The 57671-nt window shown below is 40.7% G+C and carries 54 protein-coding genes (1 of these 54 cut by a window edge); 19 read left to right on the top strand and 35 right to left on the bottom strand.

Annotated elements, in window-relative coordinates:
• Nucleotides 1–135: 135 nt before the first annotated feature.
• Nucleotides 136–483, top strand: coding sequence for a hypothetical protein (locus tag CJ263_RS14675; protein ID WP_094997968.1), 348 nt, complete (start codon nt 136–138; stop codon nt 481–483).
• 10 nt (nt 484–493) lie between these two features.
• Here CJ263_RS14675 and rimO read toward each other — a convergent pair whose 3' ends face one another.
• Nucleotides 494–1795 (bottom strand): 30S ribosomal protein S12 methylthiotransferase RimO, encoded by a 1302-nt coding sequence (rimO, locus tag CJ263_RS14670; protein WP_094999265.1) that lies wholly within the window; start codon nt 1793–1795, stop codon nt 494–496.
• 139 nt (nt 1796–1934) lie between these two features.
• Between rimO and CJ263_RS14665 the strand changes: the two genes are divergently transcribed.
• Nucleotides 1935–3032: a serine hydrolase domain-containing protein gene (locus tag CJ263_RS14665; protein ID WP_229702423.1), complete on the top strand. Its 1098-nt coding sequence runs from the start codon at nt 1935–1937 to the stop codon at nt 3030–3032.
• A 116-nt stretch (nt 3033–3148) separates the two neighbouring features.
• On the opposite strand, the gene CJ263_RS14660 is transcribed toward CJ263_RS14665, so the two are convergent.
• The 15 genes from CJ263_RS14660 to recR all read right to left on the bottom strand — a co-directional run bounded on the left by CJ263_RS14660 (nt 3149) and on the right by recR (nt 15112).
• A complete protein-coding gene (locus CJ263_RS14660; protein WP_094997967.1) occupies nt 3149–3832 on the bottom strand; it encodes a Rossmann-fold NAD(P)-binding domain-containing protein in 684 nt (227 codons plus the stop codon).
• A gap of 3 nt (nt 3833–3835) precedes the next feature.
• Nucleotides 3836–4243, bottom strand: a complete 408-nt coding sequence (locus CJ263_RS14655; RefSeq protein ID WP_094997966.1) for a hypothetical protein — start codon at nt 4241–4243, stop codon at nt 3836–3838.
• A 211-nt stretch (nt 4244–4454) separates the two neighbouring features.
• Complete coding sequence (locus CJ263_RS14650) at nt 4455–5093, bottom strand: hypothetical protein (RefSeq protein ID WP_094997965.1); 639 nt, start codon at nt 5091–5093, stop codon at nt 4455–4457.
• Nucleotides 5094–5226: 133 nt separating this feature from the next.
• The gene (locus CJ263_RS14645) at nt 5227–6900 is read right to left on the bottom strand and encodes an amidase family protein (RefSeq protein ID WP_094997964.1); all 1674 of its coding nucleotides are present in this window, start codon (nt 6898–6900) and stop codon (nt 5227–5229) included.
• A 9-nt stretch (nt 6901–6909) separates the two neighbouring features.
• Entirely contained in the window at nt 6910–7866 is a 957-nt protein-coding gene (gene ftsY, locus CJ263_RS14640) for a signal recognition particle-docking protein FtsY (RefSeq protein WP_094997963.1), read from the bottom strand.
• A gap of 84 nt (nt 7867–7950) precedes the next feature.
• Nucleotides 7951–8103 carry a DUF4295 domain-containing protein gene (locus tag CJ263_RS14635; protein WP_094997962.1) on the bottom strand — a complete coding sequence of 51 codons (153 nt, stop codon included), beginning with the start codon at nt 8101–8103 and terminating at the stop codon, nt 7951–7953.
• 8 nt (nt 8104–8111) lie between these two features.
• On the bottom strand, nt 8112–8294 hold the full coding sequence (gene rpmG / locus CJ263_RS14630) for a 50S ribosomal protein L33 (RefSeq protein WP_094997961.1): 183 nt from the start codon (nt 8292–8294) through the stop codon (nt 8112–8114).
• 19 nt (nt 8295–8313) lie between these two features.
• Nucleotides 8314–8550: a 50S ribosomal protein L28 gene (rpmB, locus tag CJ263_RS14625; protein WP_094997960.1), complete on the bottom strand. Its 237-nt coding sequence runs from the start codon at nt 8548–8550 to the stop codon at nt 8314–8316.
• A gap of 46 nt (nt 8551–8596) precedes the next feature.
• Nucleotides 8597–9871: a competence/damage-inducible protein A gene (locus CJ263_RS14620; RefSeq protein ID WP_094997959.1), complete on the bottom strand. Its 1275-nt coding sequence runs from the start codon at nt 9869–9871 to the stop codon at nt 8597–8599.
• The gene (locus tag CJ263_RS14615) at nt 9871–10209 is read right to left on the bottom strand and encodes an Hpt domain-containing protein (RefSeq protein ID WP_094997958.1); all 339 of its coding nucleotides are present in this window, start codon (nt 10207–10209) and stop codon (nt 9871–9873) included. Before CJ263_RS14615 ends, CJ263_RS14620 begins: the two co-directional genes overlap by 1 nt.
• Nucleotides 10209–10820 carry a fumarylacetoacetate hydrolase family protein gene (locus CJ263_RS14610; RefSeq protein ID WP_094997957.1) on the bottom strand — a complete coding sequence of 204 codons (612 nt, stop codon included), beginning with the start codon at nt 10818–10820 and terminating at the stop codon, nt 10209–10211. Before CJ263_RS14610 ends, CJ263_RS14615 begins: the two co-directional genes overlap by 1 nt.
• Nucleotides 10821–10830: 10 nt before the next feature.
• On the bottom strand, nt 10831–11607 hold the full coding sequence (locus CJ263_RS14605) for a 3'-5' exonuclease (protein WP_094997956.1): 777 nt from the start codon (nt 11605–11607) through the stop codon (nt 10831–10833).
• A 75-nt stretch (nt 11608–11682) separates the two neighbouring features.
• A complete protein-coding gene (locus tag CJ263_RS14600; RefSeq protein WP_094997955.1) occupies nt 11683–12951 on the bottom strand; it encodes a DUF481 domain-containing protein in 1269 nt (422 codons plus the stop codon).
• Between the two features lie 96 nt (nt 12952–13047).
• The gene (locus CJ263_RS14595; protein ID WP_094997954.1) at nt 13048–14400 is read right to left on the bottom strand and encodes a dihydrolipoamide acetyltransferase family protein; all 1353 of its coding nucleotides are present in this window, start codon (nt 14398–14400) and stop codon (nt 13048–13050) included.
• 91 nt (nt 14401–14491) lie between these two features.
• Nucleotides 14492–15112 (bottom strand): recombination mediator RecR, encoded by a 621-nt coding sequence (gene recR / locus CJ263_RS14590; protein ID WP_094997953.1) that lies wholly within the window; start codon nt 15110–15112, stop codon nt 14492–14494.
• A 68-nt stretch (nt 15113–15180) separates the two neighbouring features.
• On the opposite strand from recR, the gene CJ263_RS14585 reads away from it, so the two are divergent.
• The gene (locus CJ263_RS14585) at nt 15181–16665 is read left to right on the top strand and encodes a sodium:solute symporter (RefSeq protein ID WP_094997952.1); all 1485 of its coding nucleotides are present in this window, start codon (nt 15181–15183) and stop codon (nt 16663–16665) included.
• Between the two features lie 10 nt (nt 16666–16675).
• Here the strand turns inward: CJ263_RS14585 and CJ263_RS14580 are convergent, their stop codons facing one another.
• From CJ263_RS14580 to CJ263_RS14565, 4 genes are all read right to left on the bottom strand, one after another.
• Nucleotides 16676–17035, bottom strand: coding sequence for a CoA-binding protein (locus CJ263_RS14580; protein WP_094997951.1), 360 nt, complete (start codon nt 17033–17035; stop codon nt 16676–16678).
• 385 nt (nt 17036–17420) lie between these two features.
• Nucleotides 17421–18428, bottom strand: a complete 1008-nt coding sequence (locus CJ263_RS14575) for a 3-oxoacyl-ACP synthase III family protein (protein WP_094997950.1) — start codon at nt 18426–18428, stop codon at nt 17421–17423.
• A 93-nt stretch (nt 18429–18521) separates the two neighbouring features.
• Nucleotides 18522–19829, bottom strand: coding sequence for an ABC1 kinase family protein (locus CJ263_RS14570; protein ID WP_094997949.1), 1308 nt, complete (start codon nt 19827–19829; stop codon nt 18522–18524).
• Between the two features lie 18 nt (nt 19830–19847).
• Entirely contained in the window at nt 19848–20498 is a 651-nt protein-coding gene (locus CJ263_RS14565) for a TetR family transcriptional regulator C-terminal domain-containing protein (protein WP_094997948.1), read from the bottom strand.
• A gap of 319 nt (nt 20499–20817) precedes the next feature.
• Between CJ263_RS14565 and htpG the strand changes: the two genes are divergently transcribed.
• Nucleotides 20818–22707: a molecular chaperone HtpG gene (htpG, locus tag CJ263_RS14560; RefSeq protein ID WP_094997947.1), complete on the top strand. Its 1890-nt coding sequence runs from the start codon at nt 20818–20820 to the stop codon at nt 22705–22707.
• Between the two features lie 66 nt (nt 22708–22773).
• Here htpG and CJ263_RS14555 read toward each other — a convergent pair whose 3' ends face one another.
• The 4 genes from CJ263_RS14555 to CJ263_RS14540 are packed head-to-tail and all read right to left on the bottom strand — an operon-like array spanning nt 22774 to nt 26277.
• Complete coding sequence (locus tag CJ263_RS14555) at nt 22774–23586, bottom strand: inositol oxygenase family protein (RefSeq protein WP_094997946.1); 813 nt, start codon at nt 23584–23586, stop codon at nt 22774–22776.
• 45 nt (nt 23587–23631) lie between these two features.
• The gene (locus CJ263_RS14550) at nt 23632–25230 is read right to left on the bottom strand and encodes a solute:sodium symporter family transporter (protein ID WP_094997945.1); all 1599 of its coding nucleotides are present in this window, start codon (nt 25228–25230) and stop codon (nt 23632–23634) included.
• 59 nt (nt 25231–25289) lie between these two features.
• The gene (locus tag CJ263_RS14545) at nt 25290–25706 is read right to left on the bottom strand and encodes a hypothetical protein (protein ID WP_094997944.1); all 417 of its coding nucleotides are present in this window, start codon (nt 25704–25706) and stop codon (nt 25290–25292) included.
• On the bottom strand, nt 25687–26277 hold the full coding sequence (locus tag CJ263_RS14540) for an RNA polymerase sigma factor (protein ID WP_094997943.1): 591 nt from the start codon (nt 26275–26277) through the stop codon (nt 25687–25689). The genes CJ263_RS14545 and CJ263_RS14540 overlap by 20 nt, the downstream gene beginning before the upstream one ends.
• Before the next feature lie 132 nt (nt 26278–26409).
• Here CJ263_RS14540 and CJ263_RS14535 point away from each other — a divergent pair, with 132 nt between their 5' ends.
• The 3 genes from CJ263_RS14535 (at nt 26410) to CJ263_RS14525 (ending at nt 27832) form a co-directional block, all read left to right on the top strand.
• Nucleotides 26410–26763 (top strand): DUF6249 domain-containing protein, encoded by a 354-nt coding sequence (locus CJ263_RS14535; protein WP_094997942.1) that lies wholly within the window; start codon nt 26410–26412, stop codon nt 26761–26763.
• Between the two features lie 68 nt (nt 26764–26831).
• Nucleotides 26832–27470 (top strand): MOSC domain-containing protein, encoded by a 639-nt coding sequence (locus tag CJ263_RS14530; protein ID WP_094997941.1) that lies wholly within the window; start codon nt 26832–26834, stop codon nt 27468–27470.
• Nucleotides 27467–27832, top strand: coding sequence for a DoxX family protein (locus CJ263_RS14525; protein ID WP_094997940.1), 366 nt, complete (start codon nt 27467–27469; stop codon nt 27830–27832). The genes CJ263_RS14530 and CJ263_RS14525 overlap by 4 nt, the downstream gene beginning before the upstream one ends.
• Before the next feature lie 54 nt (nt 27833–27886).
• Here CJ263_RS14525 and CJ263_RS14520 read toward each other — a convergent pair whose 3' ends face one another.
• On the bottom strand, nt 27887–28471 hold the full coding sequence (locus CJ263_RS14520) for a hypothetical protein (RefSeq protein ID WP_094997939.1): 585 nt from the start codon (nt 28469–28471) through the stop codon (nt 27887–27889).
• Nucleotides 28472–28780: 309 nt separating this feature from the next.
• Here CJ263_RS14520 and CJ263_RS14515 point away from each other — a divergent pair, with 309 nt between their 5' ends.
• The 3 genes from CJ263_RS14515 to CJ263_RS14505 all read left to right on the top strand — a co-directional run bounded on the left by CJ263_RS14515 (nt 28781) and on the right by CJ263_RS14505 (nt 30811).
• Nucleotides 28781–29653: an AraC family transcriptional regulator gene (locus CJ263_RS14515; RefSeq protein ID WP_094997938.1), complete on the top strand. Its 873-nt coding sequence runs from the start codon at nt 28781–28783 to the stop codon at nt 29651–29653.
• The gene (locus CJ263_RS14510; RefSeq protein ID WP_094997937.1) at nt 29653–30252 is read left to right on the top strand and encodes an alpha-ketoglutarate-dependent dioxygenase AlkB family protein; all 600 of its coding nucleotides are present in this window, start codon (nt 29653–29655) and stop codon (nt 30250–30252) included. The genes CJ263_RS14515 and CJ263_RS14510 overlap by 1 nt, the downstream gene beginning before the upstream one ends.
• Before the next feature lie 280 nt (nt 30253–30532).
• Entirely contained in the window at nt 30533–30811 is a 279-nt protein-coding gene (locus tag CJ263_RS14505) for a TIGR03643 family protein (RefSeq protein WP_094997936.1), read from the top strand.
• A 13-nt stretch (nt 30812–30824) separates the two neighbouring features.
• On the opposite strand, the gene CJ263_RS14500 is transcribed toward CJ263_RS14505, so the two are convergent.
• A complete protein-coding gene (locus CJ263_RS14500; protein WP_094997935.1) occupies nt 30825–31598 on the bottom strand; it encodes a S1/P1 nuclease in 774 nt (257 codons plus the stop codon).
• A gap of 88 nt (nt 31599–31686) precedes the next feature.
• On the opposite strand from CJ263_RS14500, the gene CJ263_RS14495 reads away from it, so the two are divergent.
• The 9 genes from CJ263_RS14495 to CJ263_RS14460 all read left to right on the top strand — a co-directional run bounded on the left by CJ263_RS14495 (nt 31687) and on the right by CJ263_RS14460 (nt 40910).
• Nucleotides 31687–33954 carry a transglycosylase domain-containing protein gene (locus tag CJ263_RS14495; RefSeq protein WP_094997934.1) on the top strand — a complete coding sequence of 756 codons (2268 nt, stop codon included), beginning with the start codon at nt 31687–31689 and terminating at the stop codon, nt 33952–33954.
• A 79-nt stretch (nt 33955–34033) separates the two neighbouring features.
• On the top strand, nt 34034–34885 hold the full coding sequence (locus tag CJ263_RS14490; RefSeq protein WP_094997933.1) for an SPFH domain-containing protein: 852 nt from the start codon (nt 34034–34036) through the stop codon (nt 34883–34885).
• 1 nt (nt 34886) lies between these two features.
• Complete coding sequence (locus CJ263_RS21280) at nt 34887–35384, top strand: hypothetical protein (RefSeq protein WP_158657170.1); 498 nt, start codon at nt 34887–34889, stop codon at nt 35382–35384.
• On the top strand, nt 35371–35529 hold the full coding sequence (locus CJ263_RS20995) for a DUF4177 domain-containing protein (RefSeq protein ID WP_158657169.1): 159 nt from the start codon (nt 35371–35373) through the stop codon (nt 35527–35529). Before CJ263_RS21280 ends, CJ263_RS20995 begins: the two co-directional genes overlap by 14 nt.
• Before the next feature lie 77 nt (nt 35530–35606).
• Complete coding sequence (locus tag CJ263_RS14480; RefSeq protein ID WP_094997931.1) at nt 35607–35771, top strand: Arc family DNA-binding protein; 165 nt, start codon at nt 35607–35609, stop codon at nt 35769–35771.
• A gap of 61 nt (nt 35772–35832) precedes the next feature.
• Entirely contained in the window at nt 35833–38034 is a 2202-nt protein-coding gene (locus CJ263_RS14475) for a DUF5916 domain-containing protein (RefSeq protein ID WP_094997930.1), read from the top strand.
• A gap of 1 nt (nt 38035) precedes the next feature.
• Complete coding sequence (locus tag CJ263_RS14470) at nt 38036–38839, top strand: Cof-type HAD-IIB family hydrolase (protein WP_094997929.1); 804 nt, start codon at nt 38036–38038, stop codon at nt 38837–38839.
• A 32-nt stretch (nt 38840–38871) separates the two neighbouring features.
• Nucleotides 38872–40146 (top strand): DUF819 family protein, encoded by a 1275-nt coding sequence (locus tag CJ263_RS14465; protein WP_373288316.1) that lies wholly within the window; start codon nt 38872–38874, stop codon nt 40144–40146.
• A 65-nt stretch (nt 40147–40211) separates the two neighbouring features.
• Entirely contained in the window at nt 40212–40910 is a 699-nt protein-coding gene (locus CJ263_RS14460) for a DUF4369 domain-containing protein (RefSeq protein WP_094997928.1), read from the top strand.
• A gap of 46 nt (nt 40911–40956) precedes the next feature.
• On the opposite strand, the gene CJ263_RS14455 is transcribed toward CJ263_RS14460, so the two are convergent.
• The 9 genes from CJ263_RS14455 to CJ263_RS14415 form a co-directional block, all read right to left on the bottom strand.
• Nucleotides 40957–41226 (bottom strand): hypothetical protein, encoded by a 270-nt coding sequence (locus CJ263_RS14455; protein WP_094997927.1) that lies wholly within the window; start codon nt 41224–41226, stop codon nt 40957–40959.
• Between the two features lie 54 nt (nt 41227–41280).
• Nucleotides 41281–42243 carry a type I phosphomannose isomerase catalytic subunit gene (locus CJ263_RS14450; protein WP_094999262.1) on the bottom strand — a complete coding sequence of 321 codons (963 nt, stop codon included), beginning with the start codon at nt 42241–42243 and terminating at the stop codon, nt 41281–41283.
• Between the two features lie 116 nt (nt 42244–42359).
• The gene (locus CJ263_RS14445; protein WP_094997926.1) at nt 42360–42767 is read right to left on the bottom strand and encodes a 6-pyruvoyl trahydropterin synthase family protein; all 408 of its coding nucleotides are present in this window, start codon (nt 42765–42767) and stop codon (nt 42360–42362) included.
• Nucleotides 42751–43296, bottom strand: a complete 546-nt coding sequence (gene idi / locus CJ263_RS14440) for an isopentenyl-diphosphate Delta-isomerase (RefSeq protein WP_094997925.1) — start codon at nt 43294–43296, stop codon at nt 42751–42753. Before idi ends, CJ263_RS14445 begins: the two co-directional genes overlap by 17 nt.
• An 84-nt stretch (nt 43297–43380) precedes the next feature.
• Nucleotides 43381–44343, bottom strand: a complete 963-nt coding sequence (locus tag CJ263_RS14435; protein WP_094997924.1) for a PorP/SprF family type IX secretion system membrane protein — start codon at nt 44341–44343, stop codon at nt 43381–43383.
• Nucleotides 44344–44346: 3 nt separating this feature from the next.
• On the bottom strand, nt 44347–46317 hold the full coding sequence (locus tag CJ263_RS14430; protein ID WP_094997923.1) for a T9SS type B sorting domain-containing protein: 1971 nt from the start codon (nt 46315–46317) through the stop codon (nt 44347–44349).
• 73 nt (nt 46318–46390) lie between these two features.
• Nucleotides 46391–55072 (bottom strand): beta strand repeat-containing protein, encoded by an 8682-nt coding sequence (locus CJ263_RS14425; protein ID WP_158657168.1) that lies wholly within the window; start codon nt 55070–55072, stop codon nt 46391–46393.
• Between the two features lie 641 nt (nt 55073–55713).
• Entirely contained in the window at nt 55714–57660 is a 1947-nt protein-coding gene (locus CJ263_RS14420) for an OmpA family protein (RefSeq protein ID WP_094997921.1), read from the bottom strand.
• 9 nt (nt 57661–57669) lie between these two features.
• Nucleotides 57670–57671 carry a 2-nt sliver of a PorP/SprF family type IX secretion system membrane protein gene (locus tag CJ263_RS14415; RefSeq protein ID WP_229702429.1) on the bottom strand. It continues 901 nt past the right edge of the window, so only 2 of the gene's 903 nt are visible here; its start codon lies beyond the right edge, outside the window — the gene reads right to left on this strand; only part of the stop codon is in view: it crosses the right edge, with 2 bases visible at nt 57670–57671.

Genomic DNA, 57671 nt, shown 5'->3' with positions numbered 1-57671 from the left:
TATTAAATTACTAATATTAAGGTCTCGACTGCGCTCGACCTGACAAAGTAACTTACTTTCGACAGGTAAGGAATATCTGAATTAATGATACACACCTATTTCACTTGACATGAAAAGCATTTCTTAACTATTAGGATGGAAACTGAGAAAATTTTATTAAGGGATAAACCTAAATTAGAAATTACATTAGAAGAGAACGAGTTTGAAATATTTAATGAAGAAAAGCAGTTTAAAAACGTCATTTTTTACGAAAATATTAATTCAATTGAATTAATTGAAAAGAAAACAAACTGGTTTGTTACTTCTCTAAGTTTTATTGTGGGTTTTTTGTTTGAAAGTGTATCAGGTGACTTATACAAAGACAGCAACAAACTGATTTTAAATCATGCAAATGATAGAATTGAGGTTTCGTTAAAACATTGCGACTATGAAAAAACGAAACTGCTAGTTGCCAAAATCAAATCGAAAATCTACAATAAATAGCATTTCAACTTTAAACCGGCTCCCCATAAAGGTCAAAATCTGCCGCTTCGGTAATTTTGATAGTTACAAACTCGCCCTGTTTTAGATAATGTTTGGTAGCATCCACCAACACCTCATTATCCACATCCGGGGAATCGAACTCCGTTCTCCCCACAAAGTAATTGCCTTCCTTACGATCAATGATACATTTGAAGGTTTCACCAACTTTCTGCTGATTCAGTTCCCAAGAAATTTGGGACTGTATCTCCATGATTTCATTGGCACGCACCTGTTTTATTTCTTCTGGAACATCATCAACCAAATTGTAGGCATGTGTATTTTCTTCGTGGCTATAGGTAAAACAACCTAAGCGTTCGAACCTCATCTCCTCCACCCAAGATTTTAAGGTTTCAAAATCTTCCTCGGTTTCGCCAGGATACCCCACAATTAAGGTGGTTCTAATGGTCATACCCGGAACCGCTTTCCTAAAATCCTGAAGTAATTGAGTCGTCTTTTCCTTTGTGGTACCCCTGCGCATACTCTTTAAAATACTATCGGAAATATGTTGTAAGGGAATATCCAGATAATTACAGACCTTGGATTCATCACGCATAACATCCAGAACATCCATAGGGAAGCCTGTTGGGAATGCATAATGTAAGCGAATCCATTCTATTCCATCAACCTGTACCAAGGCCCTTAAAAGTTCGGCAAGGTTTCTTTTTTTATATAAATCTAGGCCGTAATAAGTAAGGTCTTGGGCTATCAGAATAAGTTCTTTGACCCCTTTTGCCGCTAATTTTTCAGCTTCCGCAACCAACTGTTCTATGGGCGTGCTTTTGTGTTTGCCACGCATTAAAGGGATGGCACAAAAGGAACACGGACGGTCACAGCCTTCCGCAATCTTTAAATAGGCATAATTTTTAGGGGTTGTTGTCAATCGCTCCCCGATAAGCTCATGCTTATAGTCCGCACCTAATGCTTTTAATAAATTAGGAAGTTCACTGGTACCAAAGTACTCGTCCACATTCGGGATTTCCTTTTGTAAATCGGGCTTATAGCGCTCGCTTAAACAACCAGTAACAAAAACTTTATCTACAACACCGTCCTCCTTCTTTTGAACATACTCCAAAATCGTATTTACGCTTTCCTCTTTGGCGTTGGCTATAAACCCACAGGTATTGATGACCACTACATTACCCTCTTCTTCATGTACAACCTCCTTGTCGTTGGCACGCAACTGTCCCATAAGCACCTCGGAATCGTACACATTTTTGCTACAACCCAAGGTAACCACATTGATCTTATTCTTTTTGAGCGTTTTTGTGCGCATAGCATACCCTTCTTTATCGTTCTCTATTAGGCGGGTGCAAAAGTACAATTTGAGAAATGAAAAATTCCCTATAACAGACTATTTCTTTGGTTTTTACGTTAAACCTTTGATAAAAAAACAGGTCCTACCTATTAAAAAAATGATGAATCGATTTTTGTATTTATCCATTTTATCTACAGTGTTATTCTATGGGTGTTCCACAGACCAGATCAACCAGGAAGAAGAAATTCTAGATACCACTGAATCTGAGTCCCTGTATTTTCCCCCTCTAAATTCCGACACCTGGGAAACAATTGCACCTTCTGAATTGAATTGGAACGAAGAAGCCATCCCTGAACTATATACCCTGTTGGATGATAAAGGAACCAAAGCTTTTATCATCCTAAAAGATGGTAAAATTGTCATGGAATGGTATGCTACAGATTTTGATAAGGACTCTGCATGGTATTGGGCATCCGCTGGAAAAACATTGACCTCCTTTGTTACGGGTATCGCTATTGAAGAGGGTTATTTGGAATTGAACGACCCAACTTCAGAATACTTAGGGGCAGGCTGGACCTCGCTACCTACGGAAAAAGAAAATTTGATTAACGTTTGGAATCAATTGACCATGACCACAGGTTTGGATGATACCAAAGGAGATTGTAAAACCCCGGATTGCCTAACGTATATCGCCAATGCAGGAACTCGTTGGGGATATCACAATGCCCCTTACACTTTAATTCAAGATGTTATCACGAATGCGACCGGTGAGGATTTTGAACTTTATTTTGCCAATACGCTTAAGGATAAAATTGGTATGAGCGGTACCTGGCTCTCCAGTAATGGAGACAATAATGTGTATTGGAGCACCGCAAGAAGCATGGCCCGTTTTGGACTTTTAAACTTGAATAATGGTATTTGGGAAGACACCGTAATATTGGGTAATGAGGAATTTCTTTCCGATATGAAGAATACCTCTCAAGATCTGAACAAATCCTACGGTTACCTCTGGTGGCTGAACGGAAAGGAAAGTGCTATGGTACCGCAGTCCCAGATTGTATTTCCTACACAATTGATACCCAATGCACCTTCTGACCTGTATGCCGGTTTAGGCAAGAATGACCAAAAATTGTATGTGATTCCCAGTGAGAATATGGTAGTCGTTCGTATGGGTCAAGATACCGGAGACGCTGCCTTGGGGCCCTCTAGTTTTGATAATGAGCTTTGGTCCTATTTGAATGCAATTATAGATTAACTAAAAGATAGTCTAAGGCAAAAGAAAGTAGTATTTAACTTTAGGGAACTGGATTAGGCCATTTCATAGGCTACATTGTTAGCCACTGGGTTTTATTGTTAAGATTTACTTTCCATTTAATTTTTTGTCCATTTATGTTCACTTTGCTCTTTCAGAAAATGAATAAGGTCTTTATTCTCCAGTATTTTTTTATCCGTCCCATTAATTCCTATTTCATACATTGCCTTAGCGAGTTCCGTTGATTTAATGCTAAAGTTACTTCCTAAAAGCCTTAGCATAGGATAAAGAGTTCGCAGAATGCTATACATAAAATTTGGTTCTTTTCGTGGTTCTACAGGATAAATGTATCCCGGACGAAAGGCATAAAATTCCAAGCCCAATGTATCAATTTGATTCTCAGCCATTCCTTTATAAAGCGCAAATGAAGTCTTGCTTTTTTCGGTTCGGTCGGCTCCCGCTCCACTGAGAAGACAAAGTTTTGCATCCGGGCTATTGGCTTTTAGTATTTTGGCAAAACTTACAGCATAGTCTACCGTAATTTCCTTGAATAGCTTATCAGAAACACTACCGGTGTAAACCCCAATACAGAAAAAGGCACTATCTATGTTCTTGAACAAATCCCAATGGTTGGCATACTCTGTAAAATTTTCAATAAGTACCTCTTTTAACTTAGGGTGTGAATTGTTCGATTTATTGCGAACTAAAGATATGACCTTATTAATTTTTGAAGAGGACAGGCAATGGTCTAGGACGATATTCCCAACCATACCTGAAGCTCCTGCAATCAGTACATTTTTCATAATCTAAACCCTGTGTTTAAAATGCGATTTTGAAAAGGATGAAAACAATAAAAATGCTGAAAGTAAAACATACAAAACAATTTCACTACTGTATGCAGTATAACTCCATTGTTGGGACATAAAGTCGAAGGTTTGTATGGTGCACAATACAGCCAGGTTGGAAAAAAGCATTACCATAACAAGGGGTGTCCATTTCCATTTTAGGAAATACCCTAAAACAAACGTGCCTCCTGTAAGCGTTATCAACAACCAATGCACGAATTGCACAGCCTCTGGGTATGCAGAATTCTGTAAGTGTATAAAAGGCGTAATGCCGGAGAAATATTCAAAAAAACCCGCCACTCCCCAAACTAACATTCCCATTGTCCATAGGAGCAACACAACCATTACTACTTTTGATGCTATTTTCATTTTGTTTAGGTTTAGACTTTTTTTAATTCTGCCATACTTATTTACCTCGTACCGAACGGTCTCTTAAAACCGTCAGTTACGGGTTAATATGTATTAATTTTTCGGTTTAGCACAGACGTTAGCAATTCTGAGTGGATTCAGTTTACCCTGAGTGAAGTCGCAGGGTAGTCGAATCCCCGTAATTGCGGTTGTACATGGTTGGCAAACATTTTCATTTATTCATTCCATTCTTCAAATAGAAATATCCAATTGCTAATGGTAAAAGAAAAAATGCTGCGCCGATTACCTTCATTGAAATTCCGAGTGCGTAACCGACTATAAACAGAAGGATAATAAACGCTAAAAGGCTAAATCCGAATACTTTCAAGATTTTACCATTATTATTTAGTGTTTCAACTAAAAAAGCCACAACATATAAGAGAAGTCCATAACGCCCAAATTGATACAGATATCCAATTCCATCCCTTATCGTTTCAAATATGGCTGGTTCAGAATTATACATTTCCAAGGCTTGATAATAAGTTCCAAGAGTAAGTCCAAAAGCAACTAACATCATAAGACTACACACTACAAGAATTGACCATATTATTCGCATTATGATATTGGCCTTATTTAATAATAGAAAATAACCCGTTATGAAGATAAAATGACTGAGCATTTGCCAGGTCCAAATAAGCTCTAGGTTTTCCCAGTTTCTTAAGATAAATTCATTCGTTTCTTTATCCGTTCTAGAAGTACCAATCCAACCAATACTATATTCAAAATAAATGGTAATCAAAAGAATAAGCGAACCTAAAATTAGGAACAATCCTCCAATACTATTCTCATTTATTAATTTGGATTTAGTCATTTATCAATGTTTGCCAACTTGTTTATATAGCCACAAAATACATCTATATACCTCCAATTTAGGAATAAATCGGGTGTAATGATTATTGCTTATGTAAAGTCCAAAATACCAAATTCCCTTTTTGGATTCGGGTCTATTGATATCCTTTGGGCATTTTCCTTTTAGGAAATGCGTCTTCAAAAGCTTTTCCCATTCTTAGCAAATGCGCCTCTGAGAAGGGCTTGCCAATAAAGGTGAGGCTTATGGGTTCCCCACTCGCTTTATACCCCATAGGAACGGTCAAGGCCGGATATTTGGCTACGGCGGCATATCCTGCATGATAATTATTGATGGACAGCACGGCATCCAAATCATGTGCATCCATGGCCGTATCAAAAAAGGTGCGTCCGTTCCCCTCTAAATTGGCTTTTATTTCTTCCAGGCCTTCGGCGGTAGTACTATCAGCCGAAATACCTTCAAAAAGGGCCTGGCCGTAGGGAATACGGACCAGCGAATCGGCATTATTGAAATCGACAGCATCGGCAATGGAAGTAATTGTTACCGAGTCCGGATTTGAATACGCCTTTAAGTATGCGGGCAAGTCATTACGCATATCAATGTTCAGGATACTTAAAAATCCTTCCATTTTAACTTCTGGAGGCATAAATTCAATGATTTCCACTCCAGCCTGCTTTAATTCCTCAACCGTTTCCCTATATAGGCTATCTCTCTCCATAAGCGAGGTCATAGCACCCAATCTCATTGTTTTTAATGGTTCCCGGTTTAAACCTGCCGATAAAATCCCGAGATATTCCTCCTTTACGGATTTAGAATCGGCTGCATCATAGCCCATCATGGCCGAAAGCAATATCGCATTATCCACCACATTTTTGGTCATAGGTCCCGGCGTATCCAAGGTACTTGAAATCGGTACAATTCCAGACCGACTCAAAAGCCCGATGGTCGGTTTTAATCCCACCACGGAATTCTGACTACTGGGAGACAATATAGAACCTGAGGTTTCCGTACCCACTGCCGCCACGGCATAGTTCGCAGCTACCGAAGTCCCACTACCGGAGCTAGATCCTCCGGTCTCAAAAATCCTTCTTCCATAAGGATTCAAGGTTTGACCTCCCACAGCGCTATACCCCACAGGGCAACCACTACATAAAAAATAGGCCCACTCACTAAGATTCACTTTTCCTAAAATCAAGGCACCGTTTTCCTTCAAGCGCTCAACAATAAAAGAATCATCTACTTCATTGTTCATCAGGGCAATACTACCTGCCGTGGTTTTCATACCGGCCGTATTGATATTGTCCTTTAATAGTATCGGCATACCAAAAATGGGGTGACGGACATCCGCCAATCTACCTTCCCGCTTCTGTTCGTCCAGTTTTCTCGCAGCTGCCACGACCTCTTCATTTAAGGCGATTACCGTATTTAAGGTAGTTTCGTTGTCAAGTTCGTACTTGTAAATCCGATGTAGGTAAAATAACACCAGTTGCTCGTAGGTCAGCTTGTCTTGCTCAATACTGTTACCTATTGAAAAGATATCCTGCTCTAGAATCAAAGGTTTTAAGGATTCATATTCTTCTTCCTTCATTTTTACCACCTCATCATACAATGGAAGAAAAACCGCATTTTTATCCAACACCTTGGATTGGATAAGTTTGTAGCGCATCCTGCTAATTTCGTGATCGGCATTGGCGGCTACTTCAGCAGAATCGTTATAAGGCTCCCATAAGACAACGCTCTCTTGTTTCGTATCTTCTTGTTTACAAGAAAACAAAAATAGTATGAGCAATAATGGCAGGACGCTCCTCATGATATCTTTTTAAATCCTAAAAAATGAGTCAACAAATTCATACTTATTGAATACCTGAAGGTCCTCTATACCTTCCCCTACCCCAATATACTTAACCGGAATTTGAAATTGGTCGGATATACCGATTACAACACCTCCTTTAGCGGTACCGTCCAATTTGGTAACGGCCAACGAAGTTACTTCGGTGGCCTTTGTAAACTGTTTTGCCTGTTCAAAAGCATTTTGACCTGTAGATCCGTCCAGCACCAATAATACTTCGTGAGGGGTATCTTCCACCACTTTTTGCATGACCCTTTTTACCTTGCTCAACTCGTTCATAAGGTTCACTTTATTATGTAGTCTACCAGCGGTATCAATGATGACCACATCGGCATCCTGTTTTATCGCGGAGCTAAGTGTATCAAAGGCAACAGAAGCTGGATCACTACCCATTTGTTGCTTCACAATGGGTACATCTACCCTATCCGCCCAAACCTGCAATTGGTCTATGGCTGCGGCTCGAAAGGTATCGGCTGCACCTAATATTACCTTATAACCTTGTTTTTTAAGTTGATAGGCCAATTTACCTATAGTAGTGGTCTTACCTACACCATTTACGCCCACCACCATTATTACATAGGGTTTCTTATCCGATGGTATATGAACCTCAGATTCCTCACCGGTATGGGTCTCAGACAACAATCCGGCTATTTCCTCCCTTAAGATGGTGTTCAACTCGTCGGTACCCATATATTTGTCCTTGGCTACCCGCGCCTCAATACGTTCTATAATCTTTAGGGTAGTATCAACACCCACATCCGAAGTCACCAAAACCTCCTCCAAATTATCCAAAACATCATCGTCAACTTTGGATTTACCTGCAACAGCCTTGCCCAACTTGGAAAAGAAACTGGTTTTCGTCTTTTCCAGACCCTTATCCAAGGTTTCCTTTTTTTCCGAAGAAAATATCTTTTTAAATAAGCTCATCTTATAAACTAATGTTACTCAAATATAAAAATTAAAAAGCCCCTTTCGTAGGAAAGGGGCTCAATTAAACTTATATAAGATTTATTATTTTTTGTCTAACCACTCATTGACCACTTCAGGGGCCATAACAGATTCTACAAAAATATAGGCACCTGATTTTGGTGATTTAACCATCTTAATGGCTTTCGTCAATCTTTTGGAACTTGATTGTAAACTTGCTACCGTCTTCTTTGCCATGACCTACTTTATTTAATTTCTTTATGAACTGTCATTCTCTTCAAGATAGGATTGAATTTTTTAATCTCTAATCTCTCTGGAGTATTTTTCTTATTCTTGGTAGTAATATATCTGGAAGTTCCAGGTTTCCCGGACTCCTTGTGCTCAGTACACTCTAATATTACTTGTATTCTATTCCCTTTTTTTGCCATTGTACTCTATAATTATAGGTTACTTTACCAACCCATTTGCTTTTGCATCCTTCAATACGGCAGAGATACCCTTCTTATTGATCAACTTTAAAGCTCTAGTAGAAACTTTCAAGGTTACCCAACGGTCTTCCTCTGGAATGTAAAATCTTTTTTTGGAAAGGTTTACATCAAATCTTCTTTTTGTCTTGTTGATGGAGAAGGAAACATTATTACCGACCATCGCCTTCTTTCCCGTAATTTCACAAACTTTTGACATTGTGCCGAATTTTTTCTTTTAAACAGGGTGCAAATTTATATCATTTTTATCTTTCGGCCAACATTCCACCCCACATTTTTAAAATTTCTTTCTGAAGCAACTCAAATGCCTTATTTACAGACTTTTGAACGATTCTTTCACGTTGGCTTCCCATGCTGAATTTAAGCGCGAAAACGTCGGTTGGGGAGGCAATGGCTATATATACCGTTCCAACATCTGCATCGGAATCACCTTTTGCAGGTCCCGCGTTGCCCGTAGTGGCAATGGCAAAATCCGTATCCAATAATTTCTTTACACCACTGGCCATGGCCATGGCCACCTGCTCACTCACCACAGAGTATGTGTCCACCAATTCTTGGGACACCCCCAAAACTTTGACTTTAATCTCCGTGGCATAACTGACCACACTACCCTTAAAATATGCCGAAGCTCCCGGAATAGCCGTAATCTGACTTGCAATATTTCCGCCTGTAAAACTTTCTGCCGTTGCTAAGGTCAGCCCCTTGTTTGTCAACAATTTGGCTATGGCCTCTTCTATTACCTCATCATCCTCGGTACCATGGATTATATCCCCAATTAAAGGATATAGTTTTTGTGAAGCTTCCTCTATGGCATTGGAAAGTATTTGATAATCCTTTCCCTTAGCGGTCAATCGTAGCCTAACCTTACCCAAACTTGGCAAATAAGCCAGTTTAATACAACCGGGCAAATTATTTTCCCAGTCTTCTATCTTTTGGGCGATAGCGCTCTCGCCCATGCCATAGGTATTAATGGTCCTATGGATGATGTGCGGACGTTCGTAAAAGTTTACCAACTCTGGAATCACAACTTCCTTAATGAGATGCTTCATCTCAAAAGGAACACCCGGCAACGAAACAAATGTGGTTCCATCTTCATAAAACCACATCCCTGGAGCCGTGCCGTTATTGTTGTGAAGTACTCTTGCCTTACTTGGAACCCAGGCCTGTTTTCTGTTTAAATCGGAAATTGGGGTGCCGGAAATATATTTTGCGAAAAGATTTTCAACATGCCTTAGCACTTCCTTATTCTCAACAAGTTCATCATTGAAAAATTCGCAAAAAGTATGTTTTGTAATATCATCCTTTGTGGGACCAAGACCACCGGTAACGATAACAATATCAGCGTGGGCCTTGCCTTCCTCCAAGGCTTTTAGAATATGTTCACGCTCGTCCTGTACCGAAGTTATCTGATATACGGAAATACCGATTTTATTGAGTTCCTTGGCAATAAAAGCGGAATTGGTGTCAATAATTTGGCCTATGAGAATCTCATCGCCAATCGTAATTATATCGGCGAACATTACAGCTGAAAGTCAGTTTTAAGCTCCCCAATGACTTGATGGATATCGGTTTTTAAGATAGGGAAGGTTTTTTCTATATCTTCCCAACTAGCATTCTGTTTGCCCATGGTCTCTACTTCCAATGCGGCTGCCCTAGTCTGCTCCATGCCCAATAAATCCACGTTGGGCTTTATTTTATGGGCCAGCTGATAGGTTTTCTCATAATCCCTTTCTTTGATGGCCTCCTCCAAACCCTTCAAATCGTCTGGAACTTCTTCCAAAAACACAGAAATGACGGATAGTATAAAATCCTGATCACCATCTGCCATCTCATTAATCTTGTCTAAACTATATATCATTACTTTATTTTGACGTTAAAGAGTTCCGTACCTTCCAAACTCCCGGTAAGGTAGTCATTTGCGCTAACTTTGCCAACTCCGGCGGGCGTTCCGGTGAAAATGACATCTCCTTTTTTGAGCATAAAGTAGGTGGAAACGTATGCTATTATTTCGTCTATCTTCCACAACATTAGCGAGGTGTTTCCCTTTTGTACAACCTCACCATTTTTCATTAGCTTAAAATTGAGATTGTTAAGGTCCTTAAAATGGGTCTTGGGCATCCATTGTCCAATGACTGCAGCTCCATCAAAACCCTTTGCTTTTTCCCATGGCAATCCCTTTTCCTTCAATTTTGACTGTAAATCCCTTGCAGTAAAATCGATACCCAAACCAATATCGTCATAATAGGTTCCGGCAAATTCTTCCTTGATATGTTTTCCAACTCGCTTGATTTTCACCAACACCTCAACTTCATAGTGTACATCTTTAGAAAATTCAGGGATATAAAAATCTTGTTCCTTGGGCAGCACCGCGGAATCCGGCTTAATAAAAATAACAGGCTCCGTGGGCTTTTCATTGTTTAACTCCTCGATATGCTCCGTGTAATTCCTACCGATACAGATTATTTTCATATCTCTTTTACTAACTAAGCTTGTTATTGAGTTTACTCAACTTTATTTGAGTCAATATTTTTTTGGTATACAGAGGAAAATCGGCATTTAATATCCAGCCGAAATATCCAGGTTCCTTTTCCAATACATCGTGAACCTTTTTGCCCTTGTGCTTCCCAAAGGAAAAAACCTCCTCACCTTCCTCATCCAAAGCTATGAAACCTGCAAAGTCCACAAATTGTTTTCTTTTGGAAAACTCCGATAACTTTTTAATGTTATTTTCCAAATCTGGGTATCTTTCCAATTGAGATAGCAGTACTTCATAGGTTGCAGTAGTATCCGCCTCTGCACTATGGGCATCCGTTAATTCCTTATCACAATAAAATTTATAGGCGGCTTCCAAAGTTCTTTTCTCCTTTTTATGGAATATGGTCTGAACATCGACAGATACTGTATTCTTCATATCAAAATCTATATCTGAGCGCAAGAGCTCCTCTGCCAATAAGGGTATGTCGAACCTATCGGAGTTAAACCCTCCCAAATCACTATCCTTGATCATCTTGTAGATTTCCTTGGACAACTCCTTAAAGGTTGGCTCGTTGGCAACCTTTTCATTGGAAATACCATGAATGGCCACAACTTCCTGCGGAATCTCCATTTCTGGATTCACCAACCACGTCTTACTTTCTTTGTTTCCATTTGGAAAAACCTTTAATATGGAAATTTCAACAATGCGATCCTTGGCCACATTGGTACCAGTGGTTTCCAAGTCAAAAAAACAGATAGGTCTGGTAAGTTTAAGGTCCATGAATTAGATTTTAATGCAAAGATATGTTTTAACGTTGAAGGCGAAGGAATCAAGGTAAGAGACTTTAATAACAAATCACAGCCTTGTGTTGATAATATTATTGAATGCGGAACCAAAAGTATAGCTAAGCCCGATATTAAAACCGGTTTCAAAATCCGTAGCGATTTGCTTTTGTTGCAAGAGGACATCCTCAATGGAAGCATCTCCGGCAGGTAGATTAATTTGATCTCGAATAAGCTCAAACCTTCCCGAAAACCTCACGGATAACCCCTTTAGCAAACGAACCGATAAATTACCGTTAAATTGAATTCTGTTTTTACTGAAATCATTTAAAAACGTGGAGCCCCTCAATCGCGTATAAACACTGCCCCAAGGTTGCCTGTAGCGTACCTGAAAATCTAGGGAATGATTGAAAATACCCTCTCGTAACTTATCAAGAATGGTCGTTTCTATGTAATCATTATGGAAGTAACCTATTTTATATGCCAAGGTGATTTCCCTTCGAAGTACTTCCCGGTAGGGAAATATATTGTATTCCAAAGCAGGAGTAAAGTAATATCTAAAATCTAGATTTGTAAACGTGTCGTGTCTTGCACCTCCAAAAACACCGGTTGACCAGTGATCGGACAAACTCCTTACAATACTACCATCAACAGAATACCTAAACCTTTCACTGGTAAAGGTTTCCTCATCTTGTACATATTCACTATTGGCCTGGCTAACACGAACATCTGTTCTAATTCGCCAATTTTCCGTTACATGATCACTTTCAAAACCAAGCGTATAACTAAAGTTTTTTCTGCTGGATTCCTTATCCAATCTGGCTTCTCCAAAAACCTCAAAAATCCAATTGTTCCAAGGGTCTGTGTAATCAATTTCCTGTACGTCACCTGTACCGTCCCTATTGACGGTGTACGTGATATTGTCTGCCAATCCAGAATAAATTACATATTTTAGAAGTCCGGATTGAACCTTTTTCAACAATCCCTTTCTAACCTCATCACTCGTCATGTTGGCCGTGGTGTCATAAGTAAGTTCTCCATTAATATCCTTGTAATAACCTACGCCCTGAAAATTTAACGTATACTTTCGTCCACCGCTACCATTGGAAATATCATAAATGAATAATTTGATATTGGCTTGTGCCTGGTCCCTTACATGACCAACATATTGTATTTCCTGTCTCAGAAAATTTTTGTCACAATTACAATCGATAAAGAGCCTCATTTGGGTTTCCTCTTCTTGCTCACCTTGGGAGATAGCCATAAAAGGAATCAAAAAAATGAATAGAAAGGTAAATTTTTCAAACTGATGTTTGAAGAACACGGGGGTTGATTTTAACATTTTTTGGTTTGGTAGGCCTCAAATTTAAAATCAAAAAAAGAAATAGAATGTTAGAATTCTGTTAATCCGAGATAAATTCACTGACCAAAACGAATACTATATTTCCCTATCCGGGTCCCAGGCTTCCAAATAATCTGCCACGGACTTGGCAAACATACTCCCCAAAGCCCCGTTGACCACCCGGTGATCATAACTATGGGACAAATACATTTTACTGCGTACCCCAATGAAATCCCCTTCCTCCGTTTCTATTACGGAAGGAATTTTCCGTATGGCCCCCAATGCCATAATACCAACTTGCGGCTGATTGATTATGGGAGTTCCAAAAACACTTCCAAAAGTACCAACATTGGTTACGGTGTACGTACCATCCTTCACCTCATCTGGTTTTAACTGGTTGTTTCTGGAACGCTCGGCAAGGTCATTCACCACTTTGGCCATACCGACTAAATTAAGTTGGTCCGCATTTTTGATGACGGGCACGATTAAATTACCATCCGAAAGGGCAGCAGCCATACCAATATTTATATTTTTTTTCTTGATAACGTTATCACCGTCCACAGAAATATTCATCATTGGATACTTCTTTAAGGCCTTGGCAACGGCCTCCATGAAGATAGGTGTGAAGGTCAATTTTTCACCCTCTTGCTTTTCAAAGGCAGCTTTCACCTTGTTTCGCCAATTGACAATATTGGTTACATCTACCTCGATGAAACTTTGGACATGGGCTGAAGTGGAAACGCTATCCGCCATGTGCTTGGCAATCAGCTTGCCCATTCTGGACATAGGGATTACCTCGTCACCGGCTCCAACCTTCACTTTCATTTCTTCCTTTTGCCCTGTATTTAAAGGTTCTGCATCTTGTTTTTTATCTGGAGTAGGTTGCGGTGCCATTCTTTCGGTTGACTTACTTTCTACCTTCTCAACTGAGCCATTACTTCTCCCTTCAATATAATCAAGTATATCGTTTTTGGTTACCCTGCCCTCCTTACCGGTTCCAGAAATTGATTCGAGCTCTTCAAAGGAAACACCTTCTTCTTTGGCTATATTCTTGACCAAAGGAGAATAAAACCTTTCGGAAGCAGAATAATCGGGAGTAGGGCTACTAATTGCTTCCTTGGCCTGAACAACGGCATGCTCTGCCACGGCCGCCATTTCTTTTTCCATGCTATCCTGCTCTTCCGCTTCGTCAGAGACCTCACCTGCACCCTCTATTTCTATAACGGCGACGACTTGGCCTACTTTTACTATATCATCAACATCGAACCTCTTTTCCACTAAAACGCCATCGACCTCGCTGGGAACCTCACTATCCACTTTATCCGTAGCAATCTCAAAAATTGGTTCATCCATTTCAATGGTGTCGCCCACCTCCTTTAACCAGGAAGTCAATGTCGCCTCGGCGACACTTTCACCCATTCTTGGTAATTTTAATTCGAATTTTGACATATCGGTAATCTAACGTCTATTTTAAATAATATTTTTGCAAAAATAACAAAATCAAAAGCCTTTCATTGCAAATACCCAAATTTAAACTATTCTAATGGGTATTAAAGGTACCCTCAAAAGGAACCCTGTTGAGAATACTGCGCCCCAAAGTTACCTCATCTGCATATTCCAGTTCGTCACCAACGGCTATACCTCTGGCAATAGTGGATGTACGAACCTCCATTCCTTCTATTTGTTTAAAAATATAAAAATTGGTCGTGTCTCCTTCCATGGTAGAACTCAAGGCCAATATCAATTCCTTAACCTCTCCCTGTCTTATTTTGTTCACAAGCGATGCTATGGTCAGGTCTTGTGGGCCCATACCTTCGATCGGTGAAATTTTACCTCCCAAAACATGATAAAGCCCTCGATACTGCCCCGTATTTTCTATGGCCATAACATCCCTAATATCTTCAACCACACATACCAAGGAGCTATCCCTTTTGGGATTCGTACAGATTTCACAAAATTCAGTATCGGAAATATTATGGCATTTTTTACAAAACTGGACAGCACCCCTTAATTGCAAGAGCGCATGGGACAACTCCTCCGTTTGTCTCTCAGGCTGCTTTAACATATGCAAAACCAAGCGCAGTGCCGTACGTTTTCCTATACCTGGTAATTGGGACATTTCGTTTACGGCATTTTCCAATAATTTTGAAGAAAAATCCATTGCTGCGAGTTTGTGGCAAAATTACGCACTATTTTTACTTTTTGTACTTTGACCCTAAATTATTTGCCATGACCGCTTCCCATATTCTTCTATTAATTGGTGGTTATTTCGCCATTTTGCTGTTGATTTCCTATTTCACGGGAAAAAATGATTCCAATGAAGACTTTTTCAAGGCAGGAAAGCAATCCCCATGGTATTTGGTAGCTTTTGGAATGGTAGGGGCCTCCCTATCAGGTGTTACTTTTATATCCGTACCCGGATGGGTAGATGCCTCCCAGTTTAGTTATATGCAAGTGGTTTTAGGATACCTTGTGGGTTATTTTGTAACAGCCTACGTGTTACTTCCTATTTATTATAAAAAGAACGTAACCTCTATTTATGAGTATCTGGACGAAAGATTTGGCTTTGTAAGTTATAAGGTAGGTGCTATTTCCTTTTTTGTTTCTAGGGTCTTGGGAGCTGCCTTTAGATTGTTTCTGGTCGCCATTGTCCTGCAACAGTTCGTTTTTGATGCTTGGAACGTGCCTTTTGAAATCACCGTGACCATTTCCATTCTTTTAATATGGATCTACACGTTTAAGGGAGGTATAAAGACCATTGTTTGGACGGACACTTTACAGACCTTGTTCATGCTGATTTCAGTGGGGCTATCCATTTATTTTATCCTAGAAAGTTTGGATTGGAGCTTTGCTGACTTTCTGTCTTCCAATGAATTATCCACATACAGCAAAACATTTTTTACGGATGACCTTTTTGCCAAGAACCATCTTTTAAAATCTTTTTTAGGGGGTATGTTCGTGACTATTTGTATGACGGGTTTAGACCAGGACATGATGCAAAAAAACCTAACCTGCCGCAACTTAAAGGATGCTCAAAAGAATATGGTCTCCTTTAGTTTTGTATTGGTTTTGGTAACATTTGTTTTCATGCTTTTAGGGGCCCTTCTTTTCATTTATGCGAAAGAAAACCAAATTGGGCTTCCACTAATGGACGGTCAGCCAAAAACGGATTTATTATTTCCTGAAATAGCCTTGAATAGTGGATTAGGTATGACGGTGGCAGTCACCTTTATGCTAGGACTCATTGCTGCGGCATATAGCAGTGCCGACAGTGCATTGACTTCATTAACAACCTCTTTCTGCGTCGATTTTTTGGGCACGGGCAAGAAAACGGAGCAGGAAGCAAAAAAAATCCGAAGACGAACACACATTGGTATGAGTGTATTACTAATAGTGGTGGTAATTTCTTTTAAATATGTATTGGACAGAAATGTAATCGATGGCCTTTTGACGGTCGCTTCGTACACGTATGGCCCTTTGCTCGGACTATTTGCCTTTGGTATTTTCACCAAACACCAAATAAAGGATGGTTACACTTGGGTAATCGCCCTAATTTCCGTTTTGGTGATTATCGGTCTTGCAAAAATTCCACCTGATGCTATTGGAGGATATCAATTTGGATATGAATTACTTCCCCTAAACGGTCTTATCACCTTTATAGGCCTCTGGCTTATTAGAAAACGACCGACATCATCACCAGCCACACAAGATTGATGAAAAAATTTCAATATTGATCGGTAGCCAAGAGGACAAGGGTACAGGCCACTTCTGCCTCTATTCCTTGGGCTTCTAGAAGCCCAATAAACTCTTTATTTTCAGTACCAGGGTTGAAAATTACACGTTCCGGCTGAAGCATAATTATGGCTTGGTAGTACTGTACTTGTCGTGTCGGATTTAAATACAGCGTTATAGTGTGAATATTTTGGAATTCATCCAAATTGGTCTTAACTTGCACTCCCCCGATTACTCCAGACCTTAATCCGAAAGCTTCGGTATTTATTCCTTTACTGACCAATCTGTTAATTACTATATTACTGTAACGGTTTGGTTTTAAGGATGCACCAAAAACAAGTGTGGTCTTCATGTTAGATCAGGGTGTTAAATTTTATTAATTCTGTAACTTATTTCCGTATTTAGAGTCTCTTAATTGTTGTTCTTGTATAATAAGGATTAAATTGAGTAAGACACAAAAAAAATTAAAAAGTTGATAGTGCTATATATTTATAGTTAATGGTTAGTGTTTAGTATAGCTTATCAGCAAGAAACCCGGGCTTTTGTCCGGGTTTCGCTTTTAAAACGATTACAACACGTTAGTTAATCAATAGTTAAAGACCATAAATACTGTAACATATTTATTCTTTACAAGTCTATTGTATTAGGATAAAGTTACCGTGAAAGAGGATGGGTTGGTTTTCTCTTCAATAACTTTAACCTTAAGAAACCCGAGGTGTAGACCTCGGGTTTTATTTTTACCATCTAATCATTACGCTCCCCCAGGTAAACCCACTACCAAAGGCGGCAAGCACTACCAAATCCCCGGTTTTGACCTTTCCGGATTCCCATGCCTCTGTCAATGCAATAGGAATGGATGCCGCTGTAGTATTACCGTAACTCATTATATTATTGAATACTTGGTCGTCATTGAGTCCAAACTTTTTCTGAATAAACTGTGAGATTCGAAGGTTGGCCTGGTGAGGAACCAACAAATCGATGTCGGTAGGTTTTAGGTTGTTCTTCTTAAGTCCTTCCATAATGACCTCACTGAAGCGTACCACGGCGTTTTTAAACACAAATTGTCCGTTCATGTACGGAAAATAGGATTCGTCATTGGGGTCATTGTCCGCAATAATATCGGAAACCCATCTTTTGCCCATACCGGGCGCAATCAAGGAAAGTTCTTCGGCGTGTTGCCCTTCAGAATGTAAATGTGTGGATAAGATACCTTCGTACTCATTTTCGGCCCGACTCAAAACAGCGGCACCGGCACCATCACCAAAAATGACAGAAACCGCTCTTCCGCGGGTGGTCATATCCAATCCATGTGAATGCAGCTCAGAACCAATTACAAGTATGTTCTTGTACATTCCGGTTTTTATATATTGGTCCGCAACCGAAATGGCATATACAAAGCCGGAACATTGGTTTCTTACATCCAATGCACCAACTGTCTTAATGTCCAAATCTCGCTGTACCAGTACTCCGGGGCCAGGAAAATAATAATCCGGACTTAGGGTGGCAAATACGATAAAATCTATATCGTCCTTGTCTATTCCAGCTCGTTCAATGGCAATCTTGGCCGCTTTTACCCCCATGGAAGTTGTGGTATCCTCCCCTTTAACCACATGCCTTCGTTCCTTGATACCGGTTCTTTCCTGGATCCAAGCATCGTTGGTATCCATTATTTTGGACAGGTCATCATTGGTTACTACGTTATCTGGGACGTAATAACCTAAACCTGTAATTTTTGAATTATACATATCGTGAATTTAGTCCGTATTTATTAACAATACTAGCAGTGCAATATAAGAACTATTCCTAATTCGGCATCTTTTTCGGGCAAGGTAGTTTTTCTAGAGATACTTCTGAAAATGGTTGACCTTGATCTCAGCCTTTAAATCGTTCAACAGGTTGTAAAGACCAAAAAATGTCCTATTCATATAAAGAAAATGTTTAGACCCCCTATTTCCGTTCATCTTTCTTATTTGCTTGTCAGATGCGTAGTGTTCACTTAGGGCCGCGATTTTATCCCAGAAATCCGAGTTTCCAAAATCAAAGGTTTCCTCGTGAAATGGAGAAGTAAACAGGCTTAGCATTTCATGGAAAAGGTTCTTGAAGAATGTTATTTCCTGTTCTGTATCGGAAGGAGTTAAAATTTCCAACTTATATAATTTTTCGGTAAAAACAACATCATTGGAAATGTTTTCCTTTTTGGCCAATTCAAAATAAGGATTGTAAAAATCATCCGGAACTTCCTTAATGCAACCAAAATCAATAACTACCAATTCCCCATCTGAGTCAATTAAAAAGTTTCCTGGATGTGGGTCTGCATGTACCTTTCTAAGGCCGTGGATTTGAAACATATAAAAATCCCATAAGGTCTGCCCCAATTTGTTGCCTAGCTCTTTTGAAAAATCGGTCTTTGTAAATTCGCCTAAATGGGTTCCTTCCATCCAGTCCATGGTAATAATGCGTTCGCTAGAGAGCTCCTTATAATATGTTGGAAAACTGAGGTTATGTATAACTCTGCATTTTTCAGTAATTTCTGAGCTCTGTTCCAGCTCCAACAAATAATTGGTCTCTTCCAATAATTTGTGCTCAACTTCCTTGAAGTATTTATCCGAATCCTTTCCCTGAAGATTGAACATTCTAAGGGCTATAGGCTTTACGAGGGCCAAATCACTACTAATGCTTTCGGCAACACCGGGGTATTGTATTTTTACAGCCAAGTTTTTACCGTCCTTGGTCGCTCTATGTACTTGGCCAATACTGGCGGCATTGACGGATTCCTTCTCAAAGGTGTCAAAGACCTCTTCAGGATATTTGTCGAGATATTTTTTGAAGGTCCTTCGCACCAAAGGTCCGGAAAGAGGTGGAACGGAAAATTGGGAAAGGGAAAACTTCTCCACATAGGCATTGGGCAATAGATTTTTTTCCATGCTCAACATTTGCGCCACTTTTAGGGCACTTCCTTTTAAGCTTTTAAGCCCATCGTAGATATCCCCGGCATTATCATTGTCCAGTTCATCACGGGTCAAATCTGGATTCACCATTTTCTTGCCATAGTATTTGGCGTAATTGCCACCAATTTTGACGCCTGTCTTAATCAGTTTACTGGCCCGTTCTATTTTTCCCGTAGGAATTTTATCTAGTGTTTTCAAATCGTATGGGATATGGGGTTAGGCAAAAGTTTCCTTGTAAAGAAACTTTCCAAAATCGACAATGTTCTCTAGTGGCGTATTATCGAATAAGTCAAATACCGTATTCACCGACTTTTCAATGGCCAAGTCCGTTTTTTCAAACCCTTTGGATTCGTCTTTCATCCAAAACCTTAATAAGAACAGTAGTTGCAACCAGGCACCTTCGGAAAAAATATTAGGATTACGCTGGGTAATTTTGCTTGTCTTCCGTTCATTTCCATCCTTGATTAAGTCCTTGGCAAACTCCTTAAAATGTTCCCGTAAGCCTTTAAGTTGCTCCAAATTTTTAAGCTGGTTTCCGCTCTGGGTCAATGTAAAGAGAACGTAACTCCTATTTAGTGTCAACATTTCAAAAAAGGTATAGAAAAAGGTCAGAAGTTTATCCCTGTTCGTAAATTCGTTGTACTCTTTGTTCTTAGAGATTAGCGTAGTAGTGTTTGTAAAAAACGTCTTCCATATTCCCTTTTTGATATAAGGAATAGAACTAAAGAACTTGTAGAAATCCTCCTCTGGAATATTGTGTTCCTTACAGAATTTATAAACCGTCTTGGGCTCCCTTTCATTTTCCAATACATAGTCCATGTATTTGGTAATTATATCCTTTTCGGTAATTTTTTTCTTTGTAGCCATATGTTAGAACTTTTAAATCTTTGTGCGGGTAGGTATTGTTTATTAAAGATAAGACTAAAAAACGTGCTCTCGGGGGGAAAGCACGTTTTCAAACAACCTAACCAATAAATAATCAAACGTGATTATGATAAAAACTTTTTCATAGCATTTTCTTTCCTAATCACATGTAAAATTACACAATGTTTAATCTTTATTAAAAATAATTAAACAAAATTTTTGTTAAAGTTTGATTCTCAGAATATGTGCCAGTTTGTCATTTATACCCAGTATGGTATTTTTTTTGTCTATTAGGGATATAAAACATTAAAACAAATAAAAAATGGCTACAGGTAAAATAAATGTTTCGGTAGACAATATATTTCCTCTGATAAAGAAATTCTTGTACTCCGATCATGAAATTTTTCTACGTGAATTGATATCCAACGCAACGGATGCTACGCTTAAATTGAAGCATTTAACGGCGATAGGTGAAGCCAAGGTAGAATATGGCAACCCTATAATCGAAGTGAAAGTTGACAAAAAAGGTAAAAAACTTCACGTCATCGACCAGGGATTGGGTATGACGGAAGAAGAGGTTAAAAAATACATCAATGAAGTCGCTTTCTCCGGAGCCGAGGAATTCTTGAACAAATATGAGGACTCTGCCAAAGATGCAGGTATCATAGGACATTTTGGTCTTGGTTTTTATTCTGCCTTTATGGTGGCCCACAAGGTGGAAATTATTACCAAAAGTTTTAAGGATGAGCCTGCTGTTCACTGGACCTGTGATGGTTCACCAAATTTTTCCATTGAAGAATCGGACAAGAAAGAACGTGGTACCGAAATTATTCTGCATATCGCAGACGATTCCACAGAGTTTTTAGAGGATTCAAGAATTAGCGAATTACTTCGAAAATACAATAAGTTTATGCCGGTTCCCATTAAGTTTGGAACCAAAACAGAAACACTTCCCAAACCAGAAGGTGCCAAGGAAGATGACCCTGCTCCTACCAAAGAAGTGGACAACATCGTTAATAATCCAAATCCTGCCTGGACAAAGCAGCCAACGGACCTTAAGGAGGAAGATTATAAGTCATTTTACAGGGAACTCTATCCCATGCAGTTTGAGGAGCCTTTGTTCCACATACACTTAAATGTAGATTATCCTTTTAATCTAACGGGTATTCTGTATTTTCCTAAACTTACAAATGACCTGAATATTCAAAAAGACAAGATACAACTGTACCAAAACCAGGTCTTTGTTACGGATAATGTAGAAGGTATCGTACCGGAATTTTTGACCATGTTGCGTGGTGTCATCGACTCCCCGGATATTCCTTTAAATGTGTCCAGATCATATCTGCAAGCAGATGGAGCTGTAAAAAAGATATCCTCCTATATTACCAGAAAGGTAGCGGATAAATTGAATTCCCTTTTCAAGAACGATCGTGAAGATTTTGAAAAGAAATGGAACGATATCAAAATCGTTATTGAATATGGTATGCTTTCAGAAGAGAAATTCTTTGAAAAAGCGGACAAGTTTGCACTATACCCAACCGTTGATGGTGCCTACTATACATTTGAAGAGCTTCAGGAGAAAATAAAAGCGAACCAAACGGACAAAGACGATAAGTTGGTAATTCTTTATGCCTCGGATAAAGAAGCACAGCATAGCTATATAGAAACTGCAAAGTCCAAGGGCTATGAAGTATTGCTATTGGATTCGCCCATTATTGGTCATTTGATGCAAAAAATGGAGACCACTAAAGAGAAAATCTCCTTTGCCCGAGTGGATGCGGACCATATTGATAAATTGATTCAAAAGGAGGATACCCAAATCTCCAAATTATCGGATGAGGAAAAAGAAAAGTTAAAAGCCGATTTGGAAGCTGTATTTGGAGAAAAAAGCAACTATACCGTACAATTGGAAGCCATGGATAGCGATGCTTCCCCATTTGTAATTACGGAACCTGAATTCCTTCGTCGTATGAAGGAGATGCAACAAACCGGTGGTGGCGGTATGTTCGGCATGGGCAATATGCCGGAAATGTACAACCTCATCGTAAATACCAATCATGAATTGGTTGGCGAAATACTGAATACAAAAACGGCCAAGAAAAAGGAACGACTGATCAATCAATCCTTGGATTTGGCCAAGCTTTCTAAAGGTTTGTTGAAAGGTGCAGAGTTAACAAACTTTATTAAGCGTAGTTACGAAATGGTGAAATAAATTCACTGCTATAAAAGAAAAAGGCCACTTAATAAAGTGGCCTTTTTAATTACTTTTCTTTTTGGATTACCAATAAATAGGCCCTTTGCCCAAATATTTTTCCGCAATAGGCTGGTAGTACTCCCGCACATCTTCCAAGTCATATATTTTTTGACTTTTGGTATACAGGTCATATTTATTGAAGTCCTTGATGATTTCCAAATACTCCTTGTCCTTTTCGTTTGTAAGCTCTTTATAGCTGCCTCCGGAATGCCAAGGATAAAACGAATGGTATCTAATCATGACCATAGCCTCATCTGGTAAGGTATTTTCCTTATGGTTATTTAGTACTTGATATAAATATTCGTCATGCCCCCAGGCCAATTCCAAATTGTCCAATCCACAACCTTCTTCATAAATACCCGTTGTAGTGTTATAACGTTCATCTTTCATGTCCGGGTTCAATTCATTGAACTCAGGGTATACACAGGAAGAGGGCAGTTTACATCCTACCACGAACACATCCCCAACCATTCCCCACTGCTCGGCTTGGCTGGTACCGTCGGCATCGCTTCCCCACATGAACATTATTTTTCCCAAGTCATGTATCAAACCCGTGAGTTGCATCCAATCCGGTCTGTTATCCGCACGAATGGCCTCCGCACTTTGTATCAGGTGTTGCACATTGGGCAGATCGAGATCGGGATCGCTTACATCAATCAAACTATTTAAATGGGTCATGGCTTCCCACAGGTCCATCGGCTTATCAAAGGTCAGGTACTTTTTATGCATACGTTGTACATAATCGTACGTTTGATTTTTACGCATTTTTCGGTAATGTTCCTTTACGGCGACCGATACATCAGGGGCATCGTAATTTCTAAACGTTTTTTCTTCCATCGGTTTTACTGATATCTCTTTTTATGACTTACAAATTACTGAATTCTAGACATTTCCCAATACAAAATATAAAATAACCGTGAACAGGACCAAAAATAGGCTAAAAGGTTTAGCGTATTTCCAGGGTTTCAAATCCAGAACATTGGCATCTTGTATGGAGAACCTTTCCTTGGTGGGCCGGTACATGGAGGCGAGATGCATGATTCCAATATTAAGAACAAACTCAATGCCCCAAATATGAACAAAATGCAAGTTTACTTCAAGTACATAATACAACAATACATAGAAAACAAGACCAAAACCAAGGCCCACCTTTGCTCCAAAGGCCGATACTTTAGGGAAAAGAAAACCTGCAGTAATGACACTGGCTATGGGTATAAAGAAAATGCCGTTCAATTGCTGTAAAAGTTGATAGAGCCCGTCTGGGGCATTTGCCACAAAAGGAGCTATACCTATGGCAAAAACAGCCAATAAAAAGGAGGTCCATTTACCTATTCTAACCAGTTTTTGATTACTGGATTCTTTGGATATGTACCTTTTGTAAATGCCCAAACTAAAAACGGTAGCCGCACTGTTGAGTGCACTGTTGAAGGTACTTAAGATGGCACCCATCATCACGGCCACAAAAAAACCGGTGAGCCAAAAGGGCATTACTTTCTTTACCAATTCCGGATAAACGCTATCTGGATTATCATAGAACGATTCACCAAAGTAGTAGAAGGCGATCAGTCCAGGTAAAACAATGATCAAGGGAACCAGTATTTTAAGAAGACCGGTAAACAATAGCCCTTTTTGCGCCTCTTTCAAACTTACCGCACCCAAAACCCTTTGGATAATGGATTGGTGCATGGTCCAAAAATAAATTTGGTTGACCATGAGACCAGTAAACAAAACTTCAAAAGGCAGAATGGCAGACCTTGCCCCTTCCCCCACTCCAGATTCGTGGCTTATTACATTGAACTTCTCCGGACTATTCTCAAAAACCTCGCCCAAACCATGAAACAAGTTTCCATTACCAATACTCAATAAAGCTAAAATGGGTACCAGGAGTCCGGCTACCAAAAGACCAAATCCGTTGATCGTATCCGTATACGCTACCATTTTTAATCCTCCAAAAATGGCATAAATGGCACCAATAGTTCCCACTATCAAAATGGTGACCCAAATACCTTGGGATTTACTAATGTTCAAAAGGTTGGAGATATCAAAAATTGCCTCGATGTTAAGTGCTCCGGTATAAAGAACAATGGGCAATAAAGTGGCTACGAATGAAATTATAAGGAGTAACGCCACCAGGGTTCGTGTGAGACCATCAAAACGTTTTTCCAAAAATTCTGGGATAGTGGTCAGTCCCATTTTCAAATACCTTGGTGCAAAATACAAGGCTCCAATGACCAAGGCCAGTGCTGAAGTCACCTCCCAAGCAATAATAATAGCCCCATTTCTATAGGAGGAGCCATTCATTCCCACTAAATGTTCCGTGGAAATATTGGTAAGCAGTAGAGATCCGGCTATAACAATTCCGGTCAAGGAACGCCCGCCCAAAAAGTACCCGTCCTTGGTACTCAATTGATCCTTACGTAGCTGGTAGGTCGCGTAAAAAGCGACAAACCCCGTAAAAAGTATAAAGGAGATAAATATCATGAATTTAAATGTAACAATAAATTTTAAATAGAAGTTACACCTAAATCCAAACGTTCACACTAAAGAATCACCCTTCGCTTTGAAAAATATTGTCTTAAAATCAGTACTTGGAAAAAGGTAAAAACAATGAGGCCCAACAAAGCATAATAGGTAGTAGTAGTCAATTTAAAACCATCCAAGCTAAAATCCAGCCAATCCATAGTACCAATGGTATTATACTTTAAAGATAGCAACCAAAAGTCCTGATTTACATCGAGTATAAAACTTCCTACATACATCAAGACCGAGAACAGTATGGCCAACACCCACCATGTAGTTTTTGATATTAAGGGTTGAGGGCGTATTTTTATTTTTTCGGACTGCCTTAGTGTATCAATTAGTCTGTCGTTAAAATTGGATGGAACTTTATCCAGTTCCAAATCCTTCATGGCTGTTTTAACAAAAAACTCCAATTCCTTATTTTCTTGCTCTTTCATAACCTTGAATTGTTTCAGGTTCCAACGAATTTCTTAAAATATCGGCTAATTTTTTCCTAGCCCTAAAAAGTTTAACCTTAACAGTATTTGCTTCCATATCTGTAATTTCCGAAATTTCCATTAAAGAAAGCTCTTCAAAATAAAATAGGGTAATAAGGATACCGTCATCTGCTTCCAGTTTTTCTATGGCCTTTTTTACCGTTCTTCTTCTTTCCTTTGTTTCCAATGTATTCCATGCTTCCGTAACCAAACGGGAAACGGGTTTAAAATGTACATCCAAACTACTTGTTACCGGATGCTTATTTTGTTTTTTAAGGAAATCCAATCCCTTTCTATAGGCTATTTTATATAACCAAGTAGAAAATTTGGAGTCCCCCTTAAAGGTTGGTAAAGCACTATATACCTTTAAAAAGGTGTCCTGGGCTACCTCTTCTGCATCTTCCCTATTTCCTACTATTCGTAAGGCCAAGGTAAAAACCATATGCTTGTATCTATCCACTAATTTCTCGTAAGCGGACATGTTGCCATTTTGGGCAAGCACAATTATAGGTTGGTCTTTGTCTTTGCTCATTACTAAACATTTGACGAGAACTTTATGCAAAAGGTTACAATAGATAAGAAAAATTAAAAAAATTGTAACCTGCCAAGATTTTATATCGTCAAAGATGCAAACAGTTTATTTATCAATTAAAAAACAATTAAAATGGAAGGACCAGTATTCGTTTTTATCAGCTTATTTATAGTAGTTTTCGGTATTAGTTACTTATTTTTCTCCACTCGGAACAAGGAACGGTTGGCATTAATAGATAAAGGAGCAGATGCAAGTATTTTTGTACGAGGTAAAAGGGAAAAGGCGGCTCCCTTTTGGAAAATTCTAGTTTTAAATTTAGCCCTATTGCTCATGGGAATCGGTGCTGGGATTATGATTGGAGGTATTTTGGATAGTTCTTTAAATGTAGATACTGAAATTGCCATGCCAGGATCTATTTTCCTTATGGCAGGTACTGGACTATTAATAGGCTTTTTCCTCACCAAAAGATTGGACAAAGAAGATTAGAAGTTTTGTAATCCGAAATTTATAGTTAAAACCACTGTGCTCTCATAGTGGTTTTCTATTTTTATAATATGAAGGTCATCTCCACCAATATTTGCAACAAACCCAAAACATTTATTTGGAACGGTAAGGAAGAACAAACCGGTATTTTTAAATATCCTACGGATGATAAATTATTTTTGACTAAGGGTGATGTTAAGAAAGACACGGTGATAGACAGGGTCCACCATGGCGGCGAAAACAAGGCATGTTATCTTTTTGACAAAGATCAATATCCATTTTGGAAGGGAAAATATCCTAACCTCGATTGGAATTGGGGCATGTTCGGGGAAAATTTAACGGTGGGCCATTTGGATGAATCCAAAATTCGTGTAGGCAATATCTATAGTATAGGAAATGCCTTGGTACAAGTCTCACAGCCTAGGGAACCTTGTTATAAATTGGGAATACGTTTTGGGACCCAAGAAGTTTTAAAGCAGTTTATCGATCAAAACCGTCCTGGAACCTATGTTAAAATTTTAGAGGAAGGGGAAGTTGCTGTAGGTGATGAATTTAAATTGGTAGAGTTATCCAAAAATACACTTACCGTCCAAGAGTTTTACGAGCTTATGTTCTTAAGGGAAAAACCACAAGGACTTTTAAAAAAATTCATGGACAATGTGGCCGTGCCCCAATATAAAAAGGATAGGTTTTTAAAATATATAAAATGACATTAGACTATCCATGGCACTTATACCTAATGGCGATAATTTATGTATTCGCCGGTATTATGCATTTTATCAAACCTAAAATATACCTTAGGATAATGCCAAGATACATTCCTTATCATAATTTTTTGGTGCCCTTGAGCGGAGTCTTTGAAATTGTTTTAGGTATTGCCCTTTGTTTTCAAGAAACAAAAAATATCGCTATTTATGGTATCATAGCAATGCTGTTCGTTTTTTTATTGGTTCACTTTAATATGCTTAAGGGAGAAACAGAAGCGGCAGGTCTTCCAAAATGGTTGTTGCTATTACGTATTCCGTTACAATTCATTCTTATGTATTGGGCCTACCAATACATTACATTATAAAAAGCGAAAAGGAGGCTCTCCAGCCTCCTTTTCTTGAAATTAACTTAAACCAACTTAATTAACAACAAATTCTTCTCTATAGGTATTTTCGGCATCCGATACCACTACCATATAACTTCCAGGATATGCACCCTCAAAATTGAAAGCTTTCTCTACAATTAGTTCATTGGTTACGGTTTCGGAAAAGACCAATCTATAGTTTTGGTCATAGACTTTCAAAGTTATTTCCGATTTGTCCAAGTTCAAGAAGTTCATAAAAACCCTGTTTTCGTTTTTTCTAAAAAAAGGCTTTATATCTTCTTTAAAATCGATAATCTTTGCATCCCTGCTATCCAAAAAAATAGTATACACACTATTTTTTAAACCATTATCGGTTGTCAAATAGTATTTTCCAGATTTTAAGTCCTTTAGGTTCAGTTTTTTACTGAAACTACCGTTGGACATTTTTTCGAAATAAATACTATTACTATCCGAATCTAAAAGCTGTACCGTTACTCCTTGGGATGATGCATCCATGGTTAACAATATACTTTTTGAATCACCCAAAGTGGTAACATCCAGTTTAGGTTCTCTTGCCATACCCGCTACTGTAGCAAACATAAAGGCAACTAGGGTTGTGATTTTTACAATGTTTTTCATAATAAATTACTTTAAAGGATTAATTAATAATTTACACTACAAACTTACACCCGATATCTAGCGCCCACTACATCGTATTTTTCCAATTTATGTTCTATTTTACCAACCTTGCCAACTTTTTACCAAGGGTATGGTAAAATTCCACATATTTAGGTTAATTTTGCAGAGTAACCAGCAAAAAAGGTTATCTAATTTTACATGTGTAAACTATTATATGACGAACAAATAGATAGTAAAAGTCCTATAATATTAGTTTATGCTTCTGTGGATAAACATAGAACCCTCGTTCATCGAGCAAAAACATAAAAGATGATTGTACAAAAACCTGCTTTTGAAGCCATTGAACCAGATTTTGGGCATTCCTTTACCTATCAAAAATTTGATGAGCATAAGCTAAACCGTAACAATTTATGGCATTACCATCCGGAATTAGAGTTGGTATATGTTAATGGTGGGTCTGGAAAACGCCAGATTGGAAGTCATGTATCCTATTATACCAATGGGGACCTTATATTAATAGGAAGTAATCTACCGCATTGTGGACTCACCGATGCCCTTACGGGGAATACCAGCGAAACAGTAGTTCAAATGAAGCTCGATTTTTTGGGAACTGATTTTTTTACTATTCCAGAAATGAAAAAAATCAAAAGTCTCTTTGATGCGGCCAGTGGTGGCATTGCATTTCACGGTAAGACGAAAAGAAAAATTGGTGATAAAATTGAAGTGCTGGAATATCAAACTGATTTCCAACGCTTATTAAGTATACTCAATATTTTAAATGAGCTTGGTAATTCCGATGAAATGAAGATGCTCAACGCTACCGGATTCTCCTTAGCTACGGATGTAAAGGACAACGATAGAATAAACGTTGTTTTCAACCATGTCAAGAACAATTTTAAGGAGGAGATAACCCTAGAAGAGATATCGTCCATGGTAAGTATGACTATACCTTCTTTCTGCCGATACTTTAAAAAAATTACCAATAAGACCTTTGTACAGTTCGTAAATGAATACAGATTGGTGCATGCTTCCAAATTATTGGCGGAGAAACCTATGAGCATCACTGAAGTCTGTTTTGAGTGCGGCTTCAACAACTTTTCACATTTTAATAAATCGTTTAAGGCTTTTACGGGTCAAAATCCGAGCGAGTACAGAAATGAACTGAAAACGGTTTTGGTATAATGTCCAAAACTCAAAAAGAAGGTAATCATTTAGATTTACCGGATTCCGATATTATTTACTATCCTCATTTTATGGAAAAGCAGGAGGCCGACTCGTACTTTAAATTATTAAGGTGGGAAACACCCTGGCAGCAGGATGATATTAAAGTATTTGGTAAGGTGTATGTCCAGCCTAGGCTAACCGCTTTGTACGCGAACAACAACAAGCCCTACTCCTACTCCAATATTACCATGAAGCCACATCACTTTACGGCAACTCTATTGGAATTAAAAAATAAAATAGAATCCCAGCACCCCAATAATTTCACAACCTGCTTACTAAATCTATATAGAGATGGTAAAGATAGTAATGGCTGGCATGCAGATGATGAAAAGGAATTGGGCAGAAATCCCGTAATAGCATCCTTAAGTTTAGGAGCGGAAAGAATGTTTCATTTTAAACATAAAACAAAAACCCATTTGAAACATAAAATGGTTTTAGAACATGGTAGTTTGCTATTGATGCAAGGAGAGACCCAACATATGTGGAAGCATCAAATTCCAAAAACAGCAAAACAAGTCGGGGAACGAATAAATCTGACCTTTAGGGTGATAAAGTAAATTAGACCAATACAAAAGAGAAATTTATTTCTGATTTTTTGTTATTTACCAGAACTCTCTGTCACCTCGGGCGCAGCCATATATCCGTCAAGAAACTGTAGTATTTATTATAAAAAAAATCGGCCGTGGGAACCGATTTTTTGTGCCTTTTGAAGACATGACCATCTTTAGTATAAGGGCACACTAGTACTAATCTGCTTGTCAAAAACCTTCTTAATCTATCATTTTCAAATGTCATGCCAAACTCCTTTTATGATAAGCTTCGTATATTTGTAATGCTATGATTAAAGACTTTACAGAAAGGGAACTGGACCGAATTATAGAAATGGCTTGGGAAGATAGAACCCCATTTGATGCCATTACATTTCAATTTGGCATCAGTGAACAGGAAACTATTGAAATTATGCGAAAGGAGATGAAACCTAGCAGCTTTCGCATGTGGAGAAAAAGGGTACAGGGTAGGACCACGAAACATAGAAAGTTAAGGGAGAATATCACCGGCAGGTTTAAATGTTCCCGACAAAGGAATATTTCTGGGAACAAAATCTCAAAGCGATAACCCAAAAGTTTGGTTAGCCCAAAATCTCGTTCAAAACAGTGGCTAACCGTATTCCTCCCTTTAAAAGCTGATTTTCTACAGTGCCCCACCATTTATAACTGTATTGATAGGCCAGCTTTTCACCAACTTCGACCGATTCATAGACCTGATTGGTAATCTCTTGCGTTTCCTCAATCCAGTCATATATATTACCCTTTTGAATTGCCTTAACTTCGTTCTTGGAAAGCCTGGGCAAAGAACTCGAAAGTTCCGTGAAGCTCATACCGTAATCATCAATCATATTCGCATCCCAAACTCTGTGAAGGTTACTACCCCTACCAAACCATTGTAATTGAATATCGTTACCTCCCTTATCTTCGAGCCGTCCAATATGCATAGGTTGATGCAAATCCCCAATAAGGTGCACTAAAAATTTCAGGTAAAATGCCTTGTCTTCCTTGGAGCTTGTTTCTGAGGTGATTATTTCAATGCATTTGTTGATTCCTATGACCAAATCGCCATATTCACTTGGCTCTACATCTTTATAGTCTTTGTCCGCAGGAAAATTCACATAGTGCCAAGCGCTGAATTCCCTGTATTTGCGATCGGCCTTGATTTCGTCCCCAAAGTTGGACACGGCCGCCAAACTTTGTCCGTCCAACAATTTATCAATGGCCTTTTTTGCCCTCCTGCTCAGATATTCCTCGGCAACATCACCAATAACCCGATGTCCAGTTTTAGACCATACATCGTCATTAGCGAATGAAAATTGAAAAATAATAAGAAAAACAAGTGTAAGTTTTTTCATTGAAATTGTTTTCACAAAAATAGAACATCAAGTTTTAAGGTATTGTTAAAACTCAGGTAAGCTAAAATATTAATAAGAACTTGCACTTATGAACAAGGTAAAATATTATTTAAACAAAATAAAACCGCCCATTCTTAGGTATACGTTGGTGGGATTACTCGGTTTGTTATTTATATTCATTTTTTTCGTTGGTAGTATTTATGTTGGGTTTTGGGGTAATATTCCCAATAAAAAAGAACTTTCAAATTTTCAATATCAAGTTGCTTCTGAAGTGTTCTCTTCGGATAGTACTCTAATTGGAAAGTATTATCTCAATGACCGGCAACCTATCTCTTTTGATCAATTTCCTGAACATCTCCTCCAGGCTTTGATATCCATTGAGGACGAACGCTTTTATGAACATTCGGGCGTGGATTACCTAAGTCTTTTTAGGGTGGGCCTAAAAACGATACTCATGGGAGACGATTCATCAGGTGGCGGAAGTACCATTAGTCAACAATTAGCCAAAAACCTTTATCCAAGGAGGGATAGAAAGAAAACAAATATCGTGGTGGATAAGATCAAAGAAATGTTCATTGCAAGTAGACTTGAGGATATATATGACAAAAATGAGATACTTACCCACTACCTCAACACCGTATCCTTTGGCGACAATGCTTTTGGTATAGAAAGTGCCGCCCTAAAGTTTTTCAATACCCATACCAAGAACTTATCTATTCCACAGGCTGCTACACTGGTTGGCATGCTAAAGGCGACTTATGGATATAACCCCAGAATTTTTCCGGCGAAAAGCAAGCAAAGAAGAAACTTGGTGCTATATACCATGGAAAAAAACGGATTCATTTCGGATGAGCAGTATGGTTCATTAAAAGAATCGGAACTAACACTCGACTATAGGGATTACGACTACAGCTCTGGGATAGCCCCCTATTTTAGGGAGGAAGTCCGGAAACAATTATTGGATTGGACCAAAAAGAAAAACGAAACGGGATCGGATTACAACATTTATACCTCGGGCCTAAAGATTTATACTACCCTAAATTTCAAGATGCAACAATTGGCAGAGGAAACTATGGTGGAACATATGAGTAAGCTTCAAGACGATTTTGAAAAAAGTTATGGAAAGAATGCTCCTTGGATTTCCAATCAAAATTTGATAAAAAAAATAGCAAGAAGAAGTGGGGCCTACCAGAATTTAAAAAAGAGAGGATTAGAGGATGAGGAAATTTTTGATAGCCTTAGTCGAACCAAAAGAAAAATGACCCTAAAGACTTGGGGAGAGGATCGGGAAATGGAGGTCAGTGTTCTGGACAGTATTCAACACTACATGAAATTTCTCAATACCGGATCACTTTCCATTGACCCCACAACGGGCGAAGTACTTTCTTGGATCGGCGGGATTAACTTCAAGCAGTTTAAGTATGACCATATCTCGCAGAGCAAGCGGCAGGTGGGATCAACGTTTAAACCTATTGTCTATACTGCTGCATTAGAAGAAGGTATAGAACCTTGCACATATTTCTCGGCTCAGGAAGTTGAATACGAAAATTTAAAAGGATGGTCCCCAAGTAATTCCGGAGATAAGGATGAAGCCTACCTCAATTATTCCATGGAGCAAGGTTTAAGTAATTCCGTAAATACGGTGGCGGTAAAAGTGTTGGAACAGACCGGTATAGACAAGGTGATTTCCCAAGCCAAAGATATGGGCATTGAAGAAAAATTACCAAGGGAACCCTCTTTGGCCTTGGGAACCGGCGAAATTAAAATGTTGGATCTGGCAAAAGCCTATACTACCTATATCAATGAGGGACATTGGGTAGAACCTTTTTTAATAAAGGCAATAGCTACAAAAAATGATTCTGTTTTAGCTGAATTTAAATCCAAAAGGAGCACAAAAAAGGCCTTTACGATAGAAAACGGACAAATTATGATTGAAATGATGAAATCTACAATCAATTCCGGAACTGCATCCAGAATCCATTCCACCTATAAAATTTCCAATGATATTGCTGGAAAGACGGGGACCACCCAAAATAACAAGGATGCTTGGTTTGTTGCCTTAACTCCAAAGATGATACATATGACCTGGGTGGGACTGGACAATCATGAAATCGGTTTTAGAAATACTACCCTTGGTCAGGGAGCCAACGCCGCCCTTCCCATGTTTGCCTTGCTCATGCAAAAAATGAATAAAGCAAAGGAGTTTACCACAATTACAAAAGCAAGATTTCCGGCACCCAGCGAACACGTTAGGGAGATGCTAGACTGCGAACCGGTAAAAAGGGATGGATTCTTCAAAAGACTCTTTAAAAATCCGAATAAGAAAAAGACCAAAAAGTTTAAAGACCAAACGTAAAATATAATTAAATAGGTCGTTTAAGTTAAAAATAAATTTTTTTTGATATATTTATGATATCATTTTAATATCATACACCATGTCAAACGAAAAAAATTACAGTCCTATCAATGGCTATCTCATGATTTTAGTCATTTTAATACTACTCATTGGCGGTATTGCACTTCTTAAAATTTATTTGGGCATCTTCCTAATAATCCTAGGCGTTATTTGTCTGGCCGGATTTGTTCTGGTAAATCCCAATGGATCGAGAGTGCTATTATTATTTGGAAAATATGTTGGAACCATAAAAAAGAACGGCTTCTTTTGGGTCAATCCACTTTTCACAAAAAAGAAAATTTCGTTACGGGCTAGTAACTTTGACAGTGAACGGTTAAAAGTAAACGATAAATTAGGTAACCCGGTAATGATCAGCACCATTTTGGTATGGAGGGTAACCAATACCTATAAAGCTGCCTTTGAGGTAGATGATTATCAAAATTTTGTTAGGGTACAGACAGATGCCGCGGTACGAAAACTGGCCAGTATGTATCCCTATGACAATTTTGCCGATGAAGGATTGGACGAGGACATTACCTTACGATCTAGCGTCAATGAGGTCAGTGAAGCTTTGGAAACCGAGGTGCAGGAGAGACTTGCCATGGCAGGGATAGAGGTTTTGGAAGCCAGAATTGGTTATTTGGCATACGCACAGGAAATTGCCAATGCCATGCTCAAAAGGCAACAGGCTACGGCCATTGTGGCGGCAAGGCATAAAATAGTGGAAGGGGCCGTAAGCATGGTAGAAATGGCCTTGCACGAGCTCAGCAAAAAGGAATTAGTCACCTTGGACGAGGAACGTAAGGCCGCTATGGTAAGTAATCTTATGGTAGTTTTGTGTTCGGATAAGGATGCATCTCCAATCGTAAATGCGGGGACCTTAAATCATTGATATGCGTTTTTTTAAGGGAACACAGCGATTTAACCAGTGGTGGCTTCACCTCATTAATCTTCTTGTTTTAGGTATAATGGTCTATCCCATATATCAAGCTATCAATTCGGGTGAATTGGATTCAATGGCTAAAAACGTGTTAATTCTGACCTTTTTTTTCGTTTTGGTCATACTTGTTCTTGTTTATAGGATAGCACTTAGTACTCAAATAGACGAAAAAGGAATTCATTTTAGATTTTTTCCGTTCCAAAGAAATAATAAGGTCATTCTTTGGGCAGATATGGATAAGTGCTATACCAGGAAATACAGTCCTATTGGAGAATTCGGTGGATGGGGTTACAGGGGTATTGGACGAAAGAAAAAAGCGTATAACATACGTGGTAACATGGGTATACAAGTAGTACTTAAAACGGGTAAAATGCTTTTGATAGGCACCCAAAAACCCAATGAAGCACAACAAACCATAAACAGGTATTTTAATCAGGATGAAAGAATATAAAGTCATAAGCTGGACCATGGGATTAACCAACAACAACCAGCGTTTGGAAGATATATTGAACGAATACGGGCGACAAGGATGGAAGGCCATTGATTTGGATCATAGCCGAAGTCGTATAGTCTTTGAAAGGGACAGAAACCGTTGAAACAAAGTAAATTTGGCATTGAAAGCAAAATGTTCGCTCATCGGCATGGTTCTAACAGATAGACGGAAAAAACAGTTATGAGTAAGAAAAAAGCGTTTGCATTACGGGTAAATGAGGATATGCTGAACGCCATTGAAAAATGGGCCGCAGATGAATTTAGAAGTACTAATGGCCAAATCGAATGGATGTTGATGAAAAGTCTAAAAGAAGCAAAAAGGGAACCCAAGAAAAAAAAGGAATAGTTCTTAAGTGTTTTTTAATGGAACAAAGCCTTAAATTTGTTTACCAAGTTTCCAAACCAAAATGACCAAATTATTCAGTACAGCAGTACTATTTCTTATCGGCAGTTCCCTTATAGCACAAGTTCCTGAAAAATCCTTTACGGTTAAGTACACCAACGAACATATAGTATTGGACGGTATTTTAGACGAGCCCGTATGGACATTCGCAGAAAGTGCCGGGGATTTTCAGCAGTATTTTCCTTCGGATAAAGTGCCCGCCCAGTATCAAACCGACGTTCGCATGCTAACCGATGATACTACACTTTACGTGGGTTTAACGGTTTATACCCCAGGCTCCGATTATATTATTCCTTCCTTGGAAAGGGATTTTAGAGCCGGTGGTAGTGATAACATCAGTTTAGTCTTCGATACGTTTAACGACGGTACCAATGCATTCCTTTTCGGTATTAATCCCTATGGTGTTAGAAGGGAAGTGCTCATTTCTGGGGGCGGACAAGATGTTGAGAGCGGTTTCACAACTTCGTGGGACGTAAAGTGGAAAGCGGAGACTAAAATTTATGATAATTACTATACAGCAGAAATCGCCATTCCTCTAACCTCGCTAAAATTCGCCGAAGGAGAAACCAAATGGAGGTTCCAGAGCTACCGATTTGACATGCAGTCCAACGAACGCAGTAACTGGTTTACAATCCCCCAAAATCAAAGTGTCATCAATTTGGCCTTTATGGGAGATATGTACTTTGAAAAACCATTGGGTAAATCCAGAACACCCTTGGCGCTCATACCCTACATCAATGCCATATCCGATAAAGATTTTACGACCGATGAAGGCAACAATAAACTAAAAGTAGGGGGCGATGCTAAAATCGCCATTGGTAACGGCATGAACTTGGATGTTACCATTAACCCTGATTTTTCTAACGTGGAAGTAGATGCCATCATCACCAACCTCACCCGTTTTGAGGTTTCCTTACCCGAAAGGCGACAATTTTTTATTGACAATAATGACCTTTTTGGAAGCTTTGGGAGCATAAGGCATTCCAACCCCTTCTTTTCAAGACGAATCGGTATTGCTACGGATAGACTTGGAAATTCTGTGCAGAATGACATTCTGGGAGGCCTTCGGCTTAGTGGAAAACTGAACAAAAACCTAAGGTTGGGCTTTTTGGATATACAAACGGCCAAGAACGAAGAGCAGGAAATCGCCTCCAATAATAATCTTATGTTTGCCTTACAGCATAAGGTATTTGCCCGTTCCAATATTGGTATGTTCTTCATTAATAGGCAAGCTTTTGGGGATGAACCCTTTGCTTCTGCCGATGAAGAATATAATCGTGTTTTGGGACTGGACTATTATTTGGCTAGTGCAAATAATGTATGGTCTGGAAAGTATTATCTGCATAAATCCTTTCAGCCCGGTGATACGGAAGGAAATATATCGGCCGGAGCTTTATTGAGCTATAATTCCAGATACTGGAATTCCTTTATTGATCTTGCGTATATCAATGAGGATTTTCAGTCAGACCTAGGTTTTATACCCAGGACGGATATTACAAAGGCGGTTGGATCGGTACAACGATTGTTTTGGCCAAAAAAAGGAAATATCAACAACCATGGGGTTGAAGTATTTGGTATTTCAAATTGGAGGACTTCTTTGGATTATCAGTTGGCAGACTACGACATCCGTGGGCGTTATAATTTTGTATTTAAGGATTTTACAGAGTTTGGTGCGGAATATTCCACCAGTTATGTATACCTCTTTGACCCTTTTGACCCTACGGGCACGGAAGGTGCTGTTGAACTACCCGGAAACCAAGAATATAGGTTTGGAACCTTTACATTAGGCTATCAATCCAACAGGGCGAATGTCTTTGCCTTTGAAGGAGAGACTTCTATAGGTAATTTCTTCAACGGACAAAGATTTTCCATTGGCGGGGAGGCCACACTTAGACTACAACCCAAAGTGAGAATTGGTCTAAATGTGAACTATGACAAGATTAGTCTACCGGACCCCTACCCTAGTGCAGATTTATGGTTGGTAAGTCCTAGATTTGGCTTTACATTCAGTAAATCCGTTTTCTGGACGACACTCTTTCAGTATAGCAATCAAAGGGATAATCTTGGGATTAATTCCAGGTTACAATGGCGTTTTGCACCGCTATCCGACCTTTTTATAGTCTACAATGATAACTATGCTGTAAATCAGTTCGAACCCAAATACAGGTCCATAAACCTTAAATTTACCTATTGGTTAAACATTTAGTATGATGTACAAAATGCTATGTTCCGATTTGGACGGAACACTGCTCTCGACTAAAAGTGATGTTTCCGAGTATACGGTTTCACAAATCAAAAGAATAAAACAACATGTCCGAGTGGTTTTGGTATCCGCTAGGATGCCTAGTGCCATGTACTATATACAAAAGGATTTAGATGTTTTGGACCAACCTATTATTTGTTACAACGGAGCATTGGTTCTACATGGGGAAAACGAATTACACTCGGAAACTATACCCCTGACCATTGCTAATGACATTTATAAAATTTGTAAACCACGAAATACGGATTTGGGCTTATATGCCTTCAATGAATGGCATGTACCAAAAACATCTGAACGAGTTGAAAAAGAGATAAAATACACAAAAACCAATCCTGTTTTTAGAAAGACCGAGGATACTCTATCGGGATGGGACCATAAAGGTTTAGGGATTCATAAAGTAATGCTGATGGGCACTAGGTCGACGGCGGATGAAATAATGCCCTTACTAGAGAACCGATTTAAAAACCATATACACGTATACCGATCCAATGATACCCTAATAGAAATCGCTCCAAAAGCGGTATCCAAATTAACGGCCATTCAGAAATTACTACAATCTGGCGAACATTTGGAAGATGTAATAGCTTTTGGCGATAATTATAATGATATGGATATGTTGGAAAATGTGGGATGCGGAGTAGCCGTATCCAATGGAAGGGAAGAGGTTAAAAAAATTGCAAATTTTGTAACTTCTAGAAATACAGAAAACGGTGTTGCCCAGTTCTTAGAGCAACATTTACATATTTAAGTATATTTGGAGACCCACCTCAAGGATTAATTATGGAAAACGCAATGGACCAACCCTTAATTGTTAACGATACTGTTGTTTTTGGTCTATTGGCCCTGGCCCTTGGTTTTATATTTTACACTTCAAGTTTAAAAAGTGGCTTCTGGCAAAAATTCTATTCCTTCGTCCCTGCCGTGCTAATGTGTTATCTATTACCTGCGTTAATGGCAAGTTCTGGACTGATTTCCGATGAAATATCAAATTTGTATTTCATGGCAAGTAGGTATCTATTACCTGCAGCTTTGGTCTTAATGACATTGAGTATCGACCTCAAAGCAATCAGTAATCTGGGATCCAAAGCTTTGATTATGTTTTTAACGGGAAGTTTTGGAATTATTATCGGAGGCCCCATAGCGATTTTATTGGTTTCTATTTTTTCTCCCGAAACCGTTGGGGGAAATGATTTTGATGCCGTTTGGAGAGGATTAGCAACTATTGCAGGTAGTTGGATCGGAGGCGGTGCAAACCAAGCTGCTATGCTTGAAATTTTCAAGTACAACCCTGAAAAATATGGTGGCATGGTACTTATAGACATTGTTGTAGCGAATATTTGGATGGCCATTATTTTACTCGGTGTGGGGAAAACAAATAAGATTGACAAATGGTTAAAGGCAGACACATCTGCTATTGAAACACTTAAGGTTAAAGTAACCGAGTTTACCGAAAAAATTACACGGGTCCCTACGTTGAAGGACTATATGATTATGCTTAGTCTCGCCTTCTCCGCTGTTGGCATTTCACATTTTTTTGGCGATTACATTAGTAATTACCTAACAACAAGTTTTGAAGCAGTAAGTGATAAAAAAAGTTTCCTCTCCTTTCTGGGTTCAAGTTTCTTTTGGATGGTAGTTTTATCTACGTGTGCAGGAATTATCATGTCCTTTACTAAAGCCAAAAATTATGAAGGTGCAGGCGCTAGTAAAATTGGAGGAATGTTCATTTACATCTTAGTAGCCACCATAGGTATGAAAATGGACTTGGGAAAGGTACTTGAGAACCCTGGGCTTATAGTCATCGGTTTTGTTTGGATTGGCATACACGCTTTGCTACTTATCTTGGTGGCCAAACTCATAAAAGCCCCTTACTTCTTTTTGGCGGTAGGCAGCCAGGCCAATGTGGGTGGTGCCGCTTCCGCACCCGTGGTAGCGGCGGAATTTCACCCGTCATTAACTTCAGTTGGTGTTTTGTTGGCTGTTTTGGGTTATGTAGTAGGCACAGCAGGGGCACTGTTATGTGCTTATCTTATGGAGGTGGCCTCCACTTTATAGTATTTCCAATTGCCCACTATATTTTCTGTAAAAATTTATTGATATTTGCCCCCTAATTTAAACCAATGAAAAAACTAGCTTATATACTGGCAACTTTGCTTTTAGTCATTTCCTGTGGAACAGATAAGGAAGATAATTTAGTGGTTACCGGAAAGGTAAAAGGATTAAAAAAAGGAACACTTTATCTACAACATGTAATGGATACTGCCTTAGTAACCGTGGATTCACTAGAGATTGACGGGGACGGATCTTTTAGTCTATCGGCACAGGTGGAAAGTCCAGAAATATTTTACCTATATCTCGATAAAAAAGACAATAACGATATTAATGATCGTATTACTTTTTTTGCAGAACCAGGGACTATCACGATAAATACAGATTGGAATACTTTCGACACCACAGCGAAAATTTCGGGATCACCATCGCATGAAAAACTGGAAGAGTATAGAAAGGCGCTTTCGACCATTAATTTAAGAAATATGGAGATAATGCTTGAAGCCTCACAATCTGAGAAACCTTTAGATCAAGCCAGTATCGATTCTTTGGAACGTGTGAGCAGCATGAATACAAAAAGGGGTTATGCATACTCCATTAATTTTGCACTGAACAATAAGGATTCCTATATCGCACCTTATATTGCGGCAAAAGAAATACCTGATGCAAACATCAAGTATTTGGACTCCATTTATAACGTCCTAACCCCTGAGGTGGCAAACTCAAAATATGGAAAGCAACTAAAAAAATTATTGGAAAACAACAAATAAAAAAAGCATCCTGAAAAGGATGCTTTTTTTATTTGTTTGGTTCTTATTAAACCATACTGTTCAATTGATCGACCAGTTTATTGGCTTTGGTCTCCAACTCGGTCCTAACGCCATTAAAATGGGCCTTTTTATTTTCAATATCGTTCTCATTTACCTTGGCAATAAGTTCGTCAAAGGTTTCAATAGCACCATCTATAATCGCGGTACCTTCTTTGGAAGGTCCACCACCATTGGTTTCCTCTACAATATAAACTCCTTCAATAATATCCCCTAGGACATTATTTATATCTTTTTTCAAATTTTTTATACTAGCCATATGCTTTATATTTTTTACAAAAATACAATTAAACTGTTGATTATTTCAGACTGGTCAAATAGTAACTTCCAGTAATTTGGCCCCATTTGTATTTATGGTAATTTTCTCCGTAATTCCAGGCACCAAAGTAGTTTCACCTCTTCTCAAATTAACTTTGCCAAACTCGTTTTCAATGGCCGCCTCTCCATCAACACACATAAAAATGGTAAATGAATCCCTGTTGAGAGTATCCTGTACCATACTTTCCGTTAAATTCAAATAATTTGTCTTAAAATAAGGACACTCTACCATGGTATTTACAGAATTACTTTCTTTGGAATAATCTACTTTGAAGTCATTCTTTCTTTCGTAGTCTATAGCGTCCAGTGCAAGGTCTGTATGCAGTTCCCTTAAATTACCATCTTTATCCCTTCTGTTAAAATCGAAAACCCGGTAGGTAACGTCTGAAGTTTGTTGAATCTCCGCCAAGAGGACCCCCGCACCAATGGCATGTATTTTCCCAGTATTAATGAAAAAAGTATCGCCTTCCACTACTTTTTCGTAATTCAATAGTTCCAAAAGGCTATCGTTTTTTAAACTCTCCTCATATTCTACCCTAGAAACATCCCTATTAAAGCCTACTATCAATTCTGCACCGGGATCAGCATCCATGATGTACCACATCTCGGTCTTACCAAAGGAATCATGTCTTTCCTTTGCCAATTGGTCGTTAGGGTGCAGTTGAATGGAAAGGTCTTGCTTGGCATCGATAAATTTTATCAGTATAGGAAATTCGGTTCCAAATCGTTGAACCACACTCTTTCCTAAAATTTCATTGGGGAATTTCTCAATCAATTCTTGAAGGGTCGTATCCGCCAGATATCCATTGGCAATAACGGAAACATCGCCTTTCACGGTAGAAAGTTCCCAACTCTCCCCTGTTATTTCACTGGTACAAGGTTTTCCAAAAACTTCATTCAATTTGGTTCCTCCCCATAGTCTTTCTTTAAGAATTGGCTTAAATTTTAAAGGGTACAGTTTCATATTGGTGGGTTTATCCTAGAGTATTACAAACGTACTAAGTATCCATAATATTGGGGCAATATAATACTACTTTTTGACCGTAAATTTCAGTAATAAAAGGAAGAAAAGAACTAACCGGAATACGTAACAAAGTTTCGAGGTGTTTCATAAAGTACTACCTCCAGTTCCTTATCTTTATCGATACTAGGCCTTAACCTATTCCAAATGACAACCGCAATATTTTCTGCTGTTGGATTTAGGTCTTGAAACTCCGGCACCTCTATATTTAAATTTTTATGATCAAAGACATCCTCGATTTTGTCTTTAATCAGGTCCTTTAAAACCTTCATATCCATTACAAAGCCCGTCTCAGGATCAATTTCTCCCGTAACACTCACCACCAATTCATAATTGTGCCCATGAAAGTTAGGATTATTGCACTTTCCGAAAACCTCGGAATTTTTGGAATCTTTCCAATCTGGCCTGTAAAGCCGATGTGCAGCATTGAAATGTGCCTTTCTACTAACCTTTACTTTCATTTTCGACTAGATTATCAATTAAATGCTGATAAAATTTCTCAAAAATTATCTTGAACCAAGCCGTATAGAGTTCTGGATTTTCTTCCATGTCCAATTTGACTTCTTTTGGAGTCCTCCATTTCCAATCCGCTACTTCCTGTTTATTGATATTAGGTTGGTCATTATAGTATCCAATCATAACATGATCATACTCGTGCTCCGTTAAACCATTGTCAAAAGGTGCCTTATAAATAAATGAAAACAGTTCTTTTAGTTCTGTGTCAAAACCCATCTCTTCTTTAAGCCTGCGTTTACCTGCCTCTATATTGGATTCCCCCACCCTTTGATGACTACAACAGGTATTGGTCCATAAAAGGGGTGAATGGTATTTATGGGCAGCTCTTTGCTGCAACATAATTTCATTTCTATTGTTCAGCACAAAAACGGAGAAGGCTCTATGCAACTCTGCTTTCTCATGGGCTTCCATTTTTGGCATGGTTCCCCTAGGCTGGTCATTTTGGTCTACAAGAATTACTTCTTCTTCCTTCATCCCGTAAAAATAAGGCCTTTGCGCTATCTTTTTCGAAGGCTTTATGAAAAAAATAAGAAAGAAGTAGGTTTCAAGTGACTTAGGTTAGAAGAATCTAGGTGATTTAAGGTTGTTCTTGGTCGAGATAAAATCATATCTAAGAATGACCTCAAAGGAACCATCATTGAAGGCGGCACTACCTAATTCCGTAGTTTCCCGGTCATATGCCAGTCCAATTAAAAAGTTGCTATTGATATTAAATCCAACCATTCCACTGAATGCTGCATCCCATCTGTAGGCCCCTCCAATAATGAATCTTTCATTGAACATAAAATTGGCCGAAACATCAACCTGTAGGGGCGCTCCCTGGACCACTTTGGTTAACAAGGTAGGTTTGAATTTTAAAAACGGATTCAAGTCCCAGACATAACCGGTAATAAAATAAAAATTCATTTGCTCCTTTGCCGTTGAAAGGGATGATTCTTGGAAATGGGAAGTCTCCAAAATTCTAGGAACGGATAGTCCTGCATAGAATTTATCCGTATGATAATACACACCAGCACCTATATTAGGAGATAAACGGTTATCAATATCCTGTTGCAAGGTTTGATCCGTAGTGTATTGGTTTAATTCAGAAAAACGCACATCCAATAAATTGGCACTTGCCTTGAGTCCAAAGCTTAATCGTCTTTCAGCAGCCAACATTATTGTATACGAAAAATCCACATCAAAATTAGTCTCGGAAGTGGGTCCTATTTTATCGTTGACTATGGACAGGCCCATTCCCAACCCATTATAACCTATAGGTGAATGAATATTGAAGGTCTGGGTCGTTGGGGCTCCTTCCAAACCCAGCCATTGTGATCTGTGCAATGCTGCTATGCTAATCTGGCCACGTGATCCAGCGTACCCAGGATTAACGCTTACTGTATTGTACATATATTGGGTATATTGGGCATCTTGTTGTGCGAATAAAGAGTTACTAGCCACAACAAAAACAAATAAAAAGACCAATAAACCTTTTGCAGGAAAGTCAAAATTTACCTTGAATAATTTACTGTTTAACATTCCTTATCTATTTATATATATATAACCTGAAAGCTGTTTCATTGTTCCATTGGGCTCCTCATAATCCAAAATGTAGAAATAAGTTCCTACAGGAAGTTTATTGTCCTGCGCAATGGTTACCCTACCTTGGGAAGTTCCATCAAAAACATTGCCTTCTGTATTATAGGCCTTAGTCGTAAATACGGATACGCCCCATCTGTTATAAATCCTGATGGTATTGTTGGGATAATTTTCCAAGCCATCGATACGTAGTACGTCATGTACACCATCACCATTTGGGGTAATAACGTTAAATACTTCAATCTGTTCCGATAGTTCGCCCAAATCAGAATCCAAATAGTTTGGTGTACCGTCTCCGTCAGAATCATCATTGGCATAATCTCCATCCATGTTCAGGTCCTCGTCAATGGTTTCAATACCATCGTCATCGTCATCAGTATCCCTATAGTCAGACTCCTGATCACTATCCGTATTGGGCAATTGTACAAACGGATCATCCAGCTCATCGTTTACGTCAATATCATTGGTGTTACTACCCTCATAGCCATCATCAAGGCCATCTCCGTCCTCGTCAGACCCTAATAAAGTGAAATCGGGAATACCATCATGGTCTTGGTCGTGTGCCTCAATGTTATCTGGTACATTATCATTATCGCTGTCTTCATCCAGATAATCTGGTAAGCTATCACCATCGGTATCAATTGGGAATATTCCAACATTTCCGTTACCTTCATAGGCATCATCCACGCCATTTCCATTAGTATCAGTTCCACTTGGAGCTATATAACCTGATGTTGTCTGTGCTTCCACATTATCGGGTATACCATCATTATCACTGTCAATATCCAGATAATCTGGGAAACCATCACCATCCGAATCGGTGGGATTGGTTGTTGGGTCATTATCAGCATCTAAATTTAAATCCTCAAAACTATCCACAATACCATCATCGTCGCTATCTAAATCTGCACCTGCTGGACTTATAATAATACTTACCAAGGATGTGCTGCAATTCCCTGTTCCGTCACAAACCGTATATTCAAATGTATCATTGCCTATATATCCGCTATTAGGAAAATAGGTCGGGACATCGTCCGCCGGATTATTTGGAGTTCCGTTGTCATCTACGGTCGCCGAGCCATTCGTCGGTTGCGTGATACTAAACGTACCAACAACAGGAAGGTCATTATCGTTTAAATGCCAATTGTCTATAGCTATGATTTGATTTTCATCAATAGCGACTACATCGTCATTTGTATCTAAAATCGGTAACACATCTAATGTAACTGTTGCTGTGCTACAATCCCCTAAACTGTTACAAACCGTATAATCAAAACTATCTGGACCGTTATAATCGGGATTGGGAATATAGGTCAATATATCGTCCAAGGGATTGTTAGGCGTACCGTTGTCATCTATGGTGACCGTTCCGTTGGAAGGTGAAGTCGTAGTTAAAGCTCCAGGGTTTGGCAAATCGGAGTCATTGGCATAAATATCCACAATTACAGAAGTATCCTCATCGAGCGTAACTAAATCATCCACCAAGGTTGCGGCCTGAGGTAAACATACAACGGTAAAGTTGGGCAAGGCAAAATCATTGCCCGCCTTGGTTACGGTGGCCGTATATTTTACTACGGCATCCGTAGCAGTAACAGTTGGCCGTGTCGGGTCCCCGCTAACCGTGGGCGACCAGGTGACCGTAGCACCGCCGCTTACATTATTGGTAATGTCTAAGGTTACTTGGTTATCTGGATTATTACAATCCGTCACAATGAAATAACCCGTGGCATTTGATCCACAGAGTGTACCATCATAGGTAGCAAAATAAATACCTGGTGCAGTTACTTCGTAGAAAAAATCCGTTCCCAAAACGGTGTTGGTATCCGAGGCCTCGTACCAGCGATAATTGTTTTCATCAGTGGAATTGGGTGCCTGTAGCAGAAACTGGGCATTGGATACCAATATCCCGAACATTGTAAAAACAATGCCCAGAAATATGGATTTATGTTGATTGATTTTTTTCAAACCGATTCTGGTCTTTAGCTGATTACTTTACTACGAATACGACATTAATTAATGCGTTGTAATCCGGAGGAGTATTATATATCCTATAGGTTAAAACACCTGTTGGACTCACACTCATATTCAGAACAGTTGTTCCATTACCAAAAACATCTGGGTCTGCATAGGTAACATGGTAATCTAGTTCGTTAGCCGCATAGGTTGGTATAGTTCCTCCACTACTCACCACGGGAGACCCGAACTGAGCAATATATTGATCGTATAAATTTATGGTCCTATTGGTCCCTGGATCCGGAGTGGATGCATCTATAGCTATGGACGGTGGGTAAAAAACTCGTGCTGCTTTGGAAGTTATTGGGGCTATGGCTTGAATTACATCTTCCACGGTAGCTTCATTAGTTCCATCACCATCTACATCTATAGGTGTATCTGAATTCACTTCAGAAGCAATCTGGTCGTCGGTATTGTCCAAATAGCCGCTCAAATCCACAGTAGTAGCATCACCACTAAGACTAAGTGTATTGGTACTTAGGCTTAAATCTTGTATCTCGTTGTTCGGATTGCTATCCGCATCGTTTACGTTCAGTGTAAGCGTGCTGCCGTTATCTATACTAATGTTCCCAGCGGATCCGTTGGTACTGATATCCTGGTTGTCCGTGTTAACGAAACCGCTTAGATCCACGCTGTTTCCGTCCGCTATCGCCAAGGTATTTCCCGTTAGGCTCAGGGTCTGGTCGTCAGTATCCGTATCTATGCTACCGATATCTATCGAATTACCACCAGTTATTGATAGGTCCGTACCCGTCAGGCTCAAGGTCTGGGAATCCGTATTTACACCGGAAGTTATGTCCGCCAAAGGTACCTGTAGAGTGCCGTTGCTATCGGTTATTTCCAAATTAGTTCCATTTACGGTAAAGTTGGTGTTTACCTCGTTTGTTGTACTACCGTCCAATTCCGTGAAGGTATTGTTCACCACATAAGGGTCGCCGGAAGTTCCACTTCCTGTTACGTTGATGTTAGTACCACTGTTCACAATGGTCTCAGCACCGGTCGCCGTTGGAAGCGTCACCGTGTTTCCTCCTGCTATGGACAAATCGTTGCCCGTTACGCTCAAGGTCTGTGAGTCCGTATTGTCCAAGTAGGCACCTAGATCTACCGTTGTAGCGTCCCCACTCAGGCTTAACGTATTCCCACTCAAACTCAGGTCCTGATTGTCCGTATTTACGAAACCGCTCAGGTCAACACTGTTCCCATCCGCTATCGCCAAGGTATTTCCCGTTAGGCTCAGGGTCTGGTCGTCAGTATCCGTATCTATGCTACTGATATCTATGGTATTACCACCCGATACGGAAAGGTCAGTACCGCTCAAGCTCAAGGTCTGCGAATCCGTATTTACGAAACCGCTCAGGTCCACCGTTGTAGCGTCTCCGCTTAGGCTAAGAGTGTTTCCGCTGATGCTCAAATCTTGAATCTCGTTGGTGATACTACCATCGACCTCTGTAAAAGTATTGTTCACCACGTAAGGGTCACCGGAGGTTCCCGTTCCCGTTACGTTTATATTCGTCCCACTATTTACTATCGTCTCGGCTCCGGTCGCCGTTGGAAGCGTTACCGTGTTTCCGCCCACAATCGATAAATCATTGCCAGCTACACTTAAAGTCTGTGAGTCCGTATTGTCCAAGTACCCACTTAAGTCCACTGTAGTCGCGTCACTGCTCAAGCTAAGGGTGTTTGCACTTAGGCTCAAATCCTGTATCTCGTTCGTTACACTTCCATCGACTTCAGTTCCTGTTACTACATATGGGTCACCGCTAGTACCACTACCTGTTACGATATTTATTCCTCCTCCGTTCACAATAGTTTCCGAACCATTGGCCGTAGGCAAGGTAACCGTGTTCCCTCCGGTAATCGACAAATCGTTCCCTGTTACGCTCAAGGTCTGCGAATCCGTGTTGTCTAGGTAGCCACTAAGGTCGGCCGTGGTGTCGGTTCCTGTACCGTTGGACAAGGTCAATGTATTCGTACTCAAACTTATCTGCTGGTTGTCCGTATTCACAAAACCGCTAAGGTCAACGCTGTTCCCATCCGCTATCGCCAAGGTATTTCCCGTTAGGCTCAGGGTCTGGTCGTCAGTATCCGTATCTATGCTACCGATATCTATTGTATTCCCACCAGTTATTGACAGGTCCGTACCGCTCAAGCTCAAGGTCTGCGAATCCGTATTTACGAAACCGCTCAGGTCCACCGTTGTAGCGTCCCCGCTTAGGCTAAGAGTGTTTCCGCTGATGCTCAAATCTTGGATCTCGTTGGTGATACTACCATCGACCTCTGTAAAAGTATTGTTCACCACGTAAGGGTCACCGGAGGTTCCCGTTCCCGTTACATTGATATTCGTTCCACTATTTACTATCGTCTCGGCTCCGGTCGCCGTTGGGAGCGTCACCGTGTTTCCTCCTGCTATGGACAAATCATTGCCCGTTACACTCAAGGTCTGAGAATCCGTATTGTCCAAGTAACCGCTTAGGTCAACGTCGGTGTTGGGGTCACCGCTGATGGCCAAAGTATTGCCGCTAAGGGTCAAATCCTGGTTGTCCGTGTTCACTCCCGCGTTGATGTCCGCCAACGGTACCTGTAGAGTGCCATTGCTATCGGTTATTTCCAAATTCGTTCCATTTACGGTAAAGTTGGTGTTTACCTCGTTTGTTGTACTACCGTCCACTTCCGTGAAGGTATTGTTCACCACATAAGGGTCACCGGAAGTTCCGCTTCCCGTTACGTTGATATTCGTTCCACTATTTACTATGGTCTCGGCTCCGGTGGCCGTTGGAAGCGTTACCGTGTTTCCGCCCACAATCGATAAATCATTACCCGCTACACTTAAGGTCTGTGAGTCCGTATTGTCCAAGTACCCGCTTAGGTCTACCGTAGTCGCGTCACTGCTCAGGCTAAGGGTGTTTCCGCTGATGCTCAAATCCTGGATTTCGTTGGTGGCATCGCTGTCTGCATCGTTTACGTTTAGGTTTATTGTACTACCATTGTCAATGCTGATGTTCCCGGGAGTACCATTCGTGCTGATGTCCTGGTTGTCCGTACTACCGGCCGCAAGTTCCGATAAGGCACCCTCGACGTCAGTGGCCGTGAAGTTGCCGTCGGCGTCCGTGATGTTAACCTCCGAGGCCGTCTGGTCGTCCGTACCCAACAAACTCGATAGGTCCACAGTGGCAGAGGTTCCGCCCTCGATATCAATCTGTAACTGGTTGCTGCCGTCCAAGGTGGCTCCCGTTAAATTCTGGTCATCGGTGCCGACAAGTCCGGAAAGGTCAACCGTCTCTCCCGTACCTCCCTCGATGCCGATGGTCAGTTCGTTGGTCGCCCCGTTGAAGCTGGAACCACTGATATTCTGGTCGTCAGTACCCGTACCATCTTGAAGTCCCGACAGGTCAATTACAGGATCTATCTGATTTGGAACGTTCAATGTAAGGTCGGTACCTGATAAAGAACCTCCGGTAACGAAGTCGTTCCCATCTGAACCACCTGCAAGTACGAGTGCATCTATACGCGCATCAATTTCTTCGAGTACTCCCTCTACCTCGGTATTTGCAAAGTTTCCTCCTACATCAGCAACGGTCACTTCACCAGCAGTCTGGTCGTCCGTGCCCACCAAACTGGATAAATCCACGGTGGCAGAATTACCGCCCTCGATATCTATCTGTAACTGGTTGCTACCATCCAAGGTAGCTCCCGTAAGGTTCTGGTCGTCCGTGCCAACAAGTCCGGAAAGGTCAACGGTCTCTCCCGTACCTCCCTCAATACCGATGGTCAACTCGTTCGTGGCACCGTTGAAGCTGGAACCGCTGATGTTCTGGTCGTCCGTGCCAACCAAGCTCGATAGGTCCACAGTGGCAGAGGTTCCTCCCTCTATATCAATCTGTAACTGGTTGCTGCCGTCCAAGGTAGCTCCCGTCAGGTTCTGGTCGTCCGTACTTCCCGCCACGACCTCGTCGATGGCACCCTGTACGTCTCCCGCCGTTAGTCCCGAAGTCGAGTTGTCATAGGTCACTTCACCCGCAGTCTGGTCATCGGTGCCGACAAGTCCGGATAAATCCACAGTCTCTGAAGTACCTCCCTCGATGCCGATGGTCAGTTCGTTGGTCGCCCCGTTGAAGCCGGAACCACTGATGTTCTGGTCGTCTGTACTGTCCGCCGCAAGTTCCGATAAGGCGCCCTCAACATCCGTGGCCGTGAAGTTGCCGCCAGCGTCCGCGATGTTCACTTCGGAGGCCGTTTGGTCGTCCGTGCCCACCAAGCTCGATAGGTCCACGGTGGCTGAGGTTCCACCCTCGATGTCTATCTGTAACTGGTTACTGCCGTTCAGAGTGGCTCCAGTTAAATTCTGGTCATCGGTACTACCTGCTGCAACCTCGTCAATTGCCGACTGTACGTCGCCCGCCGTTAGGCCGGAGGTGGAGTTGTCATAGGCCACTTCAGCTGCCGTCTGGTCATCGGTACCGACAAGTCCGGATAAATCAACCGTCTCGGAAGTACCTCCCTCGATGCCGATGGTCAGTTCGTTGGTCGCCCCGTTGAAGCCGGAACCGCTTATGTTCTGGTCGTCTGTACTGCCCGCCGCAAGTTCCGATAAGGCACCCTCAACGTCAGTAGCGGTGAAGTTGCCACCCGCGTCCGCGATGTTCACTTCAGAGGCCGTTTGGTCGTCCGTATTGTTGGGTACATCTATCGTAAAGTTTGGGTACGTGCCACCTATGGTCACGTTCCCGTTCCCTCCATCGGCAAGGGTCACCGTCTGGTCGGGGGCGTCGTTGGTAACTGTATATTCCGTATTGTTTCCTACAGTGCTGGAGCTCACCGAGATGTCACCGCCGGCCACAACGCTCGTGGTAGTCTGGTTCGCCTGTACCGCAGGGGAAAGGTCGAGTGCCGTAGCAGCCTGTCCGTTTACCGTGCTCACCAGCTCGTTGCTCCCGTTAAGGCTCAATACGTTGCTGTTGATGATATCCACACCGATCCCCGTGGTGCCGTTGACCGTGGTGGTAAGCGTATTGATGGCGCTCGTGTTCGATACCGTGGTCGTAGGTATCAATGTGCTGGGATCGATGTACGTCCAGGCCGTGCCGTTCCATTGAATCATATCACCGGCAGTGTTGCCGTCCGCCAATTTACCAAGGGTAACCGCACTATCGGCCAAATCGGTCGGCCCTACTGCCCCAGGGGCTATCTCGTTTGTTGTTATTCCATCCGCAGCTACATCCAAGGTATAAGGACTTACCGTTGTCCCGGCACCGGAACGTACCAATGTACCGTCGGTGGCATCGGTTAGCTCGTTCCCGATTACCCCGTCGTTCTCCGTTACCGTTACAGAACCTAGGTCCACCAAGGTCCAGTTCGCACCGTCCCACTGCATCACCTGGCCGCTGGTAGTACCGTTGGCAAGTTTCTCCAAGGCCACCGCGTCATCGGCTATGTCGGAAGCCCCTATAGTACCGTCCAATATCTCAGTGCTCGTTATCGCATTGTCCGCCATCTTGGCGTTCGTAATGGCGTTGTCCGCAACGTCCAAGGTCACATCGTTCAATGTGGAAGCGTTGCCGCCCGTAATGTCTATCGTACCGTTGGTGGAGGTTACATTGCCGTCACCGGTAAGCTCTCCAATATTCACCGTTACCTCATAGTCCGTATTGTTGCCAACCGTGCTCGATACAATATCCACTCCGTTCCCCTCAGAGACCGTCGTGGTAAGCTCGCTGCCAGTGATGTCCGAGTCAAGTTCTTCAAGGGCCGACTGTACGTCCGTACTGGTAATGTTCCCAGCAGGGGTCACACCGACCTCTCCCGCAGTCTGGTCGTCCGTGCCCACCAAGCTCGATAGGTCCACGGTGGCAGAGGTTCCGCCCTCGATGTCTATCTGTAACTGGTTGCTGCCGTCCAAGGTAGCTCCCGTCAGGTTCTGGTCATCGGTACTACCTGCTGCGACCTCGTCAATTGCCGCCTGTATGTCGCCCGCCGTTAGACCGGAGGTGGAGTTGTCATAGGCCACTTCAGCTGCCGTCTGGTCATCGGTGCCCACAAGTCCGGATAGATCCACCGTCTCGGAAGTACCTCCCTCGATGCCGATGGTCAGTTCGTTGGTCGCCCCGTTGAAGCCGGAACCGCTTATGTTCTGGTCGTCTGTGCCCACCAAGCTCGATAGGTCAACAGTGGCAGAGGTTCCGCCTTCTATGTCAATCTGTAACTGGTTGCTGCCGTCCAAGGTAGCTCCCGTCAGGTTCTGGTCGTCCGTGCTGCCCACCGCAAGTTCCGACAAAGCACCCTCTACGTCAGTAGCGGTGAAGTTGCCACCAACGTCCGTGATGTTCACCTCGGAAGCTGTCTGGTCGTCCGTCGAGAAGATACCATTGGCACGTACCTCGGATGCGTTGCCCGCATCCGGACTGGCCACTGCCGTGAACTCGTTGCTCCCGTCAAGGTTCAGTCCGTCGCCCGCTGTATACTGCGTGTCCGTGTCCAATGTGCTGGGATCGATGTACACCCAAGACGTGCCATTCCATTGGATAAGGTCGCCAACGTTACTGCCGTCGGCCAATTTACCAAGGGTAACCGCACTGTCCGACAGCTCGGTCGACCCTACTGCCCCAGGGGCTATCTCGTTTGTTGTTATTCCATCCGCCGCTACATCCAAGGTATAAGGACTTATCGTTGTCCCGGCCCCGGAACGTACCAATGTACCGTCGGTGGCATCGGTTACCTCGTTCCCGATTACGCCGTCGTTCTCCGTTACCGTTACCGAACCTAGGTCTATCAGAATCCAGTTCGCACCGTCCCACTGCATTACCTGCCCGCTGGTAGTACCGTTGGCAAGTTTCTCCAAGGCCACCGCGTCATCGGCGATGTCGACGGTGCCTACACTGCCGTCCAATATCTCAGTGGTGGTAACCGCATCAGCGGCTATCTCAAGGGTAACGTCGCCCAAAAGGGCGTTCGCGTCACCACCTACGGTAAGGTCACCCGATGTAATGTTACCGTCACCGTTGATCGCCGTACCGTCAACCTCAAGGGCGCCCGTCGTAACGTTCTGTACAAGGCCCGCTCCCGCTATGTCAGAGTTTATCTTTGTCGCGTCGATGGCATCGTCGGCTATGTCGAAAGTTCCTATCGTACCGTCCAGTATCTCCGTATTGGTAACAGCGTCCGCAGCTATCTCAAGGGTAACGTCGCCCAACAGGGCGTTCGCGTCGCCACCTACGGTAAGGTCACCCGATGTAATGTTACCGTCACCGTTGATCGCCGTACCGTCAACCTCAAGGGCGCCCGTCGTAACGTTCTGTACAAGGCCCGCTCCCGCTATGTCAGAGTTTATCTTTGTCGCGTCGATGGCATCGTCGGCTATGTCGGAAGTTCCTATCGTACCGTCCAGTATCTCCGTAGTGGTAACCGCATCAGCGGCTATCTCAAGGGTAACGTCGCCCAAAAGGGCGTTCGCGTCGCCCCCTACAGTAAGGTCGCCCGATGTAATGTTACCGTCCCCGGTAATCGCTGTACCGTCAACCTCAAGGGCGCCCGTCGTACCGTTCTGTACAAGGCCCGTTCCTGCTATGTCTGAGTTTATCTTTGTCGCGTCGATGGCGTTGTCCGCTATGTCGGAAGTTCCTATCGTACCGTCCAATATCTCCGTGGTGGTAATGGCATTGTCCGCAATCTTGGCGTTCGTGATAGCGTCGTCCGCAACGTCCAAGGTTACATCGTTCAATGTGGAAGCGTTGCCGCCCGTAATGTCTATGGTACCGTTCGTGGAGGATATGTTGCCATCGCCCGTGAGCTCGCCAACGTTCACTGCAACCGTATATTCTGTATTGTTTCCGGTCGTTAATGATGTAACATCGACTCCGTTGCCTTCCACTACCGTAGTGGTAAGCTCACTAGAAGAAATATTTGCATCCAATTCGGCCAAGGCCTCTTGAACCGTAGAAGTTGTCAAAGAAGACGTACTATTGTCGAATGATACTTCTTGTGCGGTTTGGTCATCCGTTCCAACAAATACAATTGGAGAACCGTTTCCATTATCAAAACTATATATACCTGTGCCTAAATCAGTCAAGCTTGATTTATTGATCTGTGTAGGGTCCCCATTCTCATCATTATAGGTGAAAGTTCCATCGAAATTATCCGTAATGGAGGTAAGAACTTCTGCGGGAAGTGTTATAAAAGTTGGCAAGCCCGTTTCATCGATATAAAGTAATTCCCTTGTAGCCGAGTTAAAACTCAAACTACCTACGTTTAAAGGAATAGTTGTGAGTACATTATTCTCATCACGATATTCCAATGTATTACCATTCAACGCTAGAGTTGTAAGTGTTTCCGCAGGTAAGGTTGCAGAAATGGGTAAACCTCCATCTTCCAATTCCAAAGTAAGTTCCCTAGTAGCCGGATTATAGCTAAAATCCAATACCTGCTGGTTATCGGACGTAGAACTTAATTCCCAAGAATCACCATCCCAAAAGAAGATGGTTCCGGTATTGGTATTTACGTACAGGTCTCCCAAATCCGCTCCACTAGGAGTTACAGATCCTGCTGCAGTAACTGCTGTTCCCTGCAATACCTCACAGTTACACTGATCTTCTAGCGTTACGGTTGTTTGTGCGAACGTTATTCCGGATAGCAATAAAAATATCCATAAAATTCTTTTGTCCATCGCCTTATGTTTACTTAAATACTTTGTCATTTTATAATTGACCCTATAATTACTGTTGTTCAAATCCATATTTGCTGGGTGCTCAATTTCAACCGTAGTTAGACCACGGCATATTAATTCTTTACAAAATTAGCTTTACACCTAGCCTAGGGAAATAATTGTTGTGTAAGTGGAATTTCACACGGTCTACGCCTTAAAATATGAGGTTACACCTTTTAAAATTGTCTGAAAAAAATCAGCATTTTATCGATTAACCCAATATTTATAGTACTTTGGAAAGGAGTTAGATGTAGTCCAAAAACTTCATTTATAAAAAAGAAATTCTTTGTATCGATATTTTTTTATCCAGTAGATAATCTTCTTATTGTTAATTAATCTATTCGCCCGAACCTTACTTTAAGAAGAAACTTCAGGTGACAATTGGAATAGGTTGCAGTGGCCAATACTAATTCCCAAATGACGGTGGCCGTAAACGCAAAAGGGTAACTTCAAATATAATAGTATTGTCAGTAGTTCCACTTCTATGGGTATGTTGCAGATTCTTGGACCCAAATGCTAATAAATTTTATGATACCAGACCAAACAAAAAAGACAGCCTGTTAAGCTGTCTTTTTCATATTGGGACTTATTATTACCTAATTTTATTCAAAAATTATGAATTCCGATCTTCTGTTGACATCGTGTTTGGCAGCAGAACATGGAATACCATCGGAACATTCGTTCAACAGTTTTGTTTCCCCAAAACCTTCACTTAACAGCCGGTCCTTGGAAATCCCCTTGTTCACCATATAGTTCACCGTAGATTCTGCTCTTTTTTGAGAAAGCCATAAATTATATGCAGCAGGCCCCCTACTATCCGTATGGGAGTTGACCTTGATTTTTAAACTAGGATATTTTTCCATGGCGGCAATTACCTTTTCTATCTCTACTTCCGAGTCTTTTCTAATATTGTATTTATCAAAATCAAAATAAATCGTACTTAATTGCAACAATTTTGCCAAGTCGTCACCATAACCGGCCGTTATCCGATCTCTTTCCAAATAAAAATCGATGATTTTTGGTTTCCCATCCGATACGCCAATATATTCCTCATGTGGGGTATATCCCTCCATTAAAGCTCTCACAAAATTCCCTTGATTGCAATCCAAAACCAAACTATAGGTTCCCTTGGAATCTGTAATCGTTGATAATAGCTCCTCATTGTCCTCATTGATCACCTTCACCGTAGCACCTACTAAAACCTGATTGGAAATCTTATCCCTTACCGTACCTGTTACCTGTTGAATGCAATCAAAAACCAAGGGTTCATTTTCAACGAAAGCATATATGTCATCATATCCCATTCCCCCATCCCTATTGGAGGCAAAATAGCCCTTTTTGTTTTCCTCGTTAAAAATAAATGTAAAATCATCCTTGACGCTGTTCACCGGTTCACCAACGTTCATAATATTTCCGCTAAAATCCTTACGCTTTATTTTTGTGCCAAAAACATCCAAACCACCCAAACCTGGATGTCCATCTGAAGAAAAATAGAGTATTTCCTCTTCCGTTACAAAGGGGAATGTTTCTCTTGCTTCCGTATTTATATTGCTTCCCAAGTTGACGGGAGGACCAAAAGTTCTGTCCTTATTAATCTCTACCATGAATATATCCGAAGCACCTAAAGTTCCCGGCATATCCGATGCAAAATATAAAGTCTTTTCATCTGGACTCAAAGCAGGGTGCGCCACCGAATACGAATCGCTGTTGAAAGGAAGTTCCTCAACTTCGCCCCATAGACCATCATCCATCATAACAGCCCTAAAAATCTTAAGACGAACAATACCCTCCTCGTCCTTTTTATATTTACCTTCCACAAGATTATTCCTAGTAAAATATAAAGTTTGACCATCCTTAGTTGTGATTGAGGTAGACTCATGCAAACGCGTATTCACATAATCATCCAACTTGAGGACCTTGTTAAGAGATGCGCTATCAGCATCCACTTTATATAAGTCCAAAAAATCCTTGCCATTCCATGTATGTCTATTTCTAGCAAAGTTCCCTGTGTCCCTATCGGAAGAAAAAATGAGCCCCTGTTCATAAAAGGACGGAGCAAAATCTGAATATGCCGAATTATAACCAAAGGAACTCAATTCATATCTACCCGAATTCTTTTTAATGTCCGCCAAATAATCCTCGTCACTCTTAAACTCCTTGGCCCTTACATCATTGGAAGTGATTTGGGAAAACTTGCCCATTATCTCATTGGCCCTAGCATATTGTTCCAATGATTTTAGCGTTTGGGCATATTTGAAATAATCTTCGGCAGTTACTTCCGATTGAAATTCATTTACCAGTATATCAAAGGTTTCACCAGCTTCCTTATACTCAGCATTATAGTAATAGGAATTACCCAATTTTCTCAATAAATCTGCCGAAACGTAGCCTTTGTCCAAAACCTTTTTATAAATATCAATGGCGGGACTGAAGGAATACTCCTCATACTTTTCATTTCCCTTTTTCAAAAACCGTTCCTGGGCAAATGAAATTCCAGTAACCAATTGTGTGCCTATTATCAAGAAAAGGATATGTACTTTTTTAAACATGTGCATATTTT

It is taken from the genome of Maribacter cobaltidurans (genome assembly GCF_002269385.1).
Lineage (GTDB): Bacteria > Bacteroidota > Bacteroidia > Flavobacteriales > Flavobacteriaceae > Maribacter > Maribacter cobaltidurans.
Note: the sequence above shows the minus strand (reverse complement) of the source record. Positions and strands in the feature narration are given on the sequence as shown.

Coding starts and splice junctions, on each gene's coding strand:
- CJ263_RS14675 (WP_094997968.1), top strand. CDS start 136: ATGGAAACTGAGAAAATTTTATTAAGGGATAAACCTAAATTAGAAATT.
- rimO (WP_094999265.1), bottom strand. CDS start 1,795: ATGCGCACAAAAACGCTCAAAAAGAATAAGATCAATGTGGTTACCTTG.
- CJ263_RS14665 (WP_229702423.1), top strand. CDS start 1,935: ATGATGAATCGATTTTTGTATTTATCCATTTTATCTACAGTGTTATTC.
- CJ263_RS14660 (WP_094997967.1), bottom strand. CDS start 3,832: ATGAAAAATGTACTGATTGCAGGAGCTTCAGGTATGGTTGGGAATATC.
- CJ263_RS14655 (WP_094997966.1), bottom strand. CDS start 4,243: ATGAAAATAGCATCAAAAGTAGTAATGGTTGTGTTGCTCCTATGGACA.
- CJ263_RS14650 (WP_094997965.1), bottom strand. CDS start 5,093: ATGACTAAATCCAAATTAATAAATGAGAATAGTATTGGAGGATTGTTC.
- CJ263_RS14645 (WP_094997964.1), bottom strand. CDS start 6,900: ATGAGGAGCGTCCTGCCATTATTGCTCATACTATTTTTGTTTTCTTGT.
- ftsY (WP_094997963.1), bottom strand. CDS start 7,866: ATGAGCTTATTTAAAAAGATATTTTCTTCGGAAAAAAAGGAAACCTTG.
- CJ263_RS14635 (WP_094997962.1), bottom strand. CDS start 8,103: ATGGCAAAGAAGACGGTAGCAAGTTTACAATCAAGTTCCAAAAGATTG.
- rpmG (WP_094997961.1), bottom strand. CDS start 8,294: ATGGCAAAAAAAGGGAATAGAATACAAGTAATATTAGAGTGTACTGAG.
- rpmB (WP_094997960.1), bottom strand. CDS start 8,550: ATGTCAAAAGTTTGTGAAATTACGGGAAAGAAGGCGATGGTCGGTAAT.
- CJ263_RS14620 (WP_094997959.1), bottom strand. CDS start 9,871: ATGTTCGCCGATATAATTACGATTGGCGATGAGATTCTCATAGGCCAA.
- CJ263_RS14615 (WP_094997958.1), bottom strand. CDS start 10,209: ATGATATATAGTTTAGACAAGATTAATGAGATGGCAGATGGTGATCAG.
- CJ263_RS14610 (WP_094997957.1), bottom strand. CDS start 10,820: ATGAAAATAATCTGTATCGGTAGGAATTACACGGAGCATATCGAGGAG.
- CJ263_RS14605 (WP_094997956.1), bottom strand. CDS start 11,607: ATGGACCTTAAACTTACCAGACCTATCTGTTTTTTTGACTTGGAAACC.
- CJ263_RS14600 (WP_094997955.1), bottom strand. CDS start 12,951: ATGTTAAAATCAACCCCCGTGTTCTTCAAACATCAGTTTGAAAAATTT.
- CJ263_RS14595 (WP_094997954.1), bottom strand. CDS start 14,400: ATGTCAAAATTCGAATTAAAATTACCAAGAATGGGTGAAAGTGTCGCC.
- recR (WP_094997953.1), bottom strand. CDS start 15,112: ATGGATTTTTCTTCAAAATTATTGGAAAATGCCGTAAACGAAATGTCC.
- CJ263_RS14585 (WP_094997952.1), top strand. CDS start 15,181: ATGACCGCTTCCCATATTCTTCTATTAATTGGTGGTTATTTCGCCATT.
- CJ263_RS14580 (WP_094997951.1), bottom strand. CDS start 17,035: ATGAAGACCACACTTGTTTTTGGTGCATCCTTAAAACCAAACCGTTAC.
- CJ263_RS14575 (WP_094997950.1), bottom strand. CDS start 18,428: ATGTATAATTCAAAAATTACAGGTTTAGGTTATTACGTCCCAGATAAC.
- CJ263_RS14565 (WP_094997948.1), bottom strand. CDS start 20,498: ATGGCTACAAAGAAAAAAATTACCGAAAAGGATATAATTACCAAATAC.
- htpG (WP_094997947.1), top strand. CDS start 20,818: ATGGCTACAGGTAAAATAAATGTTTCGGTAGACAATATATTTCCTCTG.
- CJ263_RS14555 (WP_094997946.1), bottom strand. CDS start 23,586: ATGGAAGAAAAAACGTTTAGAAATTACGATGCCCCTGATGTATCGGTC.
- CJ263_RS14550 (WP_094997945.1), bottom strand. CDS start 25,230: ATGATATTTATCTCCTTTATACTTTTTACGGGGTTTGTCGCTTTTTAC.
- CJ263_RS14545 (WP_094997944.1), bottom strand. CDS start 25,706: ATGAAAGAGCAAGAAAATAAGGAATTGGAGTTTTTTGTTAAAACAGCC.
- CJ263_RS14540 (WP_094997943.1), bottom strand. CDS start 26,277: ATGAGCAAAGACAAAGACCAACCTATAATTGTGCTTGCCCAAAATGGC.
- CJ263_RS14535 (WP_094997942.1), top strand. CDS start 26,410: ATGGAAGGACCAGTATTCGTTTTTATCAGCTTATTTATAGTAGTTTTC.
- CJ263_RS14530 (WP_094997941.1), top strand. CDS start 26,832: ATGAAGGTCATCTCCACCAATATTTGCAACAAACCCAAAACATTTATT.
- CJ263_RS14525 (WP_094997940.1), top strand. CDS start 27,467: ATGACATTAGACTATCCATGGCACTTATACCTAATGGCGATAATTTAT.
- CJ263_RS14520 (WP_094997939.1), bottom strand. CDS start 28,471: ATGAAAAACATTGTAAAAATCACAACCCTAGTTGCCTTTATGTTTGCT.
- CJ263_RS14515 (WP_094997938.1), top strand. CDS start 28,781: ATGATTGTACAAAAACCTGCTTTTGAAGCCATTGAACCAGATTTTGGG.
- CJ263_RS14510 (WP_094997937.1), top strand. CDS start 29,653: ATGTCCAAAACTCAAAAAGAAGGTAATCATTTAGATTTACCGGATTCC.
- CJ263_RS14505 (WP_094997936.1), top strand. CDS start 30,533: ATGATTAAAGACTTTACAGAAAGGGAACTGGACCGAATTATAGAAATG.
- CJ263_RS14500 (WP_094997935.1), bottom strand. CDS start 31,598: ATGAAAAAACTTACACTTGTTTTTCTTATTATTTTTCAATTTTCATTC.
- CJ263_RS14495 (WP_094997934.1), top strand. CDS start 31,687: ATGAACAAGGTAAAATATTATTTAAACAAAATAAAACCGCCCATTCTT.
- CJ263_RS14490 (WP_094997933.1), top strand. CDS start 34,034: ATGTCAAACGAAAAAAATTACAGTCCTATCAATGGCTATCTCATGATT.
- CJ263_RS21280 (WP_158657170.1), top strand. CDS start 34,887: ATGCGTTTTTTTAAGGGAACACAGCGATTTAACCAGTGGTGGCTTCAC.
- CJ263_RS20995 (WP_158657169.1), top strand. CDS start 35,371: ATGAAAGAATATAAAGTCATAAGCTGGACCATGGGATTAACCAACAAC.
- CJ263_RS14480 (WP_094997931.1), top strand. CDS start 35,607: ATGAGTAAGAAAAAAGCGTTTGCATTACGGGTAAATGAGGATATGCTG.
- CJ263_RS14475 (WP_094997930.1), top strand. CDS start 35,833: ATGACCAAATTATTCAGTACAGCAGTACTATTTCTTATCGGCAGTTCC.
- CJ263_RS14470 (WP_094997929.1), top strand. CDS start 38,036: ATGATGTACAAAATGCTATGTTCCGATTTGGACGGAACACTGCTCTCG.
- CJ263_RS14465 (WP_373288316.1), top strand. CDS start 38,872: ATGGAAAACGCAATGGACCAACCCTTAATTGTTAACGATACTGTTGTT.
- CJ263_RS14460 (WP_094997928.1), top strand. CDS start 40,212: ATGAAAAAACTAGCTTATATACTGGCAACTTTGCTTTTAGTCATTTCC.
- CJ263_RS14455 (WP_094997927.1), bottom strand. CDS start 41,226: ATGGCTAGTATAAAAAATTTGAAAAAAGATATAAATAATGTCCTAGGG.
- CJ263_RS14445 (WP_094997926.1), bottom strand. CDS start 42,767: ATGAAAGTAAAGGTTAGTAGAAAGGCACATTTCAATGCTGCACATCGG.
- idi (WP_094997925.1), bottom strand. CDS start 43,296: ATGAAGGAAGAAGAAGTAATTCTTGTAGACCAAAATGACCAGCCTAGG.
- CJ263_RS14435 (WP_094997924.1), bottom strand. CDS start 44,343: ATGTTAAACAGTAAATTATTCAAGGTAAATTTTGACTTTCCTGCAAAA.
- CJ263_RS14430 (WP_094997923.1), bottom strand. CDS start 46,317: ATGTTCGGGATATTGGTATCCAATGCCCAGTTTCTGCTACAGGCACCC.
- CJ263_RS14425 (WP_158657168.1), bottom strand. CDS start 55,072: ATGGACAAAAGAATTTTATGGATATTTTTATTGCTATCCGGAATAACG.
- CJ263_RS14420 (WP_094997921.1), bottom strand. CDS start 57,660: ATGTTTAAAAAAGTACATATCCTTTTCTTGATAATAGGCACACAATTG.